Source organism: Bradyrhizobium sp. USDA 4501 (assembly GCF_054062115.1).
Window position 1 is genome coordinate 3,288,915 of the sequence record NZ_JBSSEX010000001.1, and the last position, 57,451, is coordinate 3,346,365.

The window sequence follows — 57,451 nt, forward strand, 5'->3', positions numbered from 1 at the left end:
GATGGCCGGCATGAAGCGCGCAATCAACGAATTCGCCCGCGGCGCACTGGATGAAGCCGCCGCCGACGCCCGCCACCGCGACAGCATGCGCGGCGACGAGATCAAGGAAGGCATCAAGGCCTTCGCCGAGAAGCGGGCGCCGCGGTTTTAGCGATTGGTCGCACGGCACACTCCCTTCACCCTCCCCTGGAGGGGGAGGGTCGGGTCACATGGAGCGCAGCGGAATGTGAGACGGGGTGGGGTGATCTCTCAGCACGAACGGTGCCCGAGTGGAGAGATCACCCCACCTCGGTTCGCATTGCATGCGAACCGATGCTCCCCCTCCAGGGGAGGATGAGAGCAGTGCCTCTTCACGCCCGCTTCGACCGCATCGCGCGGACCTGCGCGATGTCAGGATCCGCGGCGAGTGCCTGGTAGCGCTTGCTGTCGACGGCGTAGAGCGCGATGCGGCCCTCGGCGTCGGCATGGACACCCCAGCCGAAACGCTTGCCGAGCGGCGAGGCGCGCATGCAGGCCTGGCCGCGCGAGAAGAACGTCTCGCGGGCGAGGCTGCGCGCCTTCTTCGCTGCTTTCGCATCGAGCACGCGGCCGGCCGCCGACGTCGCGAACACCACATCGTCGGAGGTGTACTTGTAGGGCGCGCCCGCGATCATCCGGTATTGCAGCACGGCAACCGTCGGCTGGCCGCCGCGCAACTGCGGCTCCTCGCCGCGCTGCGCCGGGCAGTCCTCCGCGACGCGGATCAGGGTGTTGAAACAGTTGGTGCTGTGCAGGACTTTCGCCATCGGCCCGATCCGTATCACACCCCGGCGGCCGCGGCATGCTGCGCCGCCATCTTGTCGTCGGCCTTCGATATCCGCTGGAAGGCCGGGCGCGCGGCGATGCGCTCGGCATGGCGGACGAACACGTCCCTTTTCGGCACGATGCCGAACATCATGGTCCAAGAGAGCGCGATGCCCCAGAGGATGTCGGCCGCCGTGATCTCTTCGCCGAGCAGATAGGGCCCCTTTGCCAGCTGCGATTCCAGCGCGCCCAGCATGGTGTCGTAATCGGCATAGGGCGACTGCGTGATCGGCGCGGGCTCGCGCTTCATGAAATGGTCGATCACGGCCGGCTCGAACGATGCGCCGTAATAGGCGATCCAGCGCAGATACGGGCCGCGGCGCGGATCGTTCAGCGCCGGCGTCAGGCCGGCCTGCGGAAACAGATCGGCGAGATAGATGAAGATCGCGACCTGCTCGGTGACCAGCGCGTCACCATGGCGGATCGCCGGCACCTTGCCGAGCGGATTGATGGCGAGATAGGCGTCCTTGCGCTGCTCGCCGGCCTTCATGTTCAGGACGTGCAGGTTATACGGCGCGCCGAGTTCCTCCAGCAGCACGCGGGTGCCGGTGGCGCGGCTTTGCGGCGAATAATACAGCGTGACGCGGTCGGTAGTGGTGGTCATGGCGGGTCTCCTTGCGCCGTCGGGGGCATGGCCTCCTTATGTCCGCCTATACCTGACATCTTGTGTCAGGTATGATCCAGCCATGCGCGCGAGCCGGCTGTTTTCCATCCTCACCACCCTGCAGGCGCGGGGGCAGGTCACCGCGCCTGAGCTTGCGGAGGCCTGCGAGGTTTCGGTGCGCACGATCTACCGCGACATCGACGCGCTCGCCGCCGCCGGCGTTCCCGTCTATGCCGACCGCGGTGCCGAGGGCGGCTATCGCCTGCTCGACGGCTATCGCGTCCGGCTCAACGGCCTGTCGCAGGGCGAGGCCGAGGCGCTGTTCATGGCCGGTCTCCCGGGGCCCGCCGCCGCGCTCGGCCTCGATGCCGCGATGGTGGCGGCGCAGACCAAGCTGATGGCGGCGCTGCCGGAGAACCTGCGGCCCAACGCGCGAGGGATGCAGCAGCGCTTCCATCTCGACGCGCCCGGCTGGTTCGGCGAGACCGAGGAGCCGGAGCATCTGCGCGCCATCGCCGGCGCCGTGCTGCGCGAGACCATGCTCGAGATCCGCTACCAGAGCTGGAAAGCCGAGAAGCGGCGGCGCGTGGCGCCGCTCGGCCTCGTGCTAAAGGGCGGCAGCTGGTATCTCGCCGGCCTCGTCGACGGCAATGTGCGCACCTACCGCGTCGCGCGCGTGCTGGATTGCACCGTGCTGGAGACGCCGTTCGCGCGGCCGGCGGAGTTCGACCTCGCCGCCTATTGGGGCGCCTCGATCGAGCGGCTGGAGGCCGAGCTGCATCCGAACGAGGCCACGGTGCGGCTGTCGCCGCTCGGGCTGAAACTGTTCGATGCGCTTGCGCATCCTTACGTGAAGGCGCGGATGCGGCTCACTGATGGCACCGACGCCGACGGCTGGCGGCTCGCCACCATGCCGGTCGGCAAGACGGTGTGGCATGCGGCGACCGAGCTGCTGCGGCTCGGCGCCGAGGCCGAAGTGGTCGCGCCGTTAGAGTTGCGCGAGAAGATGGCCGAGCTGACGGACGCGATGGCCGCGCGCTATGCCGACGCGCCAGCCCGCCGCGCGGTGGCGGGACGCTGAAGCGTAATGAGATTGGGTTGAATGGAGCCGCAGGAGCAGTGCGCTCCCTCGCCCCGTTCTTACGGGGAGAGGGTTGGGGTGAGGGGCTGTCTCCGCGCATACGGTGATAGCTGCGCTTGCTGAGCCCCCTCACCCGGAACGCATCTAACGATGCGTTCCGACCTCTCCCCGCGCGCGGGGCGAGGTGGAGCAGAGTCTGCGGTTCGCTGCTTGCTAGTAGCGGCTGTCGGAGCTGATCACGAAGCGGTCGAAAAAATTGACCGGCAGGATCTCGAACCGCTCCAGCGTCAGCGTAATCCCGGTCACGAAGTCGACGCCCTTGATCGTGCCCTCAAGATCGATCCGCCGGCCGCGACGCAGGCCGCGGGTTTCCGGATGTTGCTCGATGTCGATATAGGCATAGATCGGATTGTCGAGCCGCGAATGGCGATGCCAGCCGCGTTGCAGGAAGCTGAATTGCAGCACCGAGCCCGCGCCCCAGTCGATCGCGTCGAAGAAGCGGGTCTTCCAGGCAACGCCCTGTCCCAGGTAATGCGCGGCGATGAACGCGTCGCGATCGAGTGCAGGCAGACGGTGCAGCTGCCAGCTGATCTCAGCCGGCGTCAGGGAGGCGTTATTCGCCATTTTTGTTCTTGTCGTTTCTTTGTAGCTTTTCTTGTCCTCGGCGGGGAGTGAACCGACCTTCCCGCCTTGAGGAAATTATACATCGACGAATGTGACGGTGTCTTCCACGGTCGCGCGCGACGTGCGGTAGCTGTTCACCTTTTGCGCGTGATCCGCATAGCCGAACGAGATACCGCAGACAACCCGGCGATCGTCGGCCAGGTTGAAATGACGACGGATCAGCCCGGAATGGCGCGCGATCGCCGCCTGCGGGATGGTGCCGAGCCCGAGCGCCTGCGCCGCTAGCATGAAGTTCGAGACATAGCCGCCGCAGTCGATCGCACCATAGATGCCGAGCGGCTCATTGGTGTGGATCACGGCAATGTGCGGCGCGCCGAAGAAATTGTAGTTCTCCAGCGCCTGTTTTGCATAGGCCGGCTTGTCGCCGCGCGCGATGCCGAGCGTGTTGTAGAGCTGGAAACCGCTTTCGCGGCGGCGCTCCAAATAGACCCCGACATATTCGCGCGGCGGCGTGAAGTCGTAATCCTCGCCGAGGCCGCGCGACGCCTCGGCATAGATCGCCTTGCGAAACCGCTCCTTGGCCTCGCCGGAGACGATCAGCACCTGCCAAGGCTGGCTGTTGCACCAGGATGCGGTGCGCTGCGCGGTCGACACAATGTGCTCGATGACCTCGCGCGGCACCTCGCGCGGCTGGAACGCGCGCACCGAGTAGCGCTCGTTGAGCAATTCCTCGAGCGCGCCGATACGGTCCTCGGTCGCGTAGCGCGGGTTCGGTGTCTTCGCGTCCATGATATATATCCTCTTTTTTCGTCATTCCGGGGCATGCGAAGCGTGAACCCGGAATCTCGAGATTCCGGGTTCGATGCTTCGCATCGCCCCGGAATGACGACTAACCACCCCGCCCCTTGGTCGGGATCTTGTTGTAGGGCACATCCTTGTCGACGCGAATGTCGCCGGGCAGGCCCAGCACGCGCTCGGCGATGATGTTGCGCAGGATCTCGTCGGTGCCGCCGGCGATGCGCATCGAGGGCGACGACAGCAGCATCTGCTGGAACTGGCCGTTGGCCTGCTCCTCATCGGTGCCTGTGAGGCTGCCCGCCGCGCCTTCAAGGTCCATCGCATAGGTCGCGATATCCTGCAGCATCAGGCCGGAGACGAGCTTGCCGATGGAGTTTTCCGGGCCCGGTCGCTCGCCCTTCGACAGCGCCGAGATGGCGCGGTAGCTGGTGTATTTCAGCCCGCTCGCCTTCACCGCCCAGCTCGCAAGTCTGGAGCGCACCGCCGGATCGTCGATCGCAAGACCGTCCTCCAGCATCAAATTGGAGCAGAACTCGAACATCTCGGGCACGCCGGTGGCGAGCCGCGCGCCGATCGACATGCGCTCGTTCATCAGCGTGGTCAGCGACACGCTCCAGCCCTCGCCGACCGCCCCTAACCGCTGGCTGTCCGGGATTACGACGTCGGTGAAATAGACCTCGTTGAACTCCTGCATGCCGTTGGCCTGCTTGATCGGCCGCACCTCGACGCCGGGGCTCTTCATGTCGAGGAAGAACATCGTGAGGCCCTTGTGCTTCGGGACATTCGGATCGGTGCGCGCGATCAGGAGGCCGTAGTCGGAGTAATGCGCGCCTGACGTCCAGATCTTCTGGCCGTTGACGACCCAATTGTCGCCTTTCTTCTCGGCGCGGGTGCGCAGCCCCGCGACGTCGGAGCCGGCCGACGGCTCGGAGAACAGCTGGCACCAGATCTCCTCGCCGGAGGCGAGCTTCGGCAGATAGCGGCGCTTGGCATCCTCGCTGCCCCAGGCCATCACGGTCGGGCCGCACATGCCCTCGCCGATCTGGAACGGCTGGGTCAATTTGCCGTAGACGCCCTCTTCCTGCTGCCAGATCACGCGCTCGATCGGGGTGGCGCCGCGGCCGCCATATTCCTTCGGCCAGTGCAAGCAGGCCCAGCCGCCCTCGGCCTTCTTCTTCTGCCAAGCCTTGCCGACCTCGACCATGTCGTGCCTGGCGAGCCTGATACGGCCGAGCGACGACTTCGAGAGCTCCTCTTCGAACTCCTTCGGCGCATTGGCCGCGATCCAGTTGCGGGCGATGGCGCGGAACTCGGCTTCCTGCGGCGTGTCATCGAAATTCATGGCGGCTCCTTTTCTTTGTCATTCCGGGGCGCGCGCAGCGCGAACCTCAGATGCGCGGTTGCGCATCGGGGAATCTAGAAGTTATGTCGCTCGAGTTCCGGGTTCGCCGCTTCGCGCCGCCCCGGAACGACGGTTAAGCTCTTCCCTTGGTCGGGATCTTGTTGAAGGGGACGTCCTTGTCGACCCTGATGTCGCCGGGCAGGCCCAGCACGCGTTCGGCGATGATGTTGCGCATGATCTCGTCGGTGCCACCCTCGACGCGGGTGCCCGGCGCGCGCAGCAGCATCGCCTGGAATTTGCCGGCGACCTCGGCATCCTCAATCCCGTTCAGCGCGCCGGCCGCGCCCTGCAGATCGAGCGCATAGGTCGCGACGTCCTGAATCATCGAGCCGGCGACCAGCTTGCCGATCGAATTCTCCGGTCCCGGACGCTCGCCCTTCGACAGCGCCGAGATCGCGCGCATGCTGGTGTATTTCAGCCCGCTCGCCTTCACGGCCCAGTTGGCGAGCTTGGAGCGCACCGCGCGGTTCTCGATCGCGGGGCCGTCCTCCAGCATCAGGCTGTTGCAGAAGTCGAACAGCTCGGGAAAGCCGGTGGCGACACCGGCGCCGATCGACATCCGCTCGTTCATCAGCGTGGTCAGCGACACGTTCCAGCCGTCATTGACATTGCCGAGCCGCTGCGAGTCCGGAATGCGCACGTCGGTGAAATAGACCTCGTTGAAGTCGGAGGCGCCGCTCGCCTGCTTGATCGGCCTGACCTCGACGCCCGGGCTCTTCATGTCCAGGAAGAACATGGTGAGGCCCTTGTGCTTGGGCACGGTCGGGTCGGTGCGGGTGAGCAAGATGCCGTAGTCGGAATAATGCGCGCCCGAGGTCCAGATCTTCTGGCCGTTGATCACCCACTCGTCGCCATGCTTCTCGGCGCGGGTGCGCAGGCCGGCGACGTCGGAGCCGCCGGCCGGCTCGGAGAACAGTTGGCACCAGATCTTCTCGCCGGAGGCAAGCGGCGGCAGATATTTGCGCTTCTGCTCCTCGCCGGCGAACGCCATCATGGTCGGGCCGCACATGCCGTGGCCGATGATGAACATCGAGCTAAGGCGGCCGAACGGGCCCTCCTCCTGCTGCCAGATCACGCGCTCGATCGGCGACGAGCCGCGGCCGCCATACTCCTTCGGCCAGTGCAGGCAGGCCCAGCCGGCATCGGCCTTCTTCTTCTGCCAGGCCTTCGCGACCTCGAGAATGTTGGCGCCCTTGAGCGCAACACGGCCGAGCGAGGCCTTGCGCAGCTCGTCCTCATGTTGCTTCGGTGCATTGGCCGCGATCCAGGCTTTCGCCTCGGCGCGGAATGCGGCCTCCTGCGGGGTGTCATCGAAATTCATGGTGGCTTTCTTTCCGTCATTCCGGGGCGATGCGCAGCATCGAACCCGGAATCTCGATTCCCAACCTCTGGGTTCCGGGTTCGCGCTACGCGCGCCCCGGAATGACGAATCGTATCGTTACGCCGCGTTCTTCTTGCGCATGCGGTCGATCAGCGCGTCTTCCCAATAGGACAGGCTGCCGAGACCGAGCGCCACCGCATTGGCGCGGCGGTAGTACATGTGGCAGTCGAACTCCCAGGTGAAGCCCATGCCGCCATGAACCTGGATGTTGTTTTTGGCGCAGTGCTGGAACGCCTGCGTCGCGCTGATGCGCGCGGCGGCGGCGGCTTCCGGCAATTCGCCGGCATTGGTCGAGAGCGCCCAAGCGCCGTAGTAGCAATTTGAGCGCGCCAGCGTCGCCGACACATACATGTCGGCCAGCATGTGCTTGACCGCCTGGAACGAGCCGATCGGACGGCCAAAGGCAATACGATCAAGCGCATAGTCGCGGCCCATCTCCAGCGCGCGGTCGGCGCCGCCGACCTGCTCGAATGCCGTCAACACGGCCGCGCGATCCAGCACCTGGGAGATGACGCTCCAGCCCTCGCCGGTAGCGCCGAGCGGCTCGGCCTTCGCATCCTTGAAGGTGAATTCGGCCTGGCCGCGGGTCAGGTCGATGTTGGTGAGCGACTTGACCTCGACGCCGCCGGCCTTGAGATCGACGATGAACAGGGAAATATCGGACTCGCGTCCGCTCGAGCCGGTGCGCGCGGCGACAACGGCGAAATCGGCGATCGCGCCATCCGGCACCGGCTTCTTGACGCCGTTGAGCACGCCGCCATTGGCCGTGAGCTTGATCGCTTTCGGCGACGGGTTGCCCTTGCCTTCGAACAGCGCCAGCGTGCCGATGGCTTCGCCCGCGGCGATCTTCGGCAGCCACTTCTGCTTCTGCGCGTCGCTGCCTGCGATCAGGATCGCTTCGGCGGCGAGATAGACGGTGGAGGAAAACGGCACCGGCGCCAGCGCGCGGCCCATTTCCTCCGCGATCACGCAGAGCTCGAGATGGCCGGCGCCCGCACCGCCGAACTGTTCCGGGATCGCAACGCCAAGGAAGCCCATCTCGGCGAGGCCCTTCCACAGCGCCTTGTCGTAAGGCGCCTTGCCGTCGAGCACCTCGCGCACGGCTTTCGGCGGGCACTGTTCGCTGAGGAATTTCCGCGCCTCGTCGCGCATCTGCTTCTGTTCGTCGGAGAAATCGAAATTCATGGCGCTTACCTTTTCTTGCTGTCATTCCGGGGCGATGCGCAGCATCGAACCCGGAATCTCGACGTAAGGAACCTCTGGATTCCGGGTTCACGCTTCGCGCGCCCCGAAATGACGCGTTTGCTTTCGTAGGATCAGTTCAAGATGATCACGTCGTCGCCGGGCTTGCCGGCATACAGCTTCTCGACCAGTGCGGCGCGGCGTTCGAGGCCGGCGCGCTGGTTGATGTAGCCCTTGTCGGTGAGCTCGTTGCCGTCGATCGACGGCGGCTCGACCATCAGCATCGCACGCGCGATACGCATGCTGCTGCCGGTGGTGGACGCATTGTGCGCCTGCAAACCCTTCTTCAGGCAGGCAAGCACTTCGGGATGCCGGATCACGTCCTCGTAGCTGGCATCGGCATTGCCGACGAGCTGGCGGCAGGCGTGCAGGTTCGGCCAGCACAGCAGGCCGATGAACTCACGGTCCTGCCCCGCAACCAGCGCGTCATGCACGACCGGCGTCGCGGCTGATATCGCATCGGTGCGCAACGAGCCGACATGCACGAACGTGCCGGTGGTCAGCTTGAAATCCTCGACCACCCGGCCGGCAAAGATGATGCCCTGCAGCGGGTCTTCGGGGTTCACGAACACGCCGGCGTCGCCGATGCAGTAGAAGCCCTCCTCGTCGAACATCTTGGCCGTGAGGTCCGGCTGGCCGAAATAGCCTGGCGTGACGTTGACGCCGCGCAGCCGCAATTCATATTTCGAGCCGCACGGCACCATCTTCAGCTCGACGCCAGGGAACGGCAGGCCGATCAGGCCGACGCGCTCGGTGTCCCAATAGGTGCCGGTCGAGGTCGGCGCGGTCTCGGTCGAGCCCCAACCGGTGTAGAACACGATGCGCTCGCCCGTGGTCTTCACCGCCAGCGCCTGCATGCGGTCATAGAGATCGTCGGGCAGCCGGGCGCCGCCATAGGCCATGATCGAGAGGTTCTTGAAGAAGCTCGCGCACAGCGCCTCGTCCTTCTCCATCGCGGCGGCGAGCGCCGCATAGCCGGCCGGCACGTTGGCGTAATAGGTCGGCGACACCTCGCGCAGGTTCCTGATGGTCTCCTCGAGCTGGCCCGGCATCGGCCGGCCGTCGTCGATATAGAGCGTGCCGCCATCGACTAGCACCGGATTGAACGCGGCGTTGCCGCCCATGGTGTGATTCCACGGCATCCAGTCGAGCACCGTCGCGATCGGTCCCTCCGTTTCACGCGGGCGCACCTGCATCATCATCGCCGCGTTGGCACACATCATCTCCTGGGTGTTGATGACGGCCTTGGGCATGCCGGTCGAGCCCGAGGTGAACAGCAGCTTGCCGACGGTCCTGGGCGTGATCTTCGCGATGGACTCGCCGACCGCAGCCGTCACCGGCGTTGCCGCGAGGTCGGCAAAGGCCGCGCTCCTGATGCCCTCGCAGGGACGCAGGACGTGGACGACCGTGATGCCGGTGAGATCGATCGCCTTCAGCGCCTTCTCGAAGGTCGGGCCGTCCTGCACCATCACGACGGCCGGCTTGATCAGGTTGAACAGGTATTTAAGCTTGAGATGATCCTGGCTCATCAGCGAATAGGCCGGCGACACCGGCGCGGCCGGCAGCCGCGCCTGCATCGCGGCCTGCGTCATCAGCGCGTGCTCGATCGAATTGCCTGACAGGATCGCGACGGGCCGGCCGTCGCCGACGCCGAGATCGAGCAGGCCTTGCGTCAGCGCATCGACGGTGCGCTTGGCTTCGCCATAGGAGACCTTGCGCCATTGGCGGTCGGGACCACCGCGTTGCGCGAGCCAGATCCGCTCCGGCGCCTGCGCCGCCCATTTGGCGAGATAGGCCGGAATATGCGTCTCGTAGGCCTGGAGCGGAATCCGCGACTTCAGGACGACGGTGCCGTCACCGCGCCGCTCGACCGCGATGTCACGTGCGAGCCAATCCACCTTGCGAAAGGCAGGTTTCGTCAGCATCGCCGCGTCTCCATCCATTTTGCGTCTCCCGGAATTCTTGTCCTTTTGAGGATCTGTTCTCAGCGCCTGATATAGACAGGCTTTCGTTTCTCGAGAAAGGCCCTGATGCCTTCCTGGAAATCTTCCGAGCGGCTGCACAGCACCTGGTTGCGATCTTCCATCGCGATCACGGCCTCGATCGAGCCGGCATCGACGCTCATGTTGATGCATTCCTTCGAGAGGCGGAGACCGACCGGCGAGGCCGTCATCATTGCCTCGACATAAGGATTGGCCGCCGCATCAAGATCGGTGGCCTCGACCACCTCGGACACCAGGCCGACCGCAAGCGCGCGGTCGGCATGGATGAAGCGCCCGGTGAGGATCAATTCGGAAGCAACCGACACGCCGACGAGGCGCGGCAGGAAATAGCTGGTGCCGATATCGCAGCCGCCGAGACCGAGCTTGATGAAGGCGCAATTCATCCGCGCGTTCTTCGCCGCGATGCGGATGTCGGCGGCAAGCGCCAGCGCGAAGCCGCCGCCGGCGGCCGCGCCCTGCACCAGCGCGATGATCGGCTGCGGAGCGCGCCGCATCAGCATCACGATGTCGGCGATGCGCCGCTGCGAGTCCAGCGACTCCGTGACGCCGGGCGGCTCGGTCTGTCCACCACGGCGCGCCATCGCGTGCTTGAGATCGAGCCCGGCGCAGAAATTCGCACTGGCGCCCTTCAGCACCACGACGCGGGTGTCGCGATTGCGCTGCAGGCCCTGGAAATAGACGTTGAGCGCGTCGATCAGCGAAGGGTCGAGTGCGTTGAGGCTCTCGGGACGATTGAGCGTGACCCAATCGACCCCGTCGTGATGTTCGATCAGCAGCGGCTGAGACATGCGCATGGTCCTCCCGACCGTCGTCCCGGCCAAGCGAAGCGCGAGCCGGGACCCATAACCACAGGCTTTTGTTGTTTTGCGCGGTGTCTGCCAGCTTGCCTGTTACAGACGCCGCGGAGTATGGGTCCCGGCTCCAGCGCGCAATTGCGCGCAAGGCCGGGACGACAGCGGAATTCGCCGTTAGCGCGGCGCCATGCGGATGGCGCCGTCGAGGCGGATGGTTTCGCCGTTGAGCATCGGGTTCTCGACGATGTGGACCGCGAGATTGCCGTATTCCGAGGCATCGCCGAGGCGGGCCGGATGCGGCACCTGGGCGCCGAGGCTCTTGCGCGCTTCCTCATTGAGACCCATCAGCAGCGGCGTCAGGAACAGGCCGGGCGCGATGGTGTTGACGCGGATCTTCAGGCTGGCGAGGTCGCGCGCGGCCGGCAGCGTGAGGCCGACGACGCCGCCCTTCGAGGCGGAATAGGCGATCTGGCCGATCTGGCCTTCATAGGCCGCGACCGATGCGGTGTTGATCGCGACGCCGCGCTCCTCGCCGATCGGGGCTTCGGTCGCCAGCCGCTCGGCGAACAGGCGCAGCACGTTGAAGGTGCCGATCAAATTGACGTTGATGATGCGGACGAACTTCGCCAGCGGATAGACGCCGTCCTTGCCGACGATGCGCTGCGAGCCGCCGATGCCGGCGCAGTTCATCAGCACGCGCGCGATGCCGTGCGCGGCCTCGGCCTTGGCGATCGCAGCCTTGATCGCGTCCTCGTCGGTGACGTCGGCATGCAGCGCGACGCCCTTCACCTCGGCGGCGACTTTCTCAGCGTTTTCCTTGTTCTGGTCGATCACGCCGATCTTGGCGCCCTTGGCGGCCATGGCGCGCGCGGTTGCGGCACCAAGGCCGGAGCCACCGCCGGTGATGAGAACGGCAACGTCTTTCAACTGCATGGATACAACCTTTCCTTGGGCGTTTCTTCTCTAGACTCGAACCTTGTTATCCGGCGGCGACTGCTGCCGTTTCCTTATCGGGATTGAGCACGCCGCCGAAGATCAAGGCTTCCATGTGCTTGATGTAATCGCGGCAGACCTCGTCGGTGACCGGACCGACGCCGACCGCGCGCGACATCGCGTGGCGGCCGAAGAACAGATGATCGCAGGCGCCGATCAGGCTGGTGTAGAACAGCACCGGATCGATCTTGCGGAATTCACCGGCCTTGATGCCTTCTGCGAGCAGCCGGCGGTGAAAATCCAAAAGCGGCGCGACGAAGAATTTCGACACCTCGTTCGCAGCGGCAGGCGAGCTCTCGTGCAGGAGATAATGGATCAGCCGGTTCATATAGGGGAACTGGTGATAGGCGCGGATGATGCCGCCGATATGCAGCCGCAATTTTGCGGACGGCGTGATCGGTTGGCTGATGAGATATTCGAGTTGCGATATCTCGGTGGCGGCGTCGCGCGCCAGCAGCGCCAGCAACAACCCGTCCTTGTTGCCGAAATGATATTTCACCAGCGCGGCGTTGACGCCCGACTTCTGCGCGATGTCGGACAACGACACCTCGATCGAGGCGCGCTCGATCATCAGCTCACTGGCCGCAACCAAAAGCTTGTCGGCGGTGGCATTTTTGCCGGCCGGAAGTTTCGTCGGTACGCTGGTATTCAACTGCGCTCTGGTCCCGCTCTGTGTCAGGGGTCGACGGTAAATCGAGGCCGCACATAAGCCCATGGCGGGGCCGCACTCAAGAGTTAATTGATTGATTGACTAAATGCTGAGCCACCCCTTAAATCCGGCCCAACTTTCAGACCGCCCAATCCGGAAACATCAGGGAGATCAGACATGGCCGAGGCATATATCGTCGCCGCCGCTCGCACCGCGGGCGGCCGCAAGGGAGGACGCCTCGCCGGCTGGCATCCGGCCGATCTGGCCGCGACCGTGCTCGATGCGCTGGTCGAGCGCACCGGCGCCGACCCCGCGCAGGTCGAGGACGTGATCATGGGCTGCGTGATGCAGACCGGCGAGCAGTCCACCAACATCGCGCGCAACGCTGTCATGGCCTCGAAGCTGCCGGAGAGCGTGCCGGCGACCTCGATCGACCGCCAGTGCGGTTCCTCGCAGCAGGCGCTGCACTTCGCGGCGCAGGCGGTGATGTCTGGCACGATGGACTGCGTGATCGCCGCCGGCGTGGAATCGATGACCCGCGTGCCGATGGGCCTCGCCTCCTCGCTGCCCGCCAAGAACGGCTTCGGCCACTACAAGAGCCCGGGCATCGAGGCGAAGTATCCCAACATCGTGTTCAGCCAGTTCACCGGCGCGGAGATGATGGCCGAGAAGTACGGCCTGTCGAAGGACGAGCTCGACGAATACTCCTATAACAGCCATCAGCGCGCGATCGCGGCCACGCAAGCCGGCCACTTCAAGGACGAGATCGTGCCGGTCAAGATCACCCGCGCCGACGGCTCGACCGACACCCATCACATCGACGAAGGCATCCGCTTCGACGCCAGCCTCGACGGCATCAAGGGCGTCAAGCTGATCGCCGAGAACGGCAAGCTCACCGCGGCGAGCGCCAGCCAGATCTGCGACGGCGCCTCCGGCGTCATGGTCGTCAACGAGAAGGGCCTGAAGGCGCTCGGCGTCAAGCCGATGGCGCGCATCCATCACCTCACCATGATGGGCGGCGACCCCGTGATCATGCTGGAAGCGCCGCTGCCGGCAACCCAGCGCGCGCTGCAGAAGGCCGGCATGAAGATTGACGACATTGATCTCTTCGAGGTCAACGAGGCCTTCGCCTCGGTGCCGACCGCTTGGCTGAAGACCACCGGCGCCGATCCGGCCCGGCTCAACGTCAACGGCGGCGCGATCGCGCTCGGCCATCCGCTCGGCGGCAGCGGCACCAAGCTGATGACGACGCTGCTGCATGCCCTCAAGCAGCGCAACAAGCGCTACGGCCTGCAGACCATGTGCGAAGGCGGCGGCATGGCCAATGTGACGATTGTCGAGCGGCTGTAAGAAAAGTCCGCATCAGCGGCCACAACAATGATGTCGTCCCGGCGTAGGCCGGGACCCATAACCACAGCCGTTTGTGGTTAGGCGCGGCTGGGGCCACAACTCAGTCCAACAAGAAAAATTGGTGGTTATGGGTCCCCGCGTTCGCGGGGACGACCACTATTGATGCTCCGAGGAAACACAATGACCCATCCGTCGATCCACGCGCGCACCCATCCGAACAAGATCGCCTATCAGATGGCGGCGTCCGGCAAGGCCATCACCTATCGCGAGCTCGACGAGCTTTCGAACCAGGGCGCGCATCTGTTCCGCTCGCTCGGCCTGAAGGCCGGTGACCACATCGCGCTGCTGATGGAAAACCGGCTCGCATTCATGGAGATCTGCTGGGCAGCGCAGCGCTCGGGTCTCTATTACACGGCGATCAGCCGCTATCTGACGGAAGAAGAGATCGCCTACATCATCAAGGACTGCGGCGCGAAGGTGTTCATCACCACCCCGCAGTGCGCCGACAAGGTGAAGGGCCTGATCAAGGGCGAAGCGGGCGAGCCGCTGTTCTACATGATGGACGAGCCCTCGCCGGGCTTCCGCTCCTACGACAAGGAAGCCGGCGCGCAGCCGACCACGCCGGTTGCCGACGAGGTCGCCGGCTACGACATGCTGTATTCCTCCGGCACCACCGGCCGACCCAAGGGCATCAAGAAGCAGTTCGAGGGCAACCGGATCGACGTGCCGAACCCGTTCCTGCGCATTCTCACCGCCGACATGTGCGGCATGAATGCCGACAGCATCTATCTGTCGCCGGCGCCGCTCTATCACGCGGCCCCGCTGCGCTTCAACATGATGGCCACCGTGCTCGGAGGCACCTCCGTCATCATGGAGCATTTCGACGCCGAGGAATTTCTGAAGCAGGTCGAGAAGCACAAGGTGACGCAGTCGCAGCTGGTGCCGACCATGTTCGTGCGCATGCTGAAGCTGCCCGACGAAGTGCGCACACGCTACAAGGTCTCGTCGCTGAAAGGCGCGATCCATGCCGCGGCGCCCTGCCCGGTCGACGTCAAGGCCAAGATGATCGAATGGTGGGGACCGATCCTGATCGAGTATTACGCCGGCTCCGAAGGCAATGGCGTCACGGTCTCGACCTCGCAGCAATGGCTGACCCACCGCGGCACGGTCGGCCGCGCGGTGGTCGGCAAGGTCAAGATCCTCGACGAGAACGACGAGGAAGCGCCGACCGGCCAGATCGGTCAGGTCTTTTTCGCCGACGCGCCGGCGTTCTCCTATCACAACGATCCGGAGAAGACGAAGAAGGCCTACAACACCAAGGGCTGGTCGACGCTCGGCGATGTCGGCTACCTCGACGAAGAGGGCTTCCTCTATCTGACCGACCGCAAGAGCTACATGATCATCTCCGGCGGCGTGAACATCTATCCGCAGGAGACCGAGGACGTCCTGATCACGCATCCGGCGGTGTCCGACGTCGCGGTGTTCGGCGTGCCGAACGAGGAGATGGGCGAAGAGGTCAAGGCCGTGGTGCAGCCGCACGACATCACCAGGGCCGGCAAGGAGCTCGAGGCCGAGCTGATCGCGTTCTGCCGGCAGCACTTGTCGCCGATCAAATGCCCCAAGAGCATCGACTTCGAGCAAGAGCTGCCGCGCACGCCGACCGGCAAACTGGTGAAGCGCCATCTGCGCGACCGCTATTGGCCGAAGGTGCCTGCCAGGCCGTGACCGCGGTTCGCCGCTCCCCGGAGGGGCCGTCGTCGCGCCGCGGCCAAAATATCGAAAACAACCCCATGCAAAGGAGCTGGCGGCTGCCCGCGTTCGACAAGGCAGCTTGACACGTCGGGCAACTCAGAGATAGATTTCCAATATTCCGAAATAGTGCAAACGGTCCGGGGGAGGATGAAGAGCGCACGCGGGACGCCGCTTGCGCGCACCCCGCCGACCTACAACTCCGCCGCCGGTTCGCACGCGGCAGACGCCGCGGCGCGCAGATGCAGTTGGCCGTGCTTGCCATTTGCCGTGGTGGTCCACTGCGCATCGATCTGCTGAAAATCCTCCGACAGCTTGCCGCGGTGGCTGCCCTCGGTCTCGAACGATCCACTGTCGTCGGGCGACCGCTCAAACAGCTCGACCTCGAGATCGGACAGCCGGATGAACATCTGCACGCCGATCTTGGTTACGTGACCGCCGACCTCGTATGACCCGCAGCCGCGCGCTTCCGCGTTCTGCTCGTTCAGCGCTTGCACCTTGTCGAAGGTGATGACGAGGTGCTGCACCGTCGTGTCACCGTCCCACAGGAATTCGCCGATATAGGCGTGCGGCAGTCTTTCGGTCAGTTGCTTGATGTCGGCGGCACGCACGGCCGATGCCAGCATCAAGCTTGCGGCCACGACCGTCAGACCGAGGCGCGACATCGAGCCGGTCAGCTCTGCAATCCCGGCGTGGCGCATGCGGTATGCATCCCCTGGGCAAAGTTGCTATCGTGAAACAATGGCCGCCAGCATACAGCGAAATGCGCTGGTTGTGCGGCGATGCCAAACAGGTGATCTCCGATGCCAGCCCTCCCCGACATCCCGCTGCCCTCCACCATCCGCTCGCGTTATGTCGACGGGATCAACGGCCTGCGCATGCATGTGCTGGAAGCGGGCTTCGAAACATCCGGCCGGCCCTGCCTGTTGCTGCTGCACGGCTTTCCGGAGCTGGCGTTCTCCTGGCGCAAGGTGATGCCGAAGCTCGCCGCCGCCGGCTATCATGTGATCGCGCCGGACCAGCGCGGCTATGGCCGCACATCAGGGTGGAGTGCGGAGTATGACGGCGATCTTGCGTCATTCCGCCTGCCCAATCTGGTGCGCGATGCGCTCGGGCTGGTCGCTGCGTTCGGCTACAAGCACGTCGATGCGGTGATCGGGCACGATTTCGGCTCGTCGGTTGCGGCGTGGTGCGCACTGATCCGGCCCGACGTGTTCCGCGCGGTGGTGATGATGAGCGCGCCGTTTTCGGGGCCGCCGTCGCTGCCGTTCAACACCGCGAGCGCGCCGACAAAGCCAGCGACCGACGACCCCGTGCATCGCGAGCTCGCCGCGCTGCCGCGGCCGCGCAAGCACTACCAATGGTACTATTCGACGCGCCCGGCCAGTGACGACATGCATCGCGCGCCGCAGGGCGTGCACGACTTCCTGCGTGCCTATTACCACCACAAAAGCGCGGACTGGAAAGACAACAAGCCGTATCCGCTGCAATCCTGGTCGGCAGGCGAACTGGCAAAACTGCCGACCTATTACGTGATGGATTTCGCCAAGGACATGGCCGCCACCGTCGCCGAGGAGATGCCGTCGCGCGAGGCGATCGCCGCCAACACGTGGCTGCCGGATAGCGAGCTCGCATATTACAGCGCCGAATATCAGCGGACCGGATTCCAGGGCGGGCTGCAATGGTATCGCTGCGGCACCTCGGGGGCGTTCGTCCCGGAGCTACAGACCTGGAGCGGCCGCACGATCGACCAGCCGTCGGCCTTCATTTCGGGCAAACAGGATTGGGGCACCTATCAGCGGCCTGGCGTGTTCGAGGCGATGCAGACGAAAGCCTGCACCAACATGATCGGCTGTCATCTGGTCGACGGTGCCGGCCACTGGGTGCAGCAGGAGCAGCCCGATGAGGTGAGCCGGCTGCTGCTCACATTCCTGCGAGACGCCGGCGCACAGCGCTAGATTCCCGTTCGGCCGTCGCGTCGCATCCCGTTGATCTCAGGCGTTTTCTTCGCTCAACCCGCGCGGCTTGCCGGTGCTGCAACAGCGAATCCGGGCCGATCCGGATTTGACCCGGCACCGGTGCAACCCTATAGTTTAGAACTATTCTAATTTTAAACTCTGTGAACAAGGCGTTGCCGTGAAGAACTTTGCCGATCTGACCGAGCGCGAGGTGCTGGCGGTCGCGATCGCCTCCGAGGAGGAGGACAGCCGCATCTACATGACGTTCGCGGAGGATCTCGCCGGGCGCTATCCCGATACCGCCAAGATTTTCGAGGAGATGGCCGAGGAGGAGCGCGGCCATCGCCACCGACTGCTGGAAACCTACGAGCAGCGCTTCGGGGCGCATCTGCCGCCGATCCGGCGCGAGGACGTCAAAGGCTTCCTGCGCCGCCGCCCGATCTGGCTCACCAAGAACCTGCCGCTCGACACCATCCGCAAGGAAGTCGAGACCATGGAGTTGGAAGCCGAGCGCTTCTATGCCAAAGCCGCCGAGAAGGCCGAGGATGTCGGCGTGCGGCGGCTGCTCGGCGATCTCGCCGAGGAGGAGAAGGGCCACGAGAAGCTCGCGGTGAAGCTGACCGGCGAGATCCTCAAGCCGGACGTGCGCGCCGAGGAAGACCGCACGCGGCGGCGGATGTTCGTGCTGCAATATGTGCAGCCGGGTCTCGCCGGATTGATGGACGGCTCGGTCTCGACCCTGGCGCCGCTGTTCGCCGCCGCCTTCGCAACGCATCACAACTGGCAAACCTTCCTGGTCGGGCTTGCCGCCTCGATCGGCGCCGGCATCAGCATGGGCTTTGCCGAGGCGCTGTCCGACGACGGCTCGCTGACCGGCCGCGGCTCGCCCTGGCTGCGCGGCCTGACCTGCGGCTTGATGACGACGCTCGGCGGGCTCGGCCACACCATTCCCTATCTGGTGCCCGATGCCTGGCCGAACGCATTCTGGATCGCGACCGCGATCGCCGGGATCGTGGTGTTCTTCGAATTGTGGGCGATCGCCTTCATCCGCGCGCGCTACATGGACACGCCGTTCCTGCAGGCGGTATTCCAGATCGTGCTCGGCGGCGCGATCGTGCTCGCGGTCGGCATCCTGATCGGCGCGGCGTAGCAACGGTTCGATTCTCCCTCTCCCCGTTCTTACGGGGAGGGTTGGGGTGAGGGGCCATATCCACACGTGACGCAAGTCGACGTACCTGTACCCCCTCACCCGGATCGCAAGAGCGATCCGACCTCTCCCCGCAAGCGCAGGGGTGTCCGGGGAATGATTCACTGTGTCGCGGTGCATGCTCGGCAGGACCGAGGCAAATCGGTCTTTTCTGGTTGTCGAGACACAGAGGGCCGAGCATGCGATATCGCGGTAGCATTTTTGGAAGGCTGCTTGAACCGATCAATCGACGGCAGTTTCAGACGGTTGTGGATCGTCTGGACGGGGATGCCTACGACAAGTCGTTCAGGAGCTGGGATCATCTGGTGGCGCTGATCTATGCCCAGCTTAGCGGCAACAGCAGTCTGCGCGGGGTGGTGACTGGCTTCAACGCCAATTCGCAGCATCACTATCACTTGGGAACCGGCAAGCTGTCGCGCTCGACGTTGTCCGATGCCAATGCCCGCCGTCCGATCGGCATTTTCGCGCAAACCTTTGCGGCGCTGTCGGCGATGGCGCGTCGCCAGCTGCGGAGTGAAGGCATGGAGATGGTGCGTCTGATCGACGCCAGTCCGATCCCGCTCGGCAAGGTCTGCAGTTGGGCGACCTGGAACGGCCGCATCCGCGGCATGAAGCTGCATGTCGTCTACGACCCAAGGAGCGATGTCCCGACCTGCGTCGAGATGACGGCCGCGAACGTCAATGACATCGAGATCGGCCGACAGACCCCAATCCAGCCCGCCACCACCTATGTGTTTGACAAGGGCTATTGCCGTTTCGACTGGTGGCAGAAGATCAATGATAGCAAGGCTTTCTTCGTTACCCGGGCGAAGACGAGCATCCGTCTTCGCTCGCTCAGGCATCGCGCCATCCGCAAGCGTAACGGGGATGGCTTCGAAATCCTTGCCGATGACGAGGTGAAGCTCACCAGCAAGGGCGATTCGCGCCTTCCAATCCCGCTCCGCCGCATCAAGATCAGACGCGAGAAAGGCGGCAAGATCACACTCCTGACCAACGACCTTGCCCGTAGCGCCGTCGAGATCGCCGCCCTCTACAAGAGCCGATGGCAAATCGAGCTGCTGTTCCGCTGGATCAAGCAGCATCTCGATATTCGCAAGTTCCTCGGCGCCAACGACAACGCGATCCGCCTTCAGGTGCTCGCTGCGATGATTGCCTACCTGCTGCTGCGCATCGCCGCTCACACCAACTGCATCAAAATGCTCCCGCTCAGGTTCGCCGAACTCGTCGGCCAGCTCCTGCTCACGCGTCGATCCCTCGCTGCCATCGACAAACCTCCGCCCACCAACCCCAGCCGTCGGAAATCAACCATCTCACCTGACCAGATGGAGCTCCGCTATGCCTGAATTTCCCCGGACACCCCTGCCGCAAGCGGGGCGAGGTAGAGCAGAGCAATTCCGATCAAACACGGCGACAACGTCACGGCTACAGCGCTTGCGGGCGGCAGCCAAACTGCCCATCATCGCGCCAACAACAAACCGGGAGCACGCCGTGGCCAAATCGCAATACAGCTTCAAGACCGCCGTCGAATTGTCGAAGGCGCTGCGCAACAAGCAGGTCTCGGCAGTTGAGCTCGCACAGGACGCGATCGGCCGCATCGAGCGCCACGACGGCAAGGTCAACGCGGTCTGCGTGCGCGACTTCGAGCGCGGCCTCGCCGCTGCGCGCGCTGCGGATGCCGCGATCGCGCGCGGCGAGCACAGGCCGCTGCTCGGCATCCCCATGACGGTGAAGGAATCCTTCAACGTCGCCGGCTTGCCGACGACCTGGGGCTTCCTGCCGCAAAAGGATTTTGTCCCGACCGAGGACGCGCTGTCGATTCAGCGCGTGAAGGACGCCGGCGGCGTCATCCTCGGCAAGACCAACGTGCCGGTCGGGCTCGCCGACTGGCAGAGCTACAACGAGATCTACGGCACCACCAACAATCCCTACGACCTCGGCCGCACGCCGGGCGGCTCCTCCGGCGGATCGTCGGCGGCGCTCGCCGCGGGCTATGGCGCGCTGTCGCTCGGCTCGGACATCGGCGGCTCGCTGCGCGTGCCGGCGTTTCATTGCGGCGTCTATGCGCACAAGCCGACCTTCGCGCTGCTGCCGTCCCGCGGCCACACCGCGCCGCCGGCACCGCCCATCATCTATGAGCGCGACCTTGCGGTAACCGGCCCGATGGCGCGCGGCGCGGCCGACCTGTCGCTGCTGCTCGACGTGATGGCCGCTCCCGATCCGCTCGATGCCGGCAAGGCCTATCGCCTCGACCTGCCGGCGGCGCGCCACGCCAGCCTGAAGGATTTCCGGATCCTCGTGATCGACACCGATTCGGTGTTGCCGACCGACAAGGCGGTTCGCGGCAGCATCGACAAGCTCGCGAGCCACCTCGACAAGGCCGGCGCCAAGATATCGCGGTCGAGCCCGCTGCTGCCGGATTTCGCGGCGTCCTCGCGGCTCTATATGCGGATGTTGCTGTCGTTCCTCGCCGCGACCTTCCCGCCGGAGGTCTATGCCGGCGCCTGCGCGGCAGCGGCCGCGCTGCCCGCCGGCGACAACAGCCTGCAGGCCGAACGGCTGCGCGGCATCGCGCTCAGCCACCGCGACTGGGTACAGGCGACAGTCGCCCGCTCGCGGCTGCGCGCGCAATGGCGCGAGCTGTTCAAATCGTTCGACGCGGTGATCTGCCCGATCATGCCGACGCCGGCCTATCCGCACGATCATGAGCCCGACCAGGAGCAGCGGCGGATATTGATCGACGGCGAGCCCTACATCTACACCGACCAGCTCGCCTGGCCCGGCATCGCGACCCTGCCCGGCCTGCCTTCGACTGCGATCCCGACCGGCTTTGCGCCCGACGGATTGCCGGTCGGCGTGCAGATCGTCGGCCCATGGCTCGAGGACCGCACGCCGCTCAAGCTCGCCGAGCTGATCGAGCACGAATTCGGCGGCTTCGTGCCGCCGAAGATGTTCGATGATTAGGTGCTGGAAAAAACCGTCATTGCGAGGAGCGAAGCGACGAAGCAATCCATATCTCAACGAGCGGCGAGATGGATTGCTTCGCTGCGCTCGCAATGACGGACAACAAAACCAGGGAGAAGGCCAATGAGCAACGATCTCGAGGAGCTGACAAAGCTCAACAAGGACTACGTTGACTCCGTTCAGAACTGCGACGTCAAGCGCTTCGACGAAATTCTGGCGCAGGACTTCTACTGCACCAATCCCGACAAGAGCCTGGTCGACCGCGCTGCCTTCCTGAAGCAGACCGCGATCCCGGTGAAGATCAAGGGCCTGAAGGCCGAGGACGTCAAAATCCGCATCCTCGGCGATTTCGCCATCATCCACGCCCAGACCAGCTACACCAACGCGGACGGTGAGCCGGCGCACGGCCGCTATACCGATTGCTGGGCGCGGCAGAACGGAAAATGGCGCGCGGTATCCGCGCATGTCGCGCGGTGAGCGATTCAGGTGTCGTCCCGGCGCAGGCCGGGACCCATAACCACCGCAGCTTGTGGTGAGTAAAGAAAGTCGTCCACCCACGTGCCCAAAGCGAGGCCGCGGCGTATGGGTCCCTGGCCTACGCCGGGACGACACACGCTCAGCTATCAAACATGATCACGCTGCGCAGCGTCTTGCCGGCTTTCATGTTGGCAAAGCCCTCGTTGATCTCGGAGAGCTTCAGCTTGGCCGAGATCCAGTCTTCCAGATGCAGCTTGCCGCGCATGTAGAAGTCGACGAGGCGCGGCATGTCGACGCGGAAGTGGTTGGAGCCCATCGACGAGCCCTGGATGCGGCGCTCGCGCAGGAAGTCGAAGCCGTGCAGCTCGATCTTCTGGCCGAACGGGATCATGCCGACGATGGTCGCGGTGCCGCCCGCCGCCAGCATGGCGAAGGCCTGCTCGGCGGTGTCCTTGCGGCCGAGCACCTCGAAGGAGTGCTGCACGCCGCCGCCGGTGAGCTCGCGCACCTGCTGGACCACGTCGCCGCGGGCCGGATCGACGATATCGGTGGCGCCGAGCTTGGTCGCAAGCTGCAACTTGGCCGGATTGGTATCGATCGCGATGATGCGGCCGGCGCCGGCGATCTGCGCACCGTTGATCGCGGCCATGCCGACGCCGCCGCAACCGATCACAGCCACCGTCTCGCCGGCGGTCACCTTCGCGGTGTTCACCACCGCGCCATAACCGGTGATGACGCCGCAGCCGATCAGCGCGGCGAGATCGAGCGGCATCTCCTTCTTGATCTTCACGATGGCGTTCTCGTGCACCAGCATCTGCTCGGCGAACGACGACAGATTGAGGAACTGGTTGAGCTTCTCCTTCCTGCCCCATGACAGGCGGTTGGAGGCGCCGGGCAGCATCTTCACCGTGGTGTCGGTGCACAGCACGGTGCGGCCGGTGGTGCAGTTGTCGCAGGTGCCGCAGAACACCGACAGGCAGGTGACGACGTGATCGCCGGGCTTCACGTAATTGACGTCGGAGCCGACCTTCTCGACCACGCCGGCCGATTCATGGCCGAGCACCGCCGGCAGCGGATGCGGATAGAGGCCTTCCATGAAGTGCAGATCGGAATGGCAGAGGCCCGCGACCGCGGTGCGGATCAGGACCTCGCGCGGCCCCGGATTGGGCACGCTGACGTCCTCGATCACCAGCGGCTGATTGACTTCATGCAGGACGGCGGCCTTCATCGGGGTCTCCCTTGACGTTTTTGATTGTTTGAAAAGTTCGCTCGCGCAGCAGCCTACGCTGCGTCAAGCAATTCGCCAACCTCGGCCATGCCGACCGCGCGATCGCCGAGCAGGTGCTCGGTCATCCTGCGCTGAACGGTATTTTCCGTTAGCCGGAACGGATCGCCCGGCAGCACGCGGTGGTCGATCACCATCCGCGACAGCAACAGCCGACGCGCATCGCCGCGCATCTGGTGGATGCGCCCGCCCTCCCACGCCAGCGCGACCGCGCTTGCGACATGATAGAGCAGGCTGGTGGCGCGGCGCGCATCGCCCTCATTGTCGATGCGGCTCGCCACCTCGCGCGCAAACGCGACCGCACGGTCGCTAAGATCGCGCAGCCGGTTGCGCCAGGCTTGCGGAACATTCGCGCTATCATCGAGCCGCGCATGCAGATCGGCGGCGAGCGCATTGTCGGCGCCATGGCGGCCGACCGCACGCTTCAGCGCATCGATCGCGACGATATTGCCGGTGCCCTCCCAGATCGAGCCGAGATGCGCGTCGCGCAGCAGCCGCGGCGTGACGAATTCCTCGATGTAGCCGATGCCGCCGCGCATCTCCATCGCATCGCCGCAGACCTTTCGGGCGTCGCGAGTGGCGCGGAATTTCAGCGTCGGCGTCAGGATGCGAAGCAGCGCCGCGGCGTCCTGACTGCCTGCCTCGGCGCGGTCGAGCGCGTCAGCGGTCAAAAAGCTCATCGACAGCGCCTGCTCGGTCGGCAGCATGATCTTCATCAGCTGCCGCCGCGCCAGCGGCAGGTCGATGATGCGCTGGCCGAACACCACGCGGCCCTTCGCCACGGTGATCGCGTCGTGCCAGGCGCGGCGCATCAGCGCGGTCGACTTCACGCCGTTGGAGAGCCGCGACGAGTTCACCATCTCGGCCATCTGCACGAAGCCGCGGTCGAGCTTGCCGACGGCGTAGGCGATCGCGCCGTCGAACTTGATCTCGCCCGAGGCCATCGAGCGGGTGCCGAGCTTGTCCTTCAACCGCACGATCCGGTAATGGTTCTGCGAACCGTCGTCGAGGAAACGCGGCATCAGGAACAGGCCGACGCCGCGGGTGCCCGGCCCGGCGCCTTCCGGCCGCGCCAGCAGCATCACCACCTTGGCATCGGCGTTGGAGCAGAACCACTTCTCGCCATAGAGCCGCCAGTGGTCGCCCTCCTGCACGGCGCGCGTGGTCAGCGTGCCGACATCGGAGCCGCCCTCCTTCTCGGTCATGAACTGGCCGCCCTGCGTCAGCTTGCTCATGTCGGTCTGGGTCAGGCCGTCGAGATATTTCGCCTTCAATGCCTCGCTGCCGAAATTTGCCAGCAGCTTGGCGCACCCGTCGGTGACGTTGATCGGGCAGCCCATGCCGAATTCGGTCTGGTTGAACAGGAAGGTGAAGGCGTGCTTGGCGACGACAGGATACTTGTCGGGCCAGCCCATGATGCCCTTGCGGAGCGACAGCGCGTGAATGCCGAACTCGCCGAACGCGGCCTTCTCGATCTCGCGATAGGCCGGATGATATTCGATGTGCTGCACGTCGCGGCCGAACTTGTCGCGCTGGTGCAACACCGGCGTATGCCGGTCGGCAAGCCGCGCGCATTCGTCGAGATAGCCTCCGGCCAATCCACCGAGGCGGTCGAGATGCGACTCGATATGGCGGAACAATGCATCGGGCAAATGCAGCTTCAGAAGGTCGGTCAGCGCCGGATCGGCCCGGTAGAAATTCATTCCCGTCGTGTCGGGCGCCAGCAGGCCCGGCTGGCTGGCGGCTGACGTTTTCGGATCCTGCTTGTGCGGCTGCATTGAATTCCCGGCTTCGGTGCTCATTTGTTTGGGCACGACTATCCTCCTCCGGCCGAGCAAAGGAAAGCCCAATGGATATTCCAAAATACAAGATCGCCCTGATCGTCGGCGCCGGCGAGGGCCTCAGCGCCTCGCTGACGCGGCTATTTTCGCGGGAGGGAATTCGTGTGGCACTCGGCGCCCGCAGCATCGAGAAGCTCGGCGCGCTCTGCACCGAAACAGGCGCGCGGGCCTATGCCTGCGACGCCACCAAGGCCGAGGATGTCGAACGTCTTTTTGGTCTGGTCGAGCGCGAGATCGGAACGCCTGATCTCGTGGTCTACAACGCCTCCGGCCGCTCGCGCGGGCCCTTCGTCGAACTGGTCCCTTCAGAGGTCGAACAGGCGATCGCGGTCTCGGCGTTCGGCGGATTCCTGGTGGCGCAGGAGGCGGCGAAGCGCATGCTGCCCAACAAGAAGGGCGCAATCCTGTTCACCGGCGCCTCCGCCAGCGTGAAGGGCTATGCGCAATCGGCGCCGTTCGCGATGGGCAAGTTCGCCTTGCGCGGCCTCGCGCAGAGCATGGCGCGCGAACTGTCGCCGCAGGGTATTCACGTCGCGCATTTCGTGATCGACGGTGGCATCCGCAGCGCTGCCCGCGCCGAGCCCGCCGACCGGCCGGACTCGATGCTCGATCCCGACGCGATTGCATTGAGCTACTGGAACGTGCTGCAGCAGCCGCGCAGCGCCTGGACCTGGGAGCTGGAATTGCGGCCCTGGGTTGAGAAGTTTTGAGATGACGGAGATCATGCAAGCGGCGTAGGCTGAACGCAAACGCCAACGTGATCAAGATCGCGAGCAAGCTGTGAGGCGGTGCGCACGAGGCTTGGCGCCTTTTGCTTACCGCGTGAAGTAACTTTCACCGTCATTCCGGGATGGTGCGCTAGCACCAGACCCGGAATCTCGAGATTCCGGGCTCGATGCTTCGCATCGCCCCGGAATGACGAAACAAACAGACATGGGGAGCGACGACATGACCGCTGAAATCAAGATCGAGACCGGCACCGACGAACTGCTCTGCGTAATCCGCGATCGCGTCGCCGTCATCACGCTGAACCGCCCGGATGCCCGCAACTCGCTGTCGGACACGCTGACGCCGGCGCTGCGCACGATGATCAGGACCTGCGGCGAGAACCCCGAGGTCGGCGTGCTGCTCGTCACCGGCGCCGGCAAGGCGTTCTGCGCCGGCGGCAACGTCAAGGGCATGGGCGCGCATCGCGACAAGAAGAAGCTCGAAATGTCCTATGAGGACAAGGTCGCGGATTTGCAGGAGCGCCAGCGCCTGCTCACCGGCTCGCTGGCCTCGGTGCGCAAGCCGACCATTGCTGCCCTTCCCGGTCCCGCGGTCGGCGCCGGCCTTGCGATCGCGATGGCCTGCGACATCCGGATCGCGGCGCAATCCGCCTTCATCTCGACCGGTTACTTGCGCGTGGCGCTGAGCGGCGATTACGGCATGGCATGGCTGTTGACGCGGCTGGTCGGCACCTCGCGCGCCCGCGAGCTGATGTTCACCTCGGAGAAGGTCGACGCCGCGAGATGCGAGCAGATCGGTCTCGTCAATCGCGTGGTGCCGGACGAAACGCTGCAGGACGAGGCCTTTGCGCTGGCGAAGTCGATGGCCGAAGGCCCGACCCTCGCGCTGCGCTACATGAAGGACAATCTCGACGAGGCGCTGCAGTTCGACTTCGCCACCGCGCGCGACCACGAGGCCGAGCGGCTGATCCGGCTCACCACGACGGCCGATCACAAGGAGGCGGTGCAGGCCTTCATCGAGAAGCGCAAGCCGGTGTTTCGGGGGAGTTGATCCTAGTTCGATGTCCGTCATTGCCGGGCTTGACCCGGCAATGCATCGAAAGAAACGCTTTCGCTCAATGGATGCGCGGGTCAAGCCCGCGCATGACGAGTAGCAGTCGCGGCACCGGTTGGGAAAAGAAAAGGGCCCGGTTCTGGAGGGGCCAGAACCGGGCCTAGTCAGTCAAACCGCAAGCGAGGACATCGCGGCCAAGCGGGAAGTGGCGGCAAGCCGCCAGCTGGCACAGGGAATGTCTTGCGGTTCGACGTGGATCTCTTTCACGAAGCGCACCAGCTTCCAGTCGCCGGGGCTCTGGGTGAAGGCGTAGCCCGACTTGCGGGCGAGGCCGATCATCGTCGCATTGGAACGCAGCGTGTCGCCGAAGATGCGTTCGGCTCCGAAGGACGCCGCACGGCATTCGAGATTCCTGAGCAGCGCCTTGCCAATGCCGTGGCCCTGCCACCGGTCATCGATCGACAGGCCGAACTCGACGCTCGACGTATCGGCATGGAAGGCGTAGCGGGCTTCGCCGACGATGGTCTCAAAGCCATCGACCAGCATCGTCGCGACCACCGTGAACCGGTCAGCCTCGCCGACATGGATGAAACGTTCGAGCTCCGTCTTCGGCAGCTCGCTCAACGCGCCCAGGAAGCGGTTGTAACGGGACCCCGCGGAGAGCGAGCGGATGTAGCTCTGCAGCTCTTCGCGGTCGCGCGGCTCGACGAAGCGCACCTTGACCTCGCTGCCGTTCTTGGCGCGCAGCACGTCAGAGTATTGCTTGAGATCGTCGAGATGCAGCGCAACCATGACACGCTCCTCGGGTGAAGAAATTAGCCGGCGTCCCTCGATCGAGGCGACGCCAGCGGTGGCGTCCTTCTCAGGCCCGCCAGAACGGCTTCTCGGTCTCGAACACGATGTCGCTGCGGGACATGCCGATGTCGTGCAGGTCGCGCTCGGTCCACTGCGACAGCTCGCGGCGGCGCTCGTAGCGCTCCCACCAGACATGCAGCGTCTCGCCGACCTGGTTCAGCAATCCGGGGGTATGATGATTTGTCATCGGTTCATGGGTGAAAATGGACATCTGCGGCTCCTGTCGGTAACCTGTTGGCGGTAATATCGGGGCTATTCGGCCCGCTCACAAACGACACTTTGTACCGTTTCGCATGAATCAAAGTCATGTATTTGGAGACGCCCCAGAGATGACCAGCCGCCTGCCTTCGCTGAATGGCCTGAGGGCGTTCGAGGCCGCCGCGCGGCATATGAGCTTCACGCTGGCGGCGTCCGAACTGAACGTGACGCAGACCGCGATCAGCCATCAGATCCGGCGGCTTGAGGAGGAGCTCGGCGTCCGCCTGTTCGTCCGCCAAAACCGCTCGCTGAGCCTGACGCCGGAGGCTGCCGAATACCTTCCCGGCGTCCGGGCCGCCTTCAACGACCTCAGGCTCGCCACCGATCGCCTGTTGCGCCGGGACGACGATCACGTGCTGACGGTCTCGACGCTGGCATCGCTTGCCGCCAAATGGCTACTGCCGCGGCTGTCGGCCTTCCAAGAGGCGCATTCCGGCATCGACGTTCGCATCACCACCTCGACCAGCCTGGTCGACTTCCAGCGCGACAAGGTCGACGCGGCGATCCGCTATGGCCGCGGCCAATGGGCGGGCCTGCGTGCCGATTGGTTGATGGCGGATGAGCTGTTTCCGGTGTGCAGCCCGTCGCTGCTGCAGGGAACCAGGCCGCTGAAATGCCCTGAAGACCTCAGGGATCACACGCTCCTGCACACCAGCAACGCCAACAGCGACGACTGGCGGCTGTGGCTGACCGCGGCGGGGCTGCCGACCGATATTTCCAAGCAGCCCGGCGTCACCTTCGACCTGCTGTTCGTGACGATCCAGGCCGCGATCGACGGCATCGGCATCGCGATGGGCCGCACCTCCTATGTGCAGGACGACATCGCCAAGGGTCGCCTCGTGGTTCCCTTCAAGATCGCGCTACCGGCCGACGCCGGCTTCTACCTGGTTTCGCCGCAGGGACGCGCCGATACGCCAAAGCTCTCCGCGTTCCGGAGCTGGCTCGGCACAACGGCGCACGCGGCGCCTTGATGCGCCGCACGCGCCGGCCGGAGCTTCGGTTCTGATTGGACCTGGGCCGAAGCGCCAGATCGTTGTTTTGACGAGGTTTCTTCGCGCGAACCAATATCCCCTTCGCTCGAAAGGCTCCCTGCGATTTCCACCTACGGCTTTTTTCCCATAGCCCCCCGCGTGATTCCGGGTTGGTCGCGCCGGACAGCCGTGCCAAATTGCCGCACATGGCAGTTAACTGCTTTGGCCGGCGAGACAATTTGCGCCGGCCGTTTTTGTCACGGGGAGGAAAGGGCGTTATGTCGCAGTCGAGTTCATCGCAAGTCCCGCAGATCAAATCGCGTCTTGGCGCCATCCTTCGCGCGACCAGCGGCAATTTCCTCGAGCAGTTCGACTTCTTCCTGTTCGGCTTCTACGCCCAGGCGATTGCGAAGGCCTTCTTCCCCTCCGAGAACGAGACCGCGGCGCTGCTCAACGCGTTCGGCGTTTTCTGGCTCGGCGCCCTGATGCGCCCGGTCGGCGCCGTCGTGCTCGGCGCGTATATCGACCGCATCGGCCGCCGCAAGGGCCTGATCGTGACGCTGTCGATCATGGCTATCGGCACCGTGGTGATCGCGCTCTGCCCGAGCTATTCGACCATCGGCATTGCGGCGCCGATCATCGTGCTGATCGCGCGCCTGCTGCAGGGCTTCTCCGCCGGCGTCGAGCTCGGCGGCGTCTCGGTCTATCTCGCGGAGATCGCCACGCCCGGCAATCGCGGCTTCTACACCTCGTTCCAGTCGGCGAGCCAGCAGGTCGCGATCTTCGTCGCCTCGATCCTCGGCTTCGTCCTCAGCGAGAGCATGCCGGCCGCGACCGTGGCCTCCTGGGGCTGGCGCATCCCGTTCTTCGTCGGCTGCCTGATCATCCCGGTGATCTTCTTCCTGCGCCGGACGCTGGAGGAGACCCCGGCGTTCCTCGCGATGAAGAAGCATCCGACCGCAAGCGAGGTGTTCGCCTCGGCGATCGCGAACTGGCGCATCGTCGTGCTCGGCATGATGATCGCGGTGCTGACCACCACCACCTTTTACTTCGTCACCGTCTATACGCCGACCTTCGGCAAGACCGTGCTGAAGCTCTCGACCCAGGATGCGCTGCTGGTGACGCTGCTGGTTGCGGTGACCAATTTCATCTGGAATCCGGTCGGCGGCGCGGTGTCCGACCGGATCGGCCGCAAGCCGGTGCTGCTGGCGATCGCCGGCCTGTCCCTCATCACGGCCTATCCGGCGTTGCACTGGCTGGTGACCAATCCCTCGTTCGGCAAGATGCTGGCGGTCGAGATGATGTTCTCGTTCTATTTCGGCGTCTACAGCGGCACCATGCTGGGCTGCTTGGTCGAGATCGTGCCGGCGCATGTCCGCACCACCTGCTTCTCGCTGGCCTTTGCATTGGCGGCCGGGCTGTTCGGCACCTTCACGCCGTTCGCCTCGACCTGGCTGATCCAGCAAACTGGCGACAAGGCTTCGCCCGGCTACTGGCTGATGTGCGCCGCAGCTCTCGGCATCGTCGCCGCGCTGATCGTCTATCGTGGCGGCCAGACCATCGAGCAGCGCGAGACGGTTGCGGCCTGATATTCCACTTCGCGGCCGGGTGGGCTCGCTGGGCATGACTTCTCCGGAAAATCGCGACACGCTTTTCCGGATCATGCTCATGCGCCCGGCCGTGTTGCTTTCCATGCCAACAACGATAACAAGAGCGCATGGTTGATCTGACGCGCAGGTTCGACGTGCTGGTGATCGGCGGCGGCAACGCCGCGCTGTGCGCTGCGATCAGCGCACGGCGCGCCGGCGCTTCCGTCCTGGTGCTGGAAGGCGCCCCGAAATTCTATCGCGGCGGCAACACCCGCCACACCCGCAACATGCGCTGCGCCCATGACGCGGCGACCGAGATCCTCACCGGTCCCTACACCGAGGAGGAGTTCTGGAAGGATTTGCTGCTGGTGACCGGCGGCCAGACCGACGAGGAACTGGCCCGCTTCATGATCCACGAGTCCAAGGACATCCTGAACTGGATCGTCGAGCAGGGCGTGCGCTGGCAGCCGTCGCTCGGCGGCACGCTGAGCCTTGGCCGCACCAACTCGTTCTTCCTCGGCGGCGGCCGCGCGATGCTGAACGCGCTCTATCGCACCGCCGAGGAGCTCGGCGTCGACATCCTCTACGATGCCGAGGTCATCGATCTCACGGTCGAGGACGGCATGTTCCTTTCGGCGCAGCTGAAGCAGCCGGTCGGCGGCAAGACCGAGGTCCGCGCCTCGACCCTGGTTGCGGCCGCCGGCGGCTTCGAGGCCAACATCGAATGGCTGAAGGAATCCTGGGGCGATGCGGCCGACAATTTCCTGATCCGCGGCACGCCCTATAATCGCGGCGCGATCCTCAAGATGCTGCTCGCCAAGGGCGTGCAGGAGATCGGCGATCCGACGCAATGCCATGCCGTGGCGATCGACGCCCGCGCGCCGAAATTCGACGGCGGCATCATCACGCGTCACGATTCGGTCGTGTTCGGCATCGTCGTCAACAAGCATGCCGAGCGCTTCTACGACGAGGGCGAGGACATCTGGCCCAAGCGCTATGCGATCTGGGGCCGGCTGGTCGCCGCGCAGCCGGACCAGATCGCCTACATCATCTTCGACTCGACCGTGGTGACGAGCTTCATGCCGACGCTGTTTCCGCCGATCGCGGGTGCGACGATTGCCGAGCTCGCCGGCAAGCTCGAGCTCGACGCGGCCGCGCTGGAAAAGACCATCACCGAGTTCAACGCCGCGGTGCAGCCCGGCACCTTCGACCACACCATCCTCGACGACTGCGCTACCCAAGGCATCACGCCGCCGAAGACGCATTGGGCGCGCCGGATCGAGACGCCGCCCTATCTCGCCTATCCGGTGCGGCCCGGCATCACCTTCACCTATCTCGGCACCCGCGTGAACAGGGAGGCGCGGATACTGATGAAGGACGGCAAGCCGTCCGCCAACATGTTCGCCGCCGGCGAGATCATGGCCGGCAACGTGCTCGGCAAGGGCTATGCCGCCGGCATCGGCATGACCATCGGCAGCGTGTTCGGCCGCGTCGCCGGCCGGGAAGCAGCCAAGAATGCGCGGAACTGAAGGCGGGACTGACGCGATGCACGGGACGAGTATCTTGCAGGAAGCCGACCGTCTGATGACGGTGTGCAATTCCTGCCGCTATTGCGAGGGCCTGTGCGCGGTGTTTCCCGCGATGGAGATGCGCCGCGCCTTCTCCGACGGCGATCTCAACTACCTCGCCAACCTCTGCCATAGCTGCGGCGCCTGCTACACCGACTGCCAGTTCTCGCCGCCGCACGAATTCAACGTCAATGTACCGAAGACGCTCGCGGTCGCGCGCGCCGAATCCTATGCCGCCTATGCTTGGCCGCGCGCCTTTGCCGGCGCGTTCGCGCACAACGGCCTCGTCATCAGCCTGATCGCAGCGCTCAGCGTCGCCGCCTTTATCTTCGGCTTCGCCGCGGTCAGTGATCGCGGCGTGCTCACCGGCATCCACACCGGTCCCGGCGCGTTCTACAAACTGATGCCGCACAATGCGATGGCGCTGCTGTTCGGCTTAGCCCTGCTCTACGCGATCCTGGCGCTGGTAATGGGCGTGCGCGCCTTCTGGCGCGACATCGGCGAGCCGGTCGGCATGACGACGGATGCGAAGGCGCTGTTGCAGGCGGTCCGCGACGCCGGCGAGCTGCGCTACCTCGACGGCGGCGGTGTCGGCTGCTTCAACGAGGACGACCAGCCGACCGACCGCCGCAAGCTGTATCACCACTTCACCTTCTATGGCTTCGCGCTGTGCTTCGCCGCGACCTGCGTCGGCACGCTGTATCACTACCTCCTGGCGCGCGAGGCACCCTATGCGTGGTGGGACCTGCCCGTCGTGCTCGGCACGCTCGGCGGCATCGGGCTCGTGGTCGGCCCGCTCGGCCTGCTCGGCGAGAAATGGAAGCGCGACCGCGTGCTGGTCGACGAGCAGCGCATCGGCATGGACACCGCGTTCATCCTGATGCTGTTCCTGACCAGCATCACCGGCCTCGCCTTGCTGCTGTGGCGCGAGACCGCCGCGATGGGCCCGCTGCTGGCGCTGCATCTCGGCGTGGTGTTCGCGCTGTTCATCACCATGCCCTACGGCAAATTCGTGCACGGTATCTACCGCTTTGTCGCGCTGGTGCGCTATGCGCGCGAACGGCAGATGATGGCGGAATGAATGGTGGTGGGTTAGCGCAGCGTAGCCCGGCTTACGAACTCATCTTGCATCGGGCTTTGTCGCCAGCGCACAGAACCACTCATTTGTCTCGACCAGCTGAGCCTGCGTGAAGCCGGCCGCTGCCAGCTTTTCCGTCACCCCTTCCTTGGGCTGTCCGGAGTAGCGCGTAAAGCCGAGTGCGATCCTGCCGCTCGGCTTCATCACGCGACGGACCTCACGTAGCCCGGCGACGGCATCCGGCCAGACCTGCATCGAGTTGATCGCCAGCGCCGCATCGAAGCTGTCCGCATCGAATGGCATGCGCTCACGGAGCCAAGCCGAAGCTCGACACGACCATCCTCGATCGCGGCCGCGTTCCGGGCGCGAGCTTGCCCGACCATCTCCTGCGACGGATCAATGCCCGCGACGCGTCCGGCCGATACCAATGTCGACAGACGATGAATGACGGCGCCCGGACCAAACCCAACTTCGAGCACGCTGTCGTCAGGTCCGATCTCGAGGCGATCTGCGACCCACGCGCCGCAATCTGCATTGGTGCGCGACATGATCATGCCGCCGAGCCTCCCCAGGAGGCCCCGAGGACGGCCAAACGCACGCAAGAGGATGCTTTGCATGACGCTCACCGACTGCCATCTCCGGTGAACAGGATTTCGGGACGGTCGCGGCTACAAATCCACCACCACGTAGTCACTCTCCACCGCGACCTTGATGGTCTCGGCGACATACGGTCCCTTCACCACATTGGTGCCCGGCTCGACGCTGACCGGATAGGCGCGCACGCGGAAGCGGCGCGGGTCGCAATAGGACTGGCCGGTGCGGATGTCGAACTCCCAGCCGTGCCAGGGGCAGCGCAGGATCTCGCCGAGCTTGGTGTATTCGATTTCGCCGGGGTCCGACGACGACGCGAGCCCGATCAGCGGCCCCTCACACAGCGCCGCGCCCTGATGCGGGCAGCGGTTCAGCAGGCCGAAGAACTCGCCCTTGACGTTGAAGACCGCGATCGGCCGTCCGTCGATCTCGAGAAATTTTCGCGAACCCGGCGGCAGCTCGTCCACCGGGGCTATCACATGCCGCGTCATCAATCGTTCTCACGCATGATCTGATTCGAAAAACCGGTTCCCACTTTTTCGGATCATGCGATACCGTACAACTGCTTGGCGTTGTCGAGATAGAACGCCTGGCGATTGGCATCGCTGACGCCGGCCGGCAGCACGCGCGACGGCTCGTCGTAATCCCAATGCGGGTAATCGGTCGCGAACAGCAGCCTGTCCCAGCCGATCCACTCGATGGTCTGGAACAGATGGTCGCGGCTCTCCGGATCCTCCATCGGCTGCGTCGTCCACCAGATGTGGTCGCGGATATATTCCGACGGCTTGCGCTTCAGATGCGGCACCTCGGCATGCAGCCGCGAAAACACCTTGTCGAGCCGCCAGGCCAGCGACGGCGCCCAACCGAAGCCGGCCTCGACCATCACCATCTTCAGTTTCGGGAAGCGCTCGAACACGCCCTCGAGCACGAGGCTCGCCAGCGCGGTCTGCTGGCACTGCGAATGCCCGACCATCTCCTCGATATAGTAGCTCGGCCAGCCCGACGCGGTGATCGGGTTGCCGCCGAAGCCGAATGCGTGCACCCCGATCGGAAGGCCGGCTTCCTGTGCCGCCTCATAGATCGGCCAGTAGCGGCGCTGGCCGAGCGGCTCGACATTGCGGCTCAGCAGCAGCACCTGGACAAAATTTGTGTCGCCTGCGCGCTTGCGGATTTCGGCGGCGGCCGACATGCCATCCTCATTGGCGACGACGACCGAGCCTTTCAGCCGGGTATCCTTGCTGGTCCATTTCTCGATTTGCCAGTCGTTGATTGCCGAACAGATCGCGCCGGCGAGATCCTGATTGCGGATACCTTGCCCGGTGTTGAGCGGGTTGAGCACGCCGAGCGCGACATTGTTGGGATCGAGATGCTGCCTCTGCATGAAGGACAGCGACGAGCCCTGCGGGCCGCCTTCCGGCGGATAGGCATCGCGGCGCGACGCATTCGGCTGCGCCTTCGGATAGGGCGGGCCTCCCATCATGCCCTGATAGGCATGGACGCCGAAGGTCTCGAGATGCGCATGCCAGCGCTTTTCGAGATAAGGATACAATTCATCCTTGGTGGCGCGGGCCGGATGGATGTCGCAGTCGGCGATCGCGGTCTTGATGCTGGTCGGCGATGCGGTTTTGGGACGCTCGCGGAGCTGGATGTTCATGGCGTCTTCTCCTTCACCTTGAGCCGGCCATAGGTCGCATGCGGATTATCGATCATGATCTTGCGTACCAGATCCTGCGACAACCCGTGCGGCAGCACCTCGTCACCGTCGAACTGCCAATGCGGATAATCTGACGAGAATAGGATCAATTCGTCCGACTGCATATGGTCGAACAGGCGGTTCAGCGTGTCTCCGTCCGGCGGCGCATCGACCGGCTGCAGCGAGAAGCGGATGTTGCTGCGCACAATCTCCAGCGGCGCGCGGTCGACCCACGGGGTCTCCATGCGCACGCCGCGCCAGAACTTGTGCAGCCGCCACAGGAATGGCGGCAGCCAGGTGAAGCCGGACTCCAGCATCACCATTTTCAGGTTCGGATGGCGCGCGAACACGCCCTCGACGATCAGGCTGGTGAGCTGGGTCTGGAACGCCTGCGCCTGCGCAACATAATCCTCGATGTGATAGGAGCCCCAGCCGACCGAGGTCGGCGGATTGTGATAGGCGCTGCCGGCATGGATGCCGACCGGCAGGCCGAGCCGTTCCGCCGCGGCGTAGATCGGCCAGTAGTGCCGCTTGCCAAGCGGCATGTCGCCCATCACCAGCATCAACACCTGCACGAAGCGCTTGTCCTGCGCACAGCGCTCGATCTCGGCGACCGCCTTCTCGATGCTCTGCACCGGGATCACGATCGAGCCGCGCAGGCGATCGTCCTTGTCGAGCCATTCCTTGACCAGCCAGTCGTTCAGCGCGCGGCAGAACGCATCGGCCATGTCCTCGGAGAACACCATCTGCACGCCGTAGAGCGGATTGCAGATGCCGTAGGCCGTGCCGAACTGGTCGAGCGCCTGCCGCTGCATGTCCGCAAGGCTCGAGCCCGGCTTGCCTTGCGCTGGACGCCAGTCCGGCCGCGACGAGATCGGCGAATTGGTCGGATAGGATTGCGAGATCAGGTCGGTCATTCCGCGCGTCGTCACCTGGTCGCGCCAGTAGTCGTTCATGTACGGCAGCAGGCTGGTGAGGTGAGGCACGGCGGGATGCAGATCGCAATCCACGCCGCCCGCGATCGGCGACGTCATGATGTTTCCTCCGCGCACGCTCTCACGACAAGCTTGTCGGGCGGCGCCTGGTTCTTGTCTTGCATTCAATCAGGCCATGCCGCGGCCTGCAACTCGGCAAAGGGCTGCGTGGTGTGCTAGGAGGGCAGGACGCCCCACGGGATTTTCATGGCAAGCAACGAGAAAGAAGGCCGATGAACGCGCTCACATCCATCGCCGAACAGGTCGCCGCAAAACTGATCGCGAACAAGCAGACGATTGCGGTCGCGGAATCCTCAACCGGCGGACTGATCTCCGCATCGCTGCTCGCGGTTCCCGGCGCGTCGGCCTATTTCCTCGGCGGCGGCGTGATCTACACCCGCGACGCGCGGCGCGCGCTGATGGACATTCCCGACGACGCCATGCGCGGCATCCGCTCGGCGTCGGAACCTTACGCGCAATTGCTGGCGCGGCAGATCCGCGAGCGCCTCGCGACCGACTGGGGATTGTCGGAGACCGGTGCCGCCGGCCCGACCGGCAACCGCTACGGCGATGCCGCCGGCCACAGCTGCATGGCTGTCGCAGGCCCCCACCAGCAGGTGATCACGCTGGAGACCGCGAGCGGCGACCGGCAGGCGAACATGCAGGCATTTGCGAAGGCGGCGCTGGAGCTGTTGTTGAAGAATCTGGAACGGTAATTTTTCCCTGTCGTCCCGGGCAAGCTACTTGTCTCACCGAGGCTCGAAGAGCGGAGGCGGAAGCGCGACCCGGGACCCATAATCACCGATGGCAATTGACGATGGTCCGCTGGAGCCACAGCCTGCTTCAACAACTCGATCCTGTGGTTATGGGTCCCTGGTTTCGCAGGGACGACTTGGGGAAAGAGCCTGCAATCTAACGAGGACTGCGTAGACCGGATGAAGCGAAGCGCAATCCGGGACGACTTCATCCGCTGAGCGACTGTTCCCGGATTTCGCTGCGCTTCATCCGGGCTACAAGAGCAGCGCGCGGCTCACTTCTCGCGGAACGAGCGCATGAACTGGTCGCTCATCGGCTTCATCAGATAGGACAGCATGGTGCGGTCGCCGGTCTGGACGAAGGCTTCCACCGGCATGCCCGGGATGATCTTCACCTCGCTGCCGAGGCGCGCCACTTCTTCCGGCGGCATCGAGACGCGGATGGTGTAATAGCTCTGCCCGGTGCGCTGGTCGGTGGTGACGTCGGCGGAGACGCGGGTGACGACGCCGTTCAGCTCCGGCGTGGTGCGCTGGTTGAAGGCGGAGAGCCGCAGCACTGTCTTCTGTCCGACCTGCAGCTTGTCGATGTCCTGCGGATTGACCTTGGCCTCGACCGACAGATCGTCGGCCTTCGGCACGATCATCATGATGGCATCGCCCGCGGTAATGACGCCGCCGACGGTGTGCACGGTCGATTGCAGCACGACGCCGTCCTGCGGCGCGCGGATGTCGATGCGGCGGAGCTGGTCCTCTGCGGTGACCTTGCGCTCGACGAACTCGCCGATCTTGTCGTTGGTCTCGCGCAGGTCCTTCGAGACCTCCGCCAGCATGTCCTTGTCGACCTGGATGATCTGCAGCTCGGTCTCGGTGATCTTGCCCTTGGCCTGCGCGCGCGAGGCGATGTACTGCGCGCGCTCGCCGGAGAGCCGCGCCGCGTCGCGCTCGAGCGTGGTCAGGCGCGTCAGCTGCACCAGATGCTGCTCATAGAGCTGGCGGACGCCGACCAGCTCCTGCTGCACCAGCGCGATCTCCTTGTCCTTGGCGCTCTCCTGCGCCTGCAGGCCGGAGATCTCCTCGTTGAGCTGGGTGACGCGCTCGCGCAGCTGCGCCTTCTGGCCGGTGCGGCCGTTGACGCGAACCTCGAACAGCTTGGTTTCGCTCGCCATGATGTCGCGAACGTCCGGATCCTTGGCCTGCTCGAGCAGCTGCGGCGGGAAGGTGATCTTGTCGCGGCCCTGCTGCTCGGCCTCGAGCCGGGCCGCGCGCGCATAAAGACCGTTCAGCGTCTTGACCACGATCGCAAGGCTGGCCTTCACGACGGTCTCGTCGAGGCGCACGACGATGTCGCCCGCCTTGACCACGTCGCCGTCGCGCACCCGCACCTCGCCGACCACGCCGCCGGTCGGATGCTGCACCTTCTTGACGTTGGATTCGACCACCACCGAGCCCGGCGCGATCAGCGCACCCGAGATCGGCACCGTTGCGGCCCAGCCGCCGACGCCCCCGCCGAGAACCAGAACCACGGCGAGGCCGACGATCAGATGCTTGCGGATCGAGCGATGTGCGTTGCGCGGTTGATCGGTCATGACTTTGCGGCTCCCGCATCCGCGACGATCTTGATCGGCGTCGGCACCGGCGGCGCGGCACGCTGCAGCACCTGCGCGAGCACAGCCTCCTTCGGCCCGAAGGTCTGCATGCGGCCGTCCTTCAGCACCAGCAGATGGTCGACGCCCTCGATGCCGATCGGCCGGTGCGCAACCACGATGACGACCGCGCCGCGCTCGCGGGCGCCGCGCACCGCGCGGGTCAGCGCCTCGTCGCCTTCGCTGTCGAGATTGGAGTTCGGCTCATCCAGCACGATCAGGAACGGGTTGCCGTACAGCGCCCGCGCCAGCGCCACGCGCTGCGCCTGGCCCGCGGAGAGCGCGGTGCCCTGCTCGCCGACCTGGGTGTCGTAGCCCTCGCGCATCTTGATGATCATCTCATGCACGCCGGCCTCCTTGGCCGCCGCGATGATGCCGTCGGACTTGGCGTCGGGATCGAACCGGCAGATGTTCTGGGCGACCGTACCGGCAAACAGTTCGACGTCCTGCGGCAAATAGCCGACGTGGCGCCCCAGTTGGTCGGACGACCATTGGTCGAGCGCGGCGCCGTCGAGCCGTACCTTGCCCCGCGCCGGCATCCAGACGCCGACCAGCGCCCGGATCAGCGACGACTTGCCGGAGCCGCTCGGGCCGATCACGCCGACGCCGCTGCCGGCTTCGACGGCGAAGGTGATGTCCTGCACGATGGCGCGCTGGTCGCCCGGCGCGACCATGGTCACGGCCTCGACCGAAAGCTTCTTCTCCGGCGCCTGCAACAGCGTCTGCTCGGGCCGCGCCGGAATTTGCTGCAGCAGGCGGTTGAGCCGCTGCCAGCTCTGCCGCGCGGCGACGAAGCCCTTCCAATGCGCGATCGCGAGATCGACCGGCGCCAGTGCCCGCGCGCTCAGGATCGAGCCGGCGATGATGATGCCGCCGGTGGCCTCCTGATGGATCACGAGATAGGCGCCGACCGCGAGCACGGCGGACTGCAGCATCATGCGCAGCACCTTGGCGACCGCGCCGAGCCCGCCGGTGACGTCGCTCGCACGCTGGTTGCCGGACAGATATTCCTCGTTGGCCTCGTTCCAGCGCCTGTTCATGCGGCCGGCCATGCCCATCGCCACCAGCACCTCGGCGTTGCGGCGGCTGGAGGCGGCAAGATCGTTGCGCCGCGCCGCGAGCGTCATCGCTTCCTTGGCCGGCGTGCGCGACAAGTATTCGGTGATCAGCGTCAGCGTCACCAGGATGATCGCGCCGACCAGCGCCGTGACGCCAAGCAGCCAATGGAAGGCAAAGCAGATCACCATGTAGAACGGCAGCCATGGCAGATCGAAGAACGCGCCGGGACCCATGCTGCCGAGGAAAGAGCGCACATTGTCGAGGTCGCGCAGCGGCTGCAGGCCTTCGCTGCGATTGCCGGCCATCAGCGGCAGCCGCACGACAGTGTCGAACACCCGCGCATTGAGCGCTTCGTCGAGCGAGGTGCCGACGCGGCCGAGGATCCGTCCGCGCAGCAGGTCGAGCACGCCCTGAGCCATGTAGAGGACCGCGGCGATGACCACGAGGCCGACCAGGGTCGGAACGCTGCGGCTCGGCAGCACCCGGTCGTAGACTTGCAGCATGAACATCGAACCTGTCAGGTAGAGCAGGTTGATCATGCAACTGATGAGGCCGACGCCGATAAAGGCGCTGCGGCAAGCGCGCAGCGCCTCAGCCAGTTCGGAACGCCGGACAGCGGGCGCGGCTGCCATAAAAACTGATCTCTGCAAAACAAAAGAGTTACGTGATCGCCACGTTGTATAGACGTTTGCGACCACCGTCCATTTTAAGTCGCGTGAACCAAAGCATGGTTCGCGGCCTCATTTTGTGATCGCACCGACAGTTGACGGAATAAATTAGGGTTAACCGGCGGCGGAACCCTGGCCTCGCGCGGGCGCGCTTCCCGGAAGCGGCACGAGAATGACCGACATCGAGACCCGGCCGATCTCGCCATCCACATCGAGCAACACCCCGCTGCCGACGCCGAGCCCCGCCTCCGGGCGCCAGCGCGCATCGGCGCGAACGCCGATCCAGGCGCCCCGCGGCGACCGGAACAGCTGCACCGCAAGGTTCGGATTGGGGTCTGCCACCACGTTCTGGACCGGCCGCGCGATGCCGTGGGTCCAGTCAGCCGGGCCGAGCACCCGCGCCAACGGGCCGGCGTCCGCGATGACGGCGTGATGCAAGCGAAACCAGGCGGTATCGCCGCCGGCACGGGCTTCCATCGCATCCATGAACCAGCTGCGGCCATGGACCGCGTGTGGGCTGCGCAACGGAAACACCGTGGGATCCACCGGATCGGCTGCGCTCCCGTAAAATCCCGGGACCTCGACGGCACGCTCGCGCGACAGCGTCACGCGTACCGTCGCGCAGGGTTGCTCCTCGCCGGCCGGCCAGAGCGTGTTGTCGACGACACTGACCCGGCCGCCTTCGGTCACCACGGTGACGTGCGTGCGCAGTTCCGCCATTGGCGTCGGCCGCAGGAACCAGGCCGCCGCCGAGATCGCGGTGCCCCAATTGCGCGCGCCGGCCATGGCCTCGACCTCGCCGGTCAGCAGGCTTGCGACCGCGCCGCCCTGAAGGCCTGTGAACGGCCCGGCCGCCAGCGCCGCCGGCTTCCAGTGATGGGACGTGGCGAGCGGTTCGAAGATGGCCAAGGCGAATGATCCCCTGAGATGAGCAGGATTGAGCGTTTGGCCAATCTGATCCAAGAATAGCGGCCATGACAAAAGGCCATTCATCACTTCAGGTGAGCAAGATTCATCCATTGGATGCCCCCGATCCGCGGGTGATCCCGCCGCTGCCGGCGCTGCTCGCCTTCGAGCGCGCGGCCACTCAACTCAGCTTCCGGCGTGCCGCGCGAGACCTGTCGCTGAGCCCGTCGGCGATCAGCCACCAGATCCGCGGGCTGGAAGAGCAGTTCGGCACCAAACTGTTCGTCCGCGGCGCGCGCCAGGTGCGGTTGACCGACGACGGCGAGCGCTACCTTGCAAAAGTGTCGGCCGCGCTGGCGACGCTGCAGGAGGCGAGCCGTGACATGCTGCGGCGACGCGGCGAGGCCAGCGGCGAGCTCTGGATCAGCTCATTGCCGTTCTTCACCAGTGCCGTGCTGCTGCCGGCGCTGCCGGAGTTCAAGCGGCGCCATCCGCAACTGACGCTGCGGATCGAGGCCACCCACCAATATGCCGACTTCAACGGATCGCGCGTCGATGTCGCGATCCGCTACGGGCGGGAACATGCCACCGGGCTGAAGGTCGAGCCGCTGGTACAGGTCAAAGGATTGCCAGTCTGCACGCCGGCGCTGGTCAAGGCTGGTCTTCGGACCCCTGCGGACCTGTCGCGCGAGGTGCTGATCCATGTCACGACGCAGCCGCGGGCGTGGCCGGCCTGGCTGAGGGAGGCCGGGCTGCCGAATCTCGCTCCGCGCGGACATCTGTGGCTCGACAGCGTGCCGGCGATGCTGGAGGCCGCCGAACACGGGCTCGGCGTCGCGATTGCGATCGCGCCGCTGATCAAGGCGCGGCCGGGCTTCGGCAAGCGGCTGGTGGCGCCGTTTGCGTTCGAGGCGGCGCACAGTGAGACGATTTACCTGGTCTCCCGCACCGAGCAGGCGCGGGACCGCCGCATCGCGGCGGTGCGGCGCTGGATCACGGACGCCGTCGCGCGGGCGAGCTAGGCCGTGGCGGGCGCCGGCTCGGCCAGGATGCACCGTGCCAAACGGCCGGGAGCGACCTGCACGACCGGCGGCAAGCGCTCGCTGCAGCGCGGCTCGGCGAACTTGCAACGCGGTGCAAAGGAGCAACTGGCCGGCGCATGATCGAGCGAGGGCGGGGTGCCCGGAATGGTTTCCAGCCGCTGGCCGCGCATCGCGCCGTGAATGGTCGAGGCCAGCAGGCCCTTGGCATAGGGATGCACCGGTGAGCGCACGATATCGCGCAAGGCGCCCTGCTCCACGATCTGGCCGGCATACATCACCGCAACGCGGTCGCAGATCTCGATCGCGACACCGATGTCGTGAGTGACGAAGATCACCGACATGCCGAACTCGCGCTGCAATTCGCGCAGCAGCAGCAGGATCTGGATCTGCACGGTGGCATCGAGCGCCGTGGTCGGCTCGTCGGCGAGCAGGATCTTCGGCTTGCAAGCCAGCGCCAGCGCGATCATCGCACGCTGGCGCATCCCGCCCGACATTTCGTGCGGATAGGAGTCCAGCCGCCGCTTCGCGGAGGGGATCCGCACCACCTCGAGCATTTCGAGCGCGCGGGCCGTGGCCTCGCGCTCGCTCTTACCCTCGTGGCGCATCACCGTCTCCGCGATCTGGCGGCCGATGGTGTAGACCGGATCGAGCGCCAGCGCCGGCTCCTGGAAGATCATCGAGACGGTCTGGCCGCGAAATCCGGACAGCGCCTCATCGTCCATCGCCAGCACCTCTTGTCCCAGCACCTTGACGCTGCCGGAGATCTGCGTGCGTTTCTTCGGCAACAGCCGCATCAACGCGCGCAGCGTCACGCTCTTGCCCGAGCCGGACTCGCCGAGCAGCCCCAACACCTCGCCCTCGCCGAGCTGCAGGCTGAGATCGTTCACGGCATGGACCGTGCGATCGCCGGTGAAGCGGATATTGAGGTTGTTGATCTCGACGAGGTTGGTCATGCGAGCTTGGGCACCCTGGCGTGGAAATCAGTGGCGCGCTGGAACGCGGCGCCGATCCGGAGCAGAACCGCTTCCTCGAAGGAGCGACCAATCAGTTGCATGCCGACCGGCAGACCCGTCTTGGTGAAGCCGGAGGGAATCGAGAGCGACGGCAGGCCGAGATAGTTGACCGGGCGGGTGAACCGCGTCAGCCGCTGCAGCACCGCGTCGGCGCCCGGACCATTGCCGACATCGCTCTCCGCGATCGTCGGCGCCGGCACCGGCGACGACGGCGCGATCACCGCATCGACCCCGTTGACCGCCGCGTTGTGCGCGGCGAGCGCGGGTCCGCGCCAGCGCATCGCCTCGAGATAGGTGACCGCCGGAATGGTCAGGCCGTTCTGCAGCCGCATCAGGACCTGCGCACCGTAATCCTGCGGCCGCTCGATCATCCAGCGCTTGTGGAAGGCGGCAGCCTCGACCGCGAGCACCAGTTGCGATGCCGAAGAGAGCTGGCGCTGATCGGGCAGCTCGACCTTGACGATCTCGGCGCCCTCTTTCTTCAAGGTGGCGATAGTCTCGTCGAGGATACGCGCCACCTCAGGGTCGAGGTCGTCGACATAGAACGCCGTCGGGACGCCGATCTTCAGACCCTCCAGCGACTGCTTGGTCGCGGCCATATAGTCCGGCACCGGCTGTGTCGACGCTGTCAGGTCCTCCGGGTCCGCCCCGGCCATCAGGCCGAGCAGCAGCGCGCAGTCCTCCGCGGTCTGCGCCAGCGGACCGACGGTATCGAGCGACTGCGACAGCGGCATCGCACCGGCGCGGCTGACGCGGCCGACCGTCGTCTTCAGGCCGGTGACGCCACAGAAATGCGCCGGCATGCGCACCGAGCCGCCGGTGTCGGAGCCGAGCGCCGCGAAGGTGAGCCGCGCGGCGACCGCCGAGCCCGAGCCCGACGACGAGCCGCCGGTGATGTGCTCGGTGTTCCAGGGATTGCGCACCGCGCCGTAATGCACGTTGTGGCCGGTCGGCCCATAGGCGAACTCGACCATTTGCAACGAGCCGAGGCGGACCTGTCCGGCATCCTTCAGCCGCTGCAGGGCGGTCGCGGTCGTCTTCGGCGCGAAGTCGCGGCGAATCAGCGAGCCGCAGGTCACGACCTTGCCGGCATCATAATACATGTCCTTGTGCGCCAGCGGCACGCCGTGCAGCGCACCGCGACTATTGCCACTGGCAAGCGCGGTATCGGCCTCGGTGGCGGCGGCCAGCGCCTGCTCGGATTCGACCGCCATATAGGCGTTGAGGCGCGGCTGCCATTCCGCAACGCGATGCAGCACGGCGCGCGTCACCTCATGCGAGGAAACTTTCTTGTCGGCAATCGCCTTGGCGACCGCGGTCAGCGTCATCAGGGCCGGATCAGAGCTCATTTAGACACCTTCTCGATCTTCTGCGCGATCTGCGCCAGCAGGAAGCTCGCGGGTTCGAGATCGAAGGGCAGCGTACCGGAGATCGGTGCAAAGCCGTCGAATGCCGGCCCGATCGAATTGGCGATCCGGGTGGCGACTTCGTCGTCGGCGGGCACGTCGGCGACGTGCGCGATCACCTTGACATCCTTGGGTGTGGGTCTAGTCATGCCGCGTTTTCTCCTTTTGCTTTTGCCGGCGCGCGGCTGTGCCCCGAGCCAGGAATGGCCATGTAGCACGCCGCTTGATGGCCCATTGTATCGAGATCGCTGAGTTTTGGCGTGTCGTTTGCGCAGAGCGGCTCCGCAAACGGACAACGGGTGTGAAACCGGCAGCCCGATGGCGGATCGATCGGATTGGGCGGATCGCCCGAGATCGGCGGCACCTCGGTGCGCTTGTCGGGATCGGATGACGGCATCGCCGCCAGCAGCGCGCGGGTATAGGGATGCGCCGGCGCATCCCAGACCGCATCGACCGGGCCGAGTTCGACGACCTCGCCGAGATACATCACCAGCACGCGGTCGGAGATGTAGCGGACGACGTTGAGGTCGTGGCTGATGAACAGGTAGGTCAGGCCGAATTCCCGCTTCAGGTCGGCGAGCAGATTGAGCACCTGCGCCTCGACCGATTTGTCGAGTGCGGACACCGCTTCATCGAGGATCACGAGCCGCGGCGACAGCGCGAGCGCACGCGCGATATTGACGCGCTGACGCTGGCCGCCGGACACCTCGTGCGGATAGCGGTTGGCGAAAATCTCCGGCCGCAAGCCGACCTTACCGAGCAATTCGCGCGCCAGCGTCCGCGCCGTGTCGTCGGCCATGCCGTGGACCTTTGGCCCGAAGGCGATCGATTCCTCGATGGTGAGGCGCGGATTGAGCGAGGCGTAGCTGTCCTGGAACACCATCTGCACGCCGCGCCGCAAATCGCGCAGCGAGAGCGACGGGCCGACCTGCCTTCCGTCATAGATGATATCGCCGGCATCGCGTGCCATCAGGTGCATCAACAGCCGCGCGGTGGTCGATTTGCCGCAGCCGGATTCGCCGACAATGCCGACGGTCTCGCCCTTCATGACCGCGAAGGTGACGTCGTCGACGGCGCGCACGGTCTTGCGCGGACTGAACAGGCCGCCGCGCACCGGGAAGTGCTTGGTCAGTCCCTTGACCTGCAGCAGCGGCTGCGCGGCGCCGCCGATGTCGGCGACCGGCTCCAGCATATCGACGGAGAGATTGGCGTCGCTCATGCTCTAATTCCTGATGTCCATGGCGCTGCGCATGCCGTCGCTCAGCAGATTGAAGCAGATCGAGACCGCGAAGATCATCGCGCCCGGCAGCGCCGCGACCCACGGATTGACGTAGATCGCGGTGCGCAGCGTATTCAGCATCAAGCCCCACTCCGGCTCCGGCGGCTTGGTGCCGAGCCCGAGGAACGACAGACCGGCGGCGAGGATCATCGACACCGAGATCAGGCCAGTGGCGTAGACGAAGATCGGGCCGAGCACATTGCCGAGCATGTGGACGCGCATGATGGTGAAGGGCCCGGCGCCGGACGCGCGCGCCGCCTCGACGAAATCCATGTTGCGCACGCCGGTGGTGACGCTTTCGGCGACGCGGGTGATCTGCGGCACGAACACGATGGTCAGCGACACGATCGAATTGGTGATGCCGGCGCCGAGCGCTCCCGAGATCGCGATCGCCAGCAGCACCGACGGGAAGGCGTAGAACACGTCGACCGTGCGCATGATCGCGGTGTTGAGCTTGCCGCCGACATAGCCGGCGACGAGGCCGAGCGAGGTGCCGATCACGAAGGCGAAGATCACCGGCAGAATGCCGATGACCAGCGACAGCCGTCCGCCATAGATCAGCCGCGCCAGCATGTCGCGGCCGAGCTCGTCGGTGCCGAGCGGATAGCCCGGCGCGCCGATATGGCGGAGACGGCGGATCATCGAGCCCTGATAGGGATCGGCAAGATGCAGCCATGGTGCCAGCAGCGCCGAGGCAAAGATCAGCACCAGGATGATGGCGCAAGCCATGCTGACCTTGTCGCGCCTGATGCGGCGGCCAACCGTCGCCCAATAGCCACGCGCCTTGGTCGCGGGGACGGCCTGCAATGCGGTATCCAACATCGCACTCATGGCTAGCTCCGCTTGATGCGCGGATCGATCGCGGCCTGCGCGATGTCGACCAGGAGGTTGAGCAGCACGAAGAACAGCGCCAGCACCAGGATCGTGCCCTGCAGCAGCGGCAGATCGCGCTGGAAGATCGCCGAGTTCAACAGCAGGCCCGAACCCGGCCAGGAGAACACGGTCTCGATCAGGATCGAGCCGCCCAGCATGTAGCCGAGCTGCAGGCCCATCACCGCGAGCGCGGTCGGCGCCGCATTCTTGATGACGTGGCGAAACACCTCGGTCTCGCGCAGGCCTTTTGCGCGCAGCGCCTCGACGAAATCCTGGCTCAGGATGTCGCCGGTCAGCGCGCGCACCGTGCGGGTGACGATGCCCATCGGGATCACCGAGGTGGTGATCGCCGGCAGCACCAGATAACGCAGATGCTCCCAGTCCCACGCCCAGGCGCCGGAGCCGCCCGGCCCGGCGCCGACCGCGGGCAGCCAGTTGAGCTGCACCGAGAAGATGATGACCAGCACCATGCCGAGCCAGTAATGCGGCAGCGACACGCCGGCTATCGCAACCGAGGTCGCGACCTTGTCGACCCAGGTGTCGCGGAAATAGCCGGCGATCAGGCCGAACAGCAGGCCGAGCGTAAAGCCGATCATCGCGGCCGCGATCGCCAGCATCACGGTGTTGCCGACGGCGCGCATCACCTCGGTCAGGACGGGCCGCCCGGTCGCGATCGAATTGCCGAGATCGCCATGGATCGCGCGCCACAGCCACAGGCCGAATTGCACCGGCAATGGGCGATCGAAGCCGTAGGCCGTGCGCAATTGCGCGGCGAGCTCCTGCGAGGCATCGGCGGGCAGCACCGCGACCAAGGGGTCGCCGGGCGTGATGTGCACCAAGAGGAAGCACACCAGCGCCACGCTGAGCACGATCGGAATGACGTAGACGATCCGTCTGGACGTATAGGCGAACACGTTGCGTTCTTTCTTCCTTCTCACTTTGTGGGAGAAGGTGGCGCGCCGAGCGCGCCGGATGAGGGGTTTCTATCCGCGGATACAGTCATTTCCGATCGAGAAAGGAGCGTCCGCGGAGACAACCCCTCACCCGGCTTCGCTTTGCGAAGCCACCCTCTCCCACAAGGGGAGAGGGTGTACCTATTGCGCGGCTAGCGCCTCACGGCGCGACCGTGACCGGCGAGAAGTCGACGAACCAGCTCTTCGGCTGCACAAATCCCTTGATCTTCGGGCTCATCGCGCGCGGTGCGACGTCGTGGGCGACATAGAGGAAGGCCGCGTCGTCGACCGAGGCCGCATGCAGCTCGGCCAGCGCGGCGTCGCGCGCCGCCGGCTCGAAGGTCTGGCGGGCCTTCTTGACCAGCTCGTCGAACTTCGGGTTGTTGTTGAAGCCCCAATTGTTCGATACCGGCGGCGCCATGCCCGACTGCAGGAAGCGCACCAGCGCGAAGAACGGATCCATCGCCGCATAAGTGACGTTGATGGCGTTCGAGCCGTTGGCGGTCGGATCCTTGGTGCCGCGCCGCCAATTGGTGAACAGCGTGTTCCACTCGATGACGTCGAGCTGCACATCGAAGTAGCATTCGGCCAACGCCTGTTGCAGATACTCGTTCATCGGCAGCGGCAGCATCTGGCCCGAGCCCGATGCCGAGGTCTGGATCTTGACCGTCAGCTTCTTGTTCGGACCGAAGCCCGCCTCCTGCATCAGCTTCTGCGCGGTCGGCTTGTCGTACTTGATCTGGAAGGTCGGGTTGCCGCGCCAGGGATGGCCGGGCTCGAACGTGCCGGTCGCCGGCACCATCAGGCCGGCAAGCAGGCCGTCACGCAGCCCTTCGCGATCGATGCAGAGATTGGCCGCCTTGCGGACGCGGATGTCATTCCACGGCGAGCCCTCGACGCGCGAGAACTGCCACGGCCAGACATGTGGCTCCTCGTTGGAATAGAGGTTGAAACCACGCTGCTTGATCTCGGGCAGCGCGTCCGGGGCCGGCGCCTCGATCCAGTTGACCTGTCCCGACAGCAGCGCCGCCGTCCGGGCATTGGCCTCCGGCATCGGCAACAGCACCATCTTGTCAGCCTTCGGCACCCGTGCCTTGTCCCAGTAATTCTCGTTCTTCACCAACTCGAGCCGCTCGCGCGGGGTGAAGCTCGACATCTTCCAGGGGCCGGTGCCCGACGCGTCCTTGGCGAACGCGGCCCACGCGGCCTGCGACTTCGCCTTGGCGTCGGCGCCTTCGGCCTTGTCGTAGAATTTCTGCCACTTGGCCGGGCTCGCCATGAACAAATTGGTGAGGTTGATCGGCAGGAAGCTGTCCGGCTCCTTGGTGGTCAGCTCCACCGTCATGTCGTCGATCTTGCGCGCCGAGACCAGCGTCGGCATGCGCGAGGCGGTGACGCCGACCTGGCTCGCATCGTATTGCGGCGCGTCCTGCTTCAAGACCTTGTCGACGTTCCAGACCACGGCGTCGGCATTGAACGGCGAGCCGTCATGAAAGGTGACGCCGGAGCGCAGCTTGAAAATCCACTTGGTCTTGTCGGCATCGTCGACCTTCCACTCTGTCGCAAGGCCGGGGATCATCGCGCTCGCCTTGTCCGACGACGACAGGTCCCACATCGTCAGCGCGTCATACATCGTAAGCCCAGTGAAGCGATTGCCCTCAAAGCCCTGGTCGGGCTGACCGAGCGTGCGCGGAATATCGGCAGCGGTCATGCCAATGCGCAGCACAGTCTCGGCGCTGGCGATCGCCGGCACGCCTGTGGCTATCGCAAGCGCCAGCATGATCGCCGTCGCATTGGTTTTCCTGTTACGCATCTGAGCAGCCCCTTCGAGTCTGGTGACGTTTTGGTGATTATTTCTTGGGCAAGCGTATGCAATGCCTGTGCCAAGGGGAATAGTTCATCAGCAAATAACCGCCGGGCGCGTCATTTCTTCCCACCTCGGGCCTGAACGGAGCGAAGATGCCTATTCTGGCATCATGCTTGCAGGATTTGGCTCCAACGTCTTTCCAACGGAGCCTTCATATGCGTGCGCGCAATTCGATCCTGATGGCGGCAATGGCGCTTGCCTTGACCGCGGGCTGGCCGGCCATGTCGGCGCAAGCCGAGTCCATTGTGCGCTACGGCATTTCGATGGCCGACATTCCGCTGACCACCGGCCAGCCCGATCGCGGCGCGGGCGCCTATCAGTTCACCGCCTACACGATCTACGATCCGCTGGTTGCCTGGGAGATGGATGTTGCCGACCGGCCGGGCAAGCTGGTGCCCGGGCTTGCGACCGAATGGAAGGTCGACGACAACGACAAGACCAAATGGCGCTTCACGCTGCGCAAGGGCGTCAAATTCCACGACGGCAGCGACTTCAATGCCGACGCGGTGATCTGGAATCTCGACAAGGTGCTGAACGACAAGGCACCGCAATTCGACAAGCGGCAGAGCGCGCAGGTCAAGACCCGCCTGCCTTCGGTTGCGAGCTACGCCAAGGTCGACGATTTCACCATCGAGATCACCACCAAGACGGTCGACTCCTTCTTCCCCTATCAGATGCTCTGGTTCCTGGTCTCCAGCCCCGCGCAATATGAAAAGCTCGGCAAGGACTGGGACAAGTTCGCCAGTCAGCCCTCCGGCACCGGTCCGTTCAAGTTGACCAAGCTGGTGCCGCGCGAGCTCGCCGAACTGACGAAGAACCCGGACTATTGGGACAAGAAGCGGCTTGCGAAGGTCGACAAGATGATCCTGATTCCGATGCCGGAGGCGCTGACCCGGACCAACGCGCTGCTGGCCGGCCAGGTCGACCTGATCGAAACGCCGGCGCCCGACGCCGTGCCGCAGCTCAAGGCCGCCGGCATGCGGATCGTCGACAACGTGACGCCGCATGTCTGGAACTATCACTTGAGCGTGCTGCCGGGCTCCCCATGGACCGACATCCGCCTGCGCAAGGCGCTCAACCTCGCGATCGACCGCGACGCGGTGGTTGGACTGATGAACGGCCTCGCCAAGCCCGCCAAGGGCCAGGTCGATCCGTCGAGCCCGTGGTTCGGCAAGCCGACGTTCGAACTGAAATACGACCTCGCGGCCGCGAAGAAGCTGGTGGAGGAAGCCGGCTATTCGAAGGATAAGCCGCTGAAGACGACGTTCATCATTGCCCAGGGCGGCACCGGGCAGATGCTGTCGCTGCCGATGAACGAGTTCCTGCAGCAGAGCTTCAAGGAGATCGGCATCGACATCGACTTCAAGGTGGTCGAGCTCGAGACATTATATACGCACTGGCGCAAGGGCGCGGCGGACGAGATGAATGCCGGCATCACCGCCAACAACATCGCCTATGTCACGTCGGATCCGCTCTACGCCATCGTGCGGTTCTTCCACTCCGGCCAGGTGGCGCCGGTCGGCGTCAACTGGGGCGGCTACAAGAACCCGAAGGTCGATGCGCTGATCGACGAGGCCAAGCAGACCTTCGATTCCGCCAAACAGGATGCGCTGCTGGCGCAGGCGCACGCGCTGATCGTCGACGATGCCGCGCTGGTGTGGGTGGTGCACGACACCAATCCGCACGCGCTGTCGCCGAAGGTGAAGACCTTCGTGCAGGCGCAGCACTGGTTCCAGGATCTGACCCAAATCGGGCTGGAATAGACATTCCATCGTCGTCCCGGCCTGGTGCGCAATTGCGCACCCATACGCCGCGGCCGCCGCAATGGGCACGCGGCGAGACGATCTTCCGTCAACGACCATTCGTGGTTGGGTCCCGGCCTTCGCCGGGACGACAGCGGGCTTGCGTCGGCTATTTCGTCGTCAACGCGAATGCGCCGTTCCAGTCGTCGGGCGGCGGCTCCTTCTGGAAGGCGTGGATGCGCGCCTCGTAGAGGCGGTAGAGATGTTGCAGCGTCTGCGCCTCGTCGGTCTTGCGGCCGCGTTCGATCGCGCCGAGCGCGCCGTCCCAATCGCGGCCGCGGTAGCAGGCGAGCATCTCGATGGTCAGGTTGCGCAGCCGCTGGAAACGGCCGGAGCTCGCGACATCCTCGCGGCCGGCAATCGCATAGATCACCTCGGGCTCCTTCTTGCCCTTGACCATGATGAAATCGAGCTCGAGGATCGCAAACTTCTCCTTCACCGCAAGCGCAGTCTTCGATCCCACGATGATCGGGAAGCCGTACTCTTTGGACTGTCCCTCAAGTCGCGAGGCCAGATTGACGCTGTCGCCGAACACCGAATAGTCGAAGCGCACATCGGAGCCCATATTGCCGACCACGCAGGAGCCGGTGTTGAGACCGACACCGATGTTGAGCGGCACATAGACGTGGCCGCCGTCCTTCGCCTCCTGCTCGCGCTCACGGTTGAGGTCGTCGACGCGCTCCAGCATGTCGAGCGCCGCATCGCAGGCGTTGAGCTGGTGCTGCTTGTCATCGAGCGGCGCGTTCCAGAACGCCATGATGGCGTCGCCCATATATTTGTCGATGGTTCCCTTGCGGGCGAGAATCGCGTTGGAAAGCGGAGTAAGGAAGCGGTTCATCAGCGCCGTAAGGCCCTGCGGATTGCTCTTGTAGGTTTCCGAGATCGAGGTGAAGCCGCGCATGTCCGAGAACATGATGGTCATCTCGCGTTCCTCGCCGCCGAGCACCAGCCGCTCCGGCGACTGTGCCAGCTGCTCGACCAGCGCGGGCGACATGTACTGCACGAATTGCGACCTGATCTGTCGACGCTGCTGCTGCTCGCGCACGAAGGCGGAGAAGATCAGCGTGAGATAGATCGCCGTGGTCGACATCAGCGGATAGGTGAAGTCGATCAGCAGCCGGTGCTGGGAATAGAAATACCAGGAGGTGCCGATCAGCACCGAGGCAAACATTCCGCCGACGGCGACCAACGTGATCGGACCGAACTTCGGCGCGAAGGCGATGACAAGGAGCCCCATGATCAGCGCGGCGAAGAACTCGATGCCGATGCCGTAATTCGGCTGCGAAACGACATCGCCGGTCAGCGCGCTCTCCAGCACCTGGGCGTGAACCTCGACACCAGGCATCGCCGGCGTCACCGGCGTCGTCTTGATGTCGTTCAGCCCGGTTGCTGAGGTGCCGATCACGATCAGCTTGCCGGCAATTCGGTCCGGTGAGACGCGCCCGTCCAGCACATCGACCGCCGAGACATAGATCGAGGGATCGCGGCGGGCGTAGTGGATCCAGAGTTGGCCGTGGAGATCGGTCGGGATCGCAAAGCCCTTGAGACCCAGGCTCTTGATACCGGCCTTGTCGGCCTTGATCAGGATCGTGCCGGAGCCGCTCGCCACCCGCAGCATCTCGAAGCTCAGCGACGGCATGGTGATGCCCTGCGCCACCATGATCATCGGCACGCGCCTGACGATGCCGTCGCGCTCCGGCCTGATCGTGAACAGGCCGCGCCCGGCAGCCGCCTCCTCGAGCACCGGCACGTTGCGCAGCAACCCCGGGAACATGTACATGAAAGGCTGCGGCTCCTCACCGAGCATCGCAAGTCCGGTGACCGGAAGCTTTTCGTTGAGGTCGGCGCGCACGTTGGGCCCGCCGGATTCGCCGAGCACCACGCGCGAGTTCTTGATGGCCTCGGCCATGATGCTGTCGTTGCTCGGCAGCTGCCGCAGCCTCGCGCGCATCTCCTCATCGAGGCTGCTGAACGTATCGGCGGCGATATCGGGGTTGAGACGATCCGGCTCGGAGAACACCGCGTCGAACGCGATCACCACGGCGCCGAGCCGGGTGAGATTGGTGACGATGTCGGCGAGCCGGGTCCGCGGCCACGGCCACTGTCCGAGCCGGGGATCGGCGAGGCTCTTTTCGTCGATGTCGACAATGGTGACCGGCCGCGCGGTCTTCTGGCGCGGTTGCAGCGCCTGGAATGTGTCAAACGTCCTGACGCGAAGCTCCTGGACCGGAGCCGGATCCACGATCCGCAGCGCAGCAATGCCGATCAACAGCGCCACGCAGACCAGCCGCGCATAGCCGAAGCGCCGTGCGAACCACCTGCGTATCGCCTTCAGCCGTTTCATGCCATCTGGATATCACGCGCGCAGAATTGTTCCAATCGAGCAAGCATGCGCAGTGCACAATCAGCCGGGCCAGCCCCCCGGCGGCGCGGCCGCGCGCCCGTCACGCAAAATGAATAATGAAGTCGTTCTGGGACAGGCTCGCCTTCGCGACATTGTGCAATGTGATCGTGTCTGCGCTGTCGATCGTGATCAGCGTATCCGCCGAATTGGTCGGCGATATCGCAACATGCTGATCGAACCAGGTGCTGAAGGTGCTTATCGAGACGACCGTGGACAGATCGATCTGGTCCTCGCCTGGCGTGAAGTTCAGGATCGTGTCGTGGTTGAAGTTCGGCGCAAACACGAACTTGTCCTGGTAACCCGACCCGAAAAACACGTCCTTGTCGCTGGTCCCGGTCAGAATCACGGGCTCGGGCCGATCCTGTTGGACGTTGAAGATCAGGTTGACCGTATCGGTTGCGCCATGGCCATCGGTCACGGAAAGCGCGATCGTGTCGGTCGCCGGAGCCGTCTGGCCGGGGTTGTAAACGAGACCCGACGATCCAAGCGCGGTGTTGATGCCGGAGAGAAGCCCCTCCTGCGACGAAGGCGCAACGCTGCTGCCCGCACCGGGCGTCGTCGCCGCGGCCATGTTGAAGGTCTCGTCGGCCGTCGCATCGGCGTCCGTCACGGTCAGGCCGGAGATCGTCTCGGTCCCGTTGGGATGTTCGGTGATACTGACGTTGTCGGTGTGGATCACGGGCGCGTCGTTGGCGCCGATCACGTCGATCGTCAGCTTCGCGGTCCCGACGGCGCCATGCGCGTCGATCGTCTCCACATCGAACGTGTCGGCATAGGTGCCCCTGCCCAACGCGTTGATCGCGGCAGCATCGGGAACATAGCTGTAGGTGCCGTCCGGGTTGACGGTCAGCGAGCCGTAGAGGCCCGCGATCTGCGTGACCGCAGTGTGGTCCGAATTGAGCGCGGCATAAGTCAGCGTCGCGGTTTCGCCATGGTCGACGTCGTTGCCATGGAGCGTGCCGGTCAGCGTGCCGAACGTGTCGTTATCGGCGGTATCGGTGAGCGTGCCGGCATTGACGTCGGCGAGTGTCGGCGCGTCGTTGGCGCCGTTGATCGTGATCGTCACGGGCTCGTTGACGACGCCGCCATGGTGGTCGTCGATCTGGATCGTGTAGGTCAGCGTCAGCGTCTCGCCGAGGGCGAGATAGTCGAAATTCTGGTCCGCGGCCGAGAACGTCCAGGTCGACGATCCGGTTGAACCGCCGGTCGCGTCCGTCAACGTCCCCAGCGACAGCCAGTTCAGGATCGTGGCCTCGTCGGGCAGGCCCGTGGTCGCCCCGGATTCGGCGACGCCGGTGATGGTCATGGTGTGGGTGTCGCTGAGATCCACATCGGTGAAGGTCACGGTGCCGGATGCGCTGTCCAGCGTCGATGAACCGGTCGTATCGGGTTGTTCGGGGATGATGGCCGCCTGAGGCGCCGACGTGACGATCGGCGCGTCATTGCTGCCGGTAATCGTGATCGTCACCGGTTGGCTGATCACGCCGCCATGATGGTCATTGACCTCGACCGTATAGGTCAGCGTCAGTGTCTCACCGTCGGCAAGATAATCGAAATTGCGGTCGGCGGCCGAGAAGGTCCAGGCCTGGGATCCGGCGACCCCGCCGGTCGAATCGGTCAGCGTCCCCAGCGAGAGCCAGTTCAGAATCGTGGACTCGTCCTCAGGCAGGCCTGTGGTCGTTCCGGATTCCGCGACGCCGGTGATGGACACGATGTGGGTGTCGCCGAGATCGACGTCGGCAAATGTCACCGCGCCCTGGGCCACGTCGAGCTTGATCGATCCGGTCTCGCCGATCATCTCGGGGACCGTGGCGGTCGGCGGCTCCGACGTGAACGTCGGCACGTCGTTGGTGCCCGTGATGGTGATGGTGACGGGCTGGGTGACGACACCGCCGTGGTGGTCGTCGACCTGGATCAGGTAAGTCAGCGTCAACGTCTCGCCGACAGCGAGATAGTCGAAATTCCTGTCGGCGGCCGAGAAAGTCCAGGCGCGCGATCCGGTTACGCCGCCGGTCGAATCCGTCAGCGTGCCGAGCGACATCCAGCCCAGTATCGTCGCCTGATCGGGAAGCCCCGTGGTCACGCCCGTTTCGGTGACGCCGGCAACGGTGACGCTGTGGGTGTCGCTGAGATCGACATCGACGAAGGTCACGGTACCGGATGCGGTATCCGGCACGACCGAGCCGGTCGTCTCCTCGGCTTCAGTGATGGCGGCCGCCTGGGTCGGCGAGGTGATCACCGGCCTGTCGTCGGTGCCGACGATCGTGATGGTGACCGGCAGCGTGACGACGCCGCCCTGATGGTCGTCGATCTCGACCGTGTAGGTCAGCGTCAGCGTCTCGCCGGTGGCGAGATAGTCGAAGCTCCTGTCGGCGGCCGAGAACGTCCAGGAGCGCAATCCCGTCACGCCATCGGTCGAATCCGTCAGCGCGCCCAACGACAGCCAGCTCAGCACGGTGGCATGGCTGGCAAGTCCGGTGGTGACGCCGGCCTCGGTGACGCCGGTGATGGTGACCGTATGCGTGTCGGTCAGATCCGCATCGGTAAATGTCAGCGTGCCGTGCGCCGTATCAGGCTGGGCGGAATTCGTCGTTGCTGGGAGTTCGGTGATCGAACCGGCCTGCGCCGAGGACGTCACCACCGGGGAGTCGTTGGTGCCGGTGATCGTGATCGTGAAGGTCTTGAACGTGGTCTCGTTGTTCGGTGCGAAATTGTTATCGACGCGCGCGACATAGGCCAGCGTCAGCGTTTCTCCGGCAGCCAGGAAGTCGAACGCGCTGTCGGCAAGGTTGTAGGTCCAGGTCGCCGAACCGGCATTCTTGTTGTTCGGATCGGGCTCGAGCAGCAACGGGATCTCGACGGTCTTGATGGCCGCAAGCTGCGCTGCCGTCAGCGATGAGGTCACGTCGCTGCCGTCGGCGTCCCGGTAGCTGAACGCGGAATAGTCGACCTTCGCACTCGGTATGTCACCGACATTGAGGTCCAGCCATTTGATCTGGCCCGTCGCGGTGTCGAACAGCCCGCTTTGGGTCAGCCCCGGCCGCTCGGTAAACGCCGCGTCCTGGGTCACGACCTGCGGCGGCCCCGGGATGTGCTCGATCCTGCTGTTGGGAACGCCGCCGGCCTGAGGGCCGGTCGTGTTGACGAAGGTCAGCAGAATGATGATCGGCGCGCCACTG

At 65.0% G+C, this 57,451-nt stretch carries 49 protein-coding genes and 1 pseudogene (2 of these 50 only partly in view); 18 read left to right on the forward strand and 32 right to left on the reverse strand.

What is annotated here, in order from left to right; translation table 11 throughout:
• Positions 1-151 carry the 3' end of an enoyl-CoA hydratase/isomerase family protein gene (locus tag ACVWZM_RS15150; RefSeq protein ID WP_076832869.1) on the forward strand. The gene continues 635 nt to the left of window position 1, outside the view, so 151 of the gene's 786 nt are visible here — the last part of the coding sequence; its start codon lies off the left edge, out of view; it ends in the stop codon at positions 149-151.
• Positions 152-350: 199 nt separating this feature from the next.
• Here the strand turns inward: ACVWZM_RS15150 and ACVWZM_RS15155 are convergent, their stop codons facing one another.
• Both ACVWZM_RS15155 and ACVWZM_RS15160 read right to left on the reverse strand, forming a co-directional pair.
• Entirely contained in the window at positions 351-785 is a 435-nt protein-coding gene (locus ACVWZM_RS15155) for a DUF6157 family protein (RefSeq protein ID WP_057016273.1), read from the reverse strand.
• A gap of 14 nt (positions 786-799) precedes the next feature.
• Complete coding sequence (locus ACVWZM_RS15160; protein ID WP_253588185.1) at positions 800-1,447, reverse strand: glutathione S-transferase family protein; 648 nt, start codon at positions 1,445-1,447, stop codon at positions 800-802.
• A gap of 82 nt (positions 1,448-1,529) precedes the next feature.
• On the opposite strand from ACVWZM_RS15160, the gene ACVWZM_RS15165 reads away from it, so the two are divergent.
• Entirely contained in the window at positions 1,530-2,528 is a 999-nt protein-coding gene (locus ACVWZM_RS15165) for a helix-turn-helix transcriptional regulator (RefSeq protein WP_076832533.1), read from the forward strand.
• 213 nt (positions 2,529-2,741) lie between these two features.
• Here ACVWZM_RS15165 and ACVWZM_RS15170 read toward each other — a convergent pair whose 3' ends face one another.
• From ACVWZM_RS15170 to ACVWZM_RS15210, 9 genes are all read right to left on the reverse strand, one after another.
• Positions 2,742-3,152: a hypothetical protein gene (locus ACVWZM_RS15170; protein ID WP_076832536.1), complete on the reverse strand. Its 411-nt coding sequence runs from the start codon at positions 3,150-3,152 to the stop codon at positions 2,742-2,744.
• 75 nt (positions 3,153-3,227) lie between these two features.
• Positions 3,228-3,941 carry a nitroreductase gene (locus tag ACVWZM_RS15175; RefSeq protein ID WP_057016277.1) on the reverse strand — a complete coding sequence of 238 codons (714 nt, stop codon included), beginning with the start codon at positions 3,939-3,941 and terminating at the stop codon, positions 3,228-3,230.
• 100 nt (positions 3,942-4,041) lie between these two features.
• Complete coding sequence (locus ACVWZM_RS15180; protein WP_057016278.1) at positions 4,042-5,292, reverse strand: acyl-CoA dehydrogenase; 1,251 nt, start codon at positions 5,290-5,292, stop codon at positions 4,042-4,044.
• 133 nt (positions 5,293-5,425) lie between these two features.
• On the reverse strand, positions 5,426-6,673 hold the full coding sequence (locus ACVWZM_RS15185) for an acyl-CoA dehydrogenase (RefSeq protein ID WP_076832542.1): 1,248 nt from the start codon (positions 6,671-6,673) through the stop codon (positions 5,426-5,428).
• Positions 6,674-6,790: 117 nt separating this feature from the next.
• Positions 6,791-7,918, reverse strand: coding sequence for an acyl-CoA dehydrogenase family protein (locus ACVWZM_RS15190; RefSeq protein ID WP_076832544.1), 1,128 nt, complete (start codon positions 7,916-7,918; stop codon positions 6,791-6,793).
• Between the two features lie 131 nt (positions 7,919-8,049).
• Positions 8,050-9,918: an AMP-binding protein gene (locus ACVWZM_RS15195; protein ID WP_456853773.1), complete on the reverse strand. Its 1,869-nt coding sequence runs from the start codon at positions 9,916-9,918 to the stop codon at positions 8,050-8,052.
• A 41-nt stretch (positions 9,919-9,959) separates the two neighbouring features.
• Positions 9,960-10,766, reverse strand: coding sequence for an enoyl-CoA hydratase/isomerase family protein (locus ACVWZM_RS15200; RefSeq protein WP_456853775.1), 807 nt, complete (start codon positions 10,764-10,766; stop codon positions 9,960-9,962).
• A gap of 180 nt (positions 10,767-10,946) precedes the next feature.
• Positions 10,947-11,705: an SDR family NAD(P)-dependent oxidoreductase gene (locus ACVWZM_RS15205; protein WP_016847447.1), complete on the reverse strand. Its 759-nt coding sequence runs from the start codon at positions 11,703-11,705 to the stop codon at positions 10,947-10,949.
• A gap of 46 nt (positions 11,706-11,751) precedes the next feature.
• Positions 11,752-12,480, reverse strand: coding sequence for a TetR family transcriptional regulator (locus tag ACVWZM_RS15210; protein ID WP_076832549.1), 729 nt, complete (start codon positions 12,478-12,480; stop codon positions 11,752-11,754).
• A gap of 111 nt (positions 12,481-12,591) precedes the next feature.
• On the opposite strand from ACVWZM_RS15210, the gene ACVWZM_RS15215 reads away from it, so the two are divergent.
• Entirely contained in the window at positions 12,592-13,764 is a 1,173-nt protein-coding gene (locus ACVWZM_RS15215) for an acetyl-CoA C-acetyltransferase (RefSeq protein ID WP_057016283.1), read from the forward strand.
• Positions 13,765-13,944: 180 nt separating this feature from the next.
• Entirely contained in the window at positions 13,945-15,489 is a 1,545-nt protein-coding gene (locus tag ACVWZM_RS15220; protein ID WP_057016284.1) for an acyl-CoA synthetase, read from the forward strand.
• A 218-nt stretch (positions 15,490-15,707) separates the two neighbouring features.
• On the opposite strand, the gene ACVWZM_RS15225 is transcribed toward ACVWZM_RS15220, so the two are convergent.
• Positions 15,708-16,214: a hypothetical protein gene (locus tag ACVWZM_RS15225; protein ID WP_076832552.1), complete on the reverse strand. Its 507-nt coding sequence runs from the start codon at positions 16,212-16,214 to the stop codon at positions 15,708-15,710.
• 102 nt (positions 16,215-16,316) lie between these two features.
• Between ACVWZM_RS15225 and ACVWZM_RS15230 the strand changes: the two genes are divergently transcribed.
• The 5 genes from ACVWZM_RS15230 to ACVWZM_RS15250 all read left to right on the forward strand — a co-directional run bounded on the left by ACVWZM_RS15230 (position 16,317) and on the right by ACVWZM_RS15250 (position 22,116).
• On the forward strand, positions 16,317-17,471 hold the full coding sequence (locus ACVWZM_RS15230; RefSeq protein WP_076832554.1) for an alpha/beta hydrolase: 1,155 nt from the start codon (positions 16,317-16,319) through the stop codon (positions 17,469-17,471).
• 178 nt (positions 17,472-17,649) lie between these two features.
• Positions 17,650-18,621, forward strand: a complete 972-nt coding sequence (mbfA, locus tag ACVWZM_RS15235; protein ID WP_057016287.1) for an iron exporter MbfA — start codon at positions 17,650-17,652, stop codon at positions 18,619-18,621.
• Between the two features lie 236 nt (positions 18,622-18,857).
• Complete coding sequence (locus ACVWZM_RS15240) at positions 18,858-20,021, forward strand: IS4 family transposase (RefSeq protein WP_456853777.1); 1,164 nt, start codon at positions 18,858-18,860, stop codon at positions 20,019-20,021.
• Between the two features lie 145 nt (positions 20,022-20,166).
• A complete protein-coding gene (locus tag ACVWZM_RS15245; protein WP_076832557.1) occupies positions 20,167-21,639 on the forward strand; it encodes an amidase in 1,473 nt (490 codons plus the stop codon).
• Between the two features lie 123 nt (positions 21,640-21,762).
• Positions 21,763-22,116, forward strand: a complete 354-nt coding sequence (locus tag ACVWZM_RS15250; RefSeq protein ID WP_057020071.1) for a nuclear transport factor 2 family protein — start codon at positions 21,763-21,765, stop codon at positions 22,114-22,116.
• 139 nt (positions 22,117-22,255) lie between these two features.
• Here ACVWZM_RS15250 and ACVWZM_RS15255 read toward each other — a convergent pair whose 3' ends face one another.
• Entirely contained in the window at positions 22,256-23,344 is a 1,089-nt protein-coding gene (locus ACVWZM_RS15255) for a Zn-dependent alcohol dehydrogenase (protein WP_018269116.1), read from the reverse strand.
• Positions 23,345-23,397: 53 nt separating this feature from the next.
• A complete protein-coding gene (locus ACVWZM_RS15260; RefSeq protein WP_076832560.1) occupies positions 23,398-25,179 on the reverse strand; it encodes an acyl-CoA dehydrogenase family protein in 1,782 nt (593 codons plus the stop codon).
• A 71-nt stretch (positions 25,180-25,250) separates the two neighbouring features.
• Between ACVWZM_RS15260 and ACVWZM_RS15265 the strand changes: the two genes are divergently transcribed.
• Together ACVWZM_RS15265 and ACVWZM_RS15270 are read left to right on the forward strand one after the other, a co-directional pair.
• Entirely contained in the window at positions 25,251-25,952 is a 702-nt protein-coding gene (locus ACVWZM_RS15265; protein WP_076832562.1) for an SDR family NAD(P)-dependent oxidoreductase, read from the forward strand.
• Positions 25,953-26,190: 238 nt separating this feature from the next.
• Positions 26,191-27,021: an enoyl-CoA hydratase gene (locus tag ACVWZM_RS15270; RefSeq protein ID WP_076832874.1), complete on the forward strand. Its 831-nt coding sequence runs from the start codon at positions 26,191-26,193 to the stop codon at positions 27,019-27,021.
• Positions 27,022-27,192: 171 nt separating this feature from the next.
• On the opposite strand, the gene ACVWZM_RS15275 is transcribed toward ACVWZM_RS15270, so the two are convergent.
• Both ACVWZM_RS15275 and ACVWZM_RS15280 read right to left on the reverse strand, forming a co-directional pair.
• Positions 27,193-27,816, reverse strand: coding sequence for a GNAT family N-acetyltransferase (locus tag ACVWZM_RS15275; protein WP_076832564.1), 624 nt, complete (start codon positions 27,814-27,816; stop codon positions 27,193-27,195).
• A gap of 70 nt (positions 27,817-27,886) precedes the next feature.
• Complete coding sequence (locus tag ACVWZM_RS15280; RefSeq protein WP_076832566.1) at positions 27,887-28,090, reverse strand: DUF1127 domain-containing protein; 204 nt, start codon at positions 28,088-28,090, stop codon at positions 27,887-27,889.
• Between the two features lie 118 nt (positions 28,091-28,208).
• On the opposite strand from ACVWZM_RS15280, the gene ACVWZM_RS15285 reads away from it, so the two are divergent.
• The 4 genes from ACVWZM_RS15285 (at position 28,209) to tcuB (ending at position 33,346) form a co-directional block, all read left to right on the forward strand.
• On the forward strand, positions 28,209-29,108 hold the full coding sequence (locus ACVWZM_RS15285) for a transcriptional regulator GcvA (RefSeq protein ID WP_028336584.1): 900 nt from the start codon (positions 28,209-28,211) through the stop codon (positions 29,106-29,108).
• Between the two features lie 278 nt (positions 29,109-29,386).
• Positions 29,387-30,697: an MFS transporter gene (gene tcuC, locus ACVWZM_RS15290; protein ID WP_076832572.1), complete on the forward strand. Its 1,311-nt coding sequence runs from the start codon at positions 29,387-29,389 to the stop codon at positions 30,695-30,697.
• 128 nt (positions 30,698-30,825) lie between these two features.
• Positions 30,826-32,226 (forward strand): FAD-dependent tricarballylate dehydrogenase TcuA, encoded by a 1,401-nt coding sequence (gene tcuA / locus ACVWZM_RS15295; protein WP_200844559.1) that lies wholly within the window; start codon positions 30,826-30,828, stop codon positions 32,224-32,226.
• Positions 32,227-32,242: 16 nt separating this feature from the next.
• Positions 32,243-33,346: a tricarballylate utilization 4Fe-4S protein TcuB gene (gene tcuB, locus ACVWZM_RS15300; RefSeq protein ID WP_456853779.1), complete on the forward strand. Its 1,104-nt coding sequence runs from the start codon at positions 32,243-32,245 to the stop codon at positions 33,344-33,346.
• A 39-nt stretch (positions 33,347-33,385) separates the two neighbouring features.
• On the opposite strand, the pseudogene ACVWZM_RS15305 reads toward tcuB, so the two are convergent.
• From ACVWZM_RS15305 to ACVWZM_RS15320, 4 genes and pseudogenes are all read right to left on the reverse strand, one after another.
• Positions 33,386-33,960 (reverse strand): annotated as a pseudogene (locus ACVWZM_RS15305) (class I SAM-dependent methyltransferase).
• Between the two features lie 51 nt (positions 33,961-34,011).
• Complete coding sequence (locus ACVWZM_RS15310) at positions 34,012-34,425, reverse strand: Rieske (2Fe-2S) protein (RefSeq protein ID WP_076832577.1); 414 nt, start codon at positions 34,423-34,425, stop codon at positions 34,012-34,014.
• Between the two features lie 53 nt (positions 34,426-34,478).
• Positions 34,479-35,588, reverse strand: coding sequence for an amidohydrolase family protein (locus ACVWZM_RS15315; protein WP_456853781.1), 1,110 nt, complete (start codon positions 35,586-35,588; stop codon positions 34,479-34,481).
• The gene (locus ACVWZM_RS15320; protein ID WP_076832583.1) at positions 35,585-36,661 is read right to left on the reverse strand and encodes an amidohydrolase family protein; all 1,077 of its coding nucleotides are present in this window, start codon (positions 36,659-36,661) and stop codon (positions 35,585-35,587) included. Before ACVWZM_RS15320 ends, ACVWZM_RS15315 begins: the two co-directional genes overlap by 4 nt.
• Before the next feature lie 173 nt (positions 36,662-36,834).
• Here ACVWZM_RS15320 and ACVWZM_RS15325 point away from each other — a divergent pair, with 173 nt between their 5' ends.
• On the forward strand, positions 36,835-37,317 hold the full coding sequence (locus ACVWZM_RS15325; protein WP_076832586.1) for a CinA family protein: 483 nt from the start codon (positions 36,835-36,837) through the stop codon (positions 37,315-37,317).
• Positions 37,318-37,631: 314 nt separating this feature from the next.
• Here ACVWZM_RS15325 and ACVWZM_RS15330 read toward each other — a convergent pair whose 3' ends face one another.
• From ACVWZM_RS15330 to ACVWZM_RS15340, 3 genes are all read right to left on the reverse strand, one after another.
• On the reverse strand, positions 37,632-38,942 hold the full coding sequence (locus ACVWZM_RS15330) for an HlyD family type I secretion periplasmic adaptor subunit (RefSeq protein ID WP_076832588.1): 1,311 nt from the start codon (positions 38,940-38,942) through the stop codon (positions 37,632-37,634).
• Positions 38,939-40,690: a type I secretion system permease/ATPase gene (locus ACVWZM_RS15335; RefSeq protein WP_076832591.1), complete on the reverse strand. Its 1,752-nt coding sequence runs from the start codon at positions 40,688-40,690 to the stop codon at positions 38,939-38,941. The genes ACVWZM_RS15330 and ACVWZM_RS15335 overlap by 4 nt, the downstream gene beginning before the upstream one ends.
• A gap of 150 nt (positions 40,691-40,840) precedes the next feature.
• The gene (locus ACVWZM_RS15340; protein WP_076832593.1) at positions 40,841-41,635 is read right to left on the reverse strand and encodes an acyl-CoA thioesterase domain-containing protein; all 795 of its coding nucleotides are present in this window, start codon (positions 41,633-41,635) and stop codon (positions 40,841-40,843) included.
• 65 nt (positions 41,636-41,700) lie between these two features.
• Here ACVWZM_RS15340 and ACVWZM_RS15345 point away from each other — a divergent pair, with 65 nt between their 5' ends.
• Positions 41,701-42,654 carry a LysR substrate-binding domain-containing protein gene (locus tag ACVWZM_RS15345; RefSeq protein WP_246786564.1) on the forward strand — a complete coding sequence of 318 codons (954 nt, stop codon included), beginning with the start codon at positions 41,701-41,703 and terminating at the stop codon, positions 42,652-42,654.
• Here the strand turns inward: ACVWZM_RS15345 and ACVWZM_RS15350 are convergent.
• The 7 genes from ACVWZM_RS15350 to ACVWZM_RS15380 form a co-directional block, all read right to left on the reverse strand.
• Complete coding sequence (locus ACVWZM_RS15350; protein WP_076832598.1) at positions 42,651-43,628, reverse strand: ABC transporter ATP-binding protein; 978 nt, start codon at positions 43,626-43,628, stop codon at positions 42,651-42,653. The genes ACVWZM_RS15345 and ACVWZM_RS15350 overlap by 4 nt on opposite strands.
• Entirely contained in the window at positions 43,625-45,037 is a 1,413-nt protein-coding gene (locus ACVWZM_RS15355) for an amidase (protein ID WP_456853783.1), read from the reverse strand. Before ACVWZM_RS15355 ends, ACVWZM_RS15350 begins: the two co-directional genes overlap by 4 nt.
• Positions 45,034-45,243 (reverse strand): hypothetical protein, encoded by a 210-nt coding sequence (locus ACVWZM_RS15360; RefSeq protein ID WP_076832604.1) that lies wholly within the window; start codon positions 45,241-45,243, stop codon positions 45,034-45,036. The genes ACVWZM_RS15355 and ACVWZM_RS15360 overlap by 4 nt, the downstream gene beginning before the upstream one ends.
• Positions 45,240-46,313 carry an ABC transporter ATP-binding protein gene (locus tag ACVWZM_RS15365; protein ID WP_076832607.1) on the reverse strand — a complete coding sequence of 358 codons (1,074 nt, stop codon included), beginning with the start codon at positions 46,311-46,313 and terminating at the stop codon, positions 45,240-45,242. The genes ACVWZM_RS15360 and ACVWZM_RS15365 overlap by 4 nt, the downstream gene beginning before the upstream one ends.
• A 3-nt stretch (positions 46,314-46,316) precedes the next feature.
• A complete protein-coding gene (locus ACVWZM_RS15370; protein WP_141340536.1) occupies positions 46,317-47,204 on the reverse strand; it encodes an ABC transporter permease in 888 nt (295 codons plus the stop codon).
• 2 nt (positions 47,205-47,206) lie between these two features.
• Positions 47,207-48,160, reverse strand: coding sequence for an ABC transporter permease (locus ACVWZM_RS15375; protein ID WP_050382524.1), 954 nt, complete (start codon positions 48,158-48,160; stop codon positions 47,207-47,209).
• Positions 48,161-48,359: 199 nt separating this feature from the next.
• Complete coding sequence (locus ACVWZM_RS15380) at positions 48,360-50,012, reverse strand: ABC transporter substrate-binding protein (protein WP_456853785.1); 1,653 nt, start codon at positions 50,010-50,012, stop codon at positions 48,360-48,362.
• 209 nt (positions 50,013-50,221) lie between these two features.
• Here ACVWZM_RS15380 and ACVWZM_RS15385 point away from each other — a divergent pair, with 209 nt between their 5' ends.
• Entirely contained in the window at positions 50,222-51,829 is a 1,608-nt protein-coding gene (locus ACVWZM_RS15385; RefSeq protein ID WP_057020088.1) for an ABC transporter substrate-binding protein, read from the forward strand.
• A 148-nt stretch (positions 51,830-51,977) separates the two neighbouring features.
• On the opposite strand, the gene ACVWZM_RS15390 is transcribed toward ACVWZM_RS15385, so the two are convergent.
• Both ACVWZM_RS15390 and ACVWZM_RS15395 read right to left on the reverse strand, forming a co-directional pair.
• Positions 51,978-54,212 carry a CHASE2 domain-containing protein gene (locus ACVWZM_RS15390; RefSeq protein ID WP_057020089.1) on the reverse strand — a complete coding sequence of 745 codons (2,235 nt, stop codon included), beginning with the start codon at positions 54,210-54,212 and terminating at the stop codon, positions 51,978-51,980.
• A 100-nt stretch (positions 54,213-54,312) separates the two neighbouring features.
• On the reverse strand, positions 54,313-57,451 hold the 3' portion of the coding sequence (locus ACVWZM_RS15395; RefSeq protein WP_076832609.1) for a VCBS domain-containing protein. Its footprint extends 1,028 nt past the window's final position; the window shows 3,139 of its 4,167 coding nt (coding positions 1,029-4,167); its start codon lies beyond the right edge, outside the window; the stop codon is at positions 54,313-54,315.

Excerpts from the sequence above, each read along its gene's own strand:
- ACVWZM_RS15255 (WP_018269116.1), bottom strand. The coding sequence starts at position 23,344 with ATGAAGGCCGCCGTCCTGCATGAAGTCAATCAGCCGCTGGTGATCGAG.
- ACVWZM_RS15335 (WP_076832591.1), bottom strand. The coding sequence starts at position 40,690 with ATGGCAGCCGCGCCCGCTGTCCGGCGTTCCGAACTGGCTGAGGCGCTG.
- ACVWZM_RS15275 (WP_076832564.1), bottom strand. The coding sequence starts at position 27,816 with ATGGTTGCGCTGCATCTCGACGATCTCAAGCAATACTCTGACGTGCTG.
- ACVWZM_RS15180 (WP_057016278.1), bottom strand. The coding sequence starts at position 5,292 with ATGAATTTCGATGACACGCCGCAGGAAGCCGAGTTCCGCGCCATCGCC.
- ACVWZM_RS15310 (WP_076832577.1), bottom strand. The coding sequence starts at position 34,425 with ATGACGCGGCATGTGATAGCCCCGGTGGACGAGCTGCCGCCGGGTTCG.
- ACVWZM_RS15170 (WP_076832536.1), bottom strand. The coding sequence starts at position 3,152 with ATGGCGAATAACGCCTCCCTGACGCCGGCTGAGATCAGCTGGCAGCTG.
- ACVWZM_RS15230 (WP_076832554.1), top strand. The coding sequence starts at position 16,317 with ATGCCAGCCCTCCCCGACATCCCGCTGCCCTCCACCATCCGCTCGCGT.
- ACVWZM_RS15330 (WP_076832588.1), bottom strand. The coding sequence starts at position 38,942 with ATGACCGATCAACCGCGCAACGCACATCGCTCGATCCGCAAGCATCTG.
- ACVWZM_RS15365 (WP_076832607.1), bottom strand. The coding sequence starts at position 46,313 with ATGAGCGACGCCAATCTCTCCGTCGATATGCTGGAGCCGGTCGCCGAC.
- ACVWZM_RS15390 (WP_057020089.1), bottom strand. The coding sequence starts at position 54,212 with ATGAAACGGCTGAAGGCGATACGCAGGTGGTTCGCACGGCGCTTCGGC.
- ACVWZM_RS15265 (WP_076832562.1), top strand. The coding sequence starts at position 25,251 with ATGGATATTCCAAAATACAAGATCGCCCTGATCGTCGGCGCCGGCGAG.
- ACVWZM_RS15205 (WP_016847447.1), bottom strand. The coding sequence starts at position 11,705 with ATGCAGTTGAAAGACGTTGCCGTTCTCATCACCGGCGGTGGCTCCGGC.
- ACVWZM_RS15215 (WP_057016283.1), top strand. The coding sequence starts at position 12,592 with ATGGCCGAGGCATATATCGTCGCCGCCGCTCGCACCGCGGGCGGCCGC.
- ACVWZM_RS15280 (WP_076832566.1), bottom strand. The coding sequence starts at position 28,090 with ATGTCCATTTTCACCCATGAACCGATGACAAATCATCATACCCCCGGA.
- ACVWZM_RS15360 (WP_076832604.1), bottom strand. The coding sequence starts at position 45,243 with ATGACTAGACCCACACCCAAGGATGTCAAGGTGATCGCGCACGTCGCC.
- ACVWZM_RS15370 (WP_141340536.1), bottom strand. The coding sequence starts at position 47,204 with ATGAGTGCGATGTTGGATACCGCATTGCAGGCCGTCCCCGCGACCAAG.
- ACVWZM_RS15200 (WP_456853775.1), bottom strand. The coding sequence starts at position 10,766 with ATGTCTCAGCCGCTGCTGATCGAACATCACGACGGGGTCGATTGGGTC.
- tcuB (WP_456853779.1), top strand. The coding sequence starts at position 32,243 with ATGCACGGGACGAGTATCTTGCAGGAAGCCGACCGTCTGATGACGGTG.
- ACVWZM_RS15240 (WP_456853777.1), top strand. The coding sequence starts at position 18,858 with ATGCGATATCGCGGTAGCATTTTTGGAAGGCTGCTTGAACCGATCAAT.
- ACVWZM_RS15345 (WP_246786564.1), top strand. The coding sequence starts at position 41,701 with ATGACAAAAGGCCATTCATCACTTCAGGTGAGCAAGATTCATCCATTG.
- ACVWZM_RS15350 (WP_076832598.1), bottom strand. The coding sequence starts at position 43,628 with ATGACCAACCTCGTCGAGATCAACAACCTCAATATCCGCTTCACCGGC.
- ACVWZM_RS15220 (WP_057016284.1), top strand. The coding sequence starts at position 13,945 with ATGACCCATCCGTCGATCCACGCGCGCACCCATCCGAACAAGATCGCC.
- ACVWZM_RS15175 (WP_057016277.1), bottom strand. The coding sequence starts at position 3,941 with ATGGACGCGAAGACACCGAACCCGCGCTACGCGACCGAGGACCGTATC.
- ACVWZM_RS15260 (WP_076832560.1), bottom strand. The coding sequence starts at position 25,179 with ATGCAGCCGCACAAGCAGGATCCGAAAACGTCAGCCGCCAGCCAGCCG.
- ACVWZM_RS15285 (WP_028336584.1), top strand. The coding sequence starts at position 28,209 with ATGACCAGCCGCCTGCCTTCGCTGAATGGCCTGAGGGCGTTCGAGGCC.
- ACVWZM_RS15315 (WP_456853781.1), bottom strand. The coding sequence starts at position 35,588 with ATGAACATCCAGCTCCGCGAGCGTCCCAAAACCGCATCGCCGACCAGC.
- ACVWZM_RS15270 (WP_076832874.1), top strand. The coding sequence starts at position 26,191 with ATGACCGCTGAAATCAAGATCGAGACCGGCACCGACGAACTGCTCTGC.
- tcuA (WP_200844559.1), top strand. The coding sequence starts at position 30,826 with ATGGTTGATCTGACGCGCAGGTTCGACGTGCTGGTGATCGGCGGCGGC.
- ACVWZM_RS15355 (WP_456853783.1), bottom strand. The coding sequence starts at position 45,037 with ATGAGCTCTGATCCGGCCCTGATGACGCTGACCGCGGTCGCCAAGGCG.
- ACVWZM_RS15225 (WP_076832552.1), bottom strand. The coding sequence starts at position 16,214 with ATGCGCCACGCCGGGATTGCAGAGCTGACCGGCTCGATGTCGCGCCTC.
- ACVWZM_RS15325 (WP_076832586.1), top strand. The coding sequence starts at position 36,835 with ATGAACGCGCTCACATCCATCGCCGAACAGGTCGCCGCAAAACTGATC.
- ACVWZM_RS15210 (WP_076832549.1), bottom strand. The coding sequence starts at position 12,480 with ATGGGCTTATGTGCGGCCTCGATTTACCGTCGACCCCTGACACAGAGC.
- ACVWZM_RS15185 (WP_076832542.1), bottom strand. The coding sequence starts at position 6,673 with ATGAATTTCGATGACACCCCGCAGGAGGCCGCATTCCGCGCCGAGGCG.
- ACVWZM_RS15320 (WP_076832583.1), bottom strand. The coding sequence starts at position 36,661 with ATGACGTCGCCGATCGCGGGCGGCGTGGATTGCGATCTGCATCCCGCC.
- ACVWZM_RS15250 (WP_057020071.1), top strand. The coding sequence starts at position 21,763 with ATGAGCAACGATCTCGAGGAGCTGACAAAGCTCAACAAGGACTACGTT.
- ACVWZM_RS15160 (WP_253588185.1), bottom strand. The coding sequence starts at position 1,447 with ATGACCACCACTACCGACCGCGTCACGCTGTATTATTCGCCGCAAAGC.
- ACVWZM_RS15380 (WP_456853785.1), bottom strand. The coding sequence starts at position 50,012 with ATGCGTAACAGGAAAACCAATGCGACGGCGATCATGCTGGCGCTTGCG.
- ACVWZM_RS15165 (WP_076832533.1), top strand. The coding sequence starts at position 1,530 with ATGCGCGCGAGCCGGCTGTTTTCCATCCTCACCACCCTGCAGGCGCGG.
- ACVWZM_RS15190 (WP_076832544.1), bottom strand. The coding sequence starts at position 7,918 with ATGAATTTCGATTTCTCCGACGAACAGAAGCAGATGCGCGACGAGGCG.
- ACVWZM_RS15155 (WP_057016273.1), bottom strand. The coding sequence starts at position 785 with ATGGCGAAAGTCCTGCACAGCACCAACTGTTTCAACACCCTGATCCGC.
- ACVWZM_RS15195 (WP_456853773.1), bottom strand. The coding sequence starts at position 9,918 with ATGGATGGAGACGCGGCGATGCTGACGAAACCTGCCTTTCGCAAGGTG.
- ACVWZM_RS15385 (WP_057020088.1), top strand. The coding sequence starts at position 50,222 with ATGCGTGCGCGCAATTCGATCCTGATGGCGGCAATGGCGCTTGCCTTG.
- tcuC (WP_076832572.1), top strand. The coding sequence starts at position 29,387 with ATGTCGCAGTCGAGTTCATCGCAAGTCCCGCAGATCAAATCGCGTCTT.